Source organism: Paraburkholderia sp. FW306-2-2C-D06C (assembly GCF_058781505.1).
Genome location: NZ_JBYSWU010000031.1, coordinates 1 through 56261 on the forward strand (window position 1 = coordinate 1; position 56261 = coordinate 56261).

Annotated in this window: 59 protein-coding genes and 4 pseudogenes (1 of these 63 running past the window's edge); 24 read left to right on the plus strand and 39 right to left on the minus strand. The window is 61.5% G+C overall.

Annotated elements, in window-relative coordinates:
• Window positions 1-103 precede the first annotated feature (103 nt).
• The 5 genes from AC3WLT_RS22360 to AC3WLT_RS22380 all read right to left on the minus strand — a co-directional run bounded on the left by AC3WLT_RS22360 (window position 104) and on the right by AC3WLT_RS22380 (window position 5196).
• Window positions 104-1180 carry a HupE/UreJ family protein gene (locus AC3WLT_RS22360; protein ID WP_492593868.1) on the minus strand — a complete coding sequence of 359 codons (1077 nt, stop codon included), beginning with the start codon at window positions 1178-1180 and terminating at the stop codon, window positions 104-106.
• 53 nt (window positions 1181-1233) lie between these two features.
• Entirely contained in the window at window positions 1234-2364 is a 1131-nt protein-coding gene (locus AC3WLT_RS22365; protein WP_492593869.1) for a hypothetical protein, read from the minus strand.
• A 267-nt stretch (window positions 2365-2631) separates the two neighbouring features.
• Complete coding sequence (locus tag AC3WLT_RS22370) at window positions 2632-4122, minus strand: DUF4331 domain-containing protein (RefSeq protein WP_492593870.1); 1491 nt, start codon at window positions 4120-4122, stop codon at window positions 2632-2634.
• Between the two features lie 438 nt (window positions 4123-4560).
• A complete protein-coding gene (locus AC3WLT_RS22375; RefSeq protein ID WP_492593871.1) occupies window positions 4561-4980 on the minus strand; it encodes a cupredoxin domain-containing protein in 420 nt (139 codons plus the stop codon).
• Window positions 4981-5058: 78 nt separating this feature from the next.
• Window positions 5059-5196, minus strand: a complete 138-nt coding sequence (locus AC3WLT_RS22380) for a hypothetical protein (RefSeq protein ID WP_492593872.1) — start codon at window positions 5194-5196, stop codon at window positions 5059-5061.
• A 1393-nt stretch (window positions 5197-6589) separates the two neighbouring features.
• Here AC3WLT_RS22380 and AC3WLT_RS22385 point away from each other — a divergent pair.
• A complete protein-coding gene (locus AC3WLT_RS22385; protein WP_492593873.1) occupies window positions 6590-7417 on the plus strand; it encodes an MlaD family protein in 828 nt (275 codons plus the stop codon).
• Window positions 7414-8022: an ABC-type transport auxiliary lipoprotein family protein gene (locus AC3WLT_RS22390; protein WP_492593874.1), complete on the plus strand. Its 609-nt coding sequence runs from the start codon at window positions 7414-7416 to the stop codon at window positions 8020-8022. Before AC3WLT_RS22385 ends, AC3WLT_RS22390 begins: the two co-directional genes overlap by 4 nt.
• Here AC3WLT_RS22390 and AC3WLT_RS22395 read toward each other — a convergent pair.
• The 4 genes from AC3WLT_RS22395 to merR form a co-directional block, all read right to left on the minus strand.
• Window positions 8019-8588 carry a cytochrome b gene (locus AC3WLT_RS22395; RefSeq protein ID WP_492593875.1) on the minus strand — a complete coding sequence of 190 codons (570 nt, stop codon included), beginning with the start codon at window positions 8586-8588 and terminating at the stop codon, window positions 8019-8021. The two genes, AC3WLT_RS22390 and AC3WLT_RS22395, sit on opposite strands and share 4 nt — an antisense overlap.
• A gap of 169 nt (window positions 8589-8757) precedes the next feature.
• Entirely contained in the window at window positions 8758-9417 is a 660-nt protein-coding gene (locus AC3WLT_RS22400; protein ID WP_492593876.1) for an NrsF family protein, read from the minus strand.
• Between the two features lies 1 nt (window position 9418).
• Window positions 9419-9979: a sigma-70 family RNA polymerase sigma factor gene (locus AC3WLT_RS22405; RefSeq protein ID WP_492593877.1), complete on the minus strand. Its 561-nt coding sequence runs from the start codon at window positions 9977-9979 to the stop codon at window positions 9419-9421.
• Between the two features lie 32 nt (window positions 9980-10011).
• Complete coding sequence (merR, locus tag AC3WLT_RS22410) at window positions 10012-10410, minus strand: mercury resistance transcriptional regulator MerR (protein ID WP_492593878.1); 399 nt, start codon at window positions 10408-10410, stop codon at window positions 10012-10014.
• Window positions 10411-10483: 73 nt separating this feature from the next.
• Here merR and AC3WLT_RS22415 point away from each other — a divergent pair, with 73 nt between their 5' ends.
• From AC3WLT_RS22415 to AC3WLT_RS22425, 3 genes and pseudogenes are all read left to right on the plus strand, one after another.
• Window positions 10484-10831, plus strand: coding sequence for a mercuric transporter MerT family protein (locus AC3WLT_RS22415; RefSeq protein WP_492593879.1), 348 nt, complete (start codon window positions 10484-10486; stop codon window positions 10829-10831).
• 11 nt (window positions 10832-10842) lie between these two features.
• Window positions 10843-11118, plus strand: a complete 276-nt coding sequence (merP, locus tag AC3WLT_RS22420; RefSeq protein ID WP_492593880.1) for a mercury resistance system periplasmic binding protein MerP — start codon at window positions 10843-10845, stop codon at window positions 11116-11118.
• 5 nt (window positions 11119-11123) lie between these two features.
• A pseudogene (locus AC3WLT_RS22425) lies at window positions 11124-11342 on the plus strand (GDCCVxC domain-containing (seleno)protein); the annotation flags it as partial.
• Between the two features lie 74 nt (window positions 11343-11416).
• Here AC3WLT_RS22425 and AC3WLT_RS22430 read toward each other — a convergent pair.
• Window positions 11417-12265: a helix-turn-helix domain-containing protein gene (locus AC3WLT_RS22430; protein ID WP_492593881.1), complete on the minus strand. Its 849-nt coding sequence runs from the start codon at window positions 12263-12265 to the stop codon at window positions 11417-11419.
• Between AC3WLT_RS22430 and AC3WLT_RS22435 the strand changes: the two genes are divergently transcribed.
• Window positions 12226-12819, plus strand: a complete 594-nt coding sequence (locus AC3WLT_RS22435) for a peroxiredoxin-like family protein (protein ID WP_492593882.1) — start codon at window positions 12226-12228, stop codon at window positions 12817-12819. The two genes, AC3WLT_RS22430 and AC3WLT_RS22435, sit on opposite strands and share 40 nt — an antisense overlap.
• A 110-nt stretch (window positions 12820-12929) precedes the next feature.
• Here the strand turns inward: AC3WLT_RS22435 and AC3WLT_RS22440 are convergent, their stop codons facing one another.
• The 4 genes and pseudogenes from AC3WLT_RS22440 to AC3WLT_RS22455 all read right to left on the minus strand — a co-directional run bounded on the left by AC3WLT_RS22440 (window position 12930) and on the right by AC3WLT_RS22455 (window position 16215).
• The gene (locus AC3WLT_RS22440; RefSeq protein WP_492593883.1) at window positions 12930-13973 is read right to left on the minus strand and encodes a hypothetical protein; all 1044 of its coding nucleotides are present in this window, start codon (window positions 13971-13973) and stop codon (window positions 12930-12932) included.
• Window positions 13974-14042: 69 nt separating this feature from the next.
• A pseudogene (locus AC3WLT_RS22445) lies at window positions 14043-14519 on the minus strand (DUF1259 domain-containing protein); the annotation flags it as partial.
• A 21-nt stretch (window positions 14520-14540) separates the two neighbouring features.
• Complete coding sequence (locus tag AC3WLT_RS22450; protein ID WP_492593884.1) at window positions 14541-15800, minus strand: MFS transporter; 1260 nt, start codon at window positions 15798-15800, stop codon at window positions 14541-14543.
• The gene (locus AC3WLT_RS22455) at window positions 15787-16215 is read right to left on the minus strand and encodes a chromate resistance protein ChrB domain-containing protein (RefSeq protein ID WP_492593885.1); all 429 of its coding nucleotides are present in this window, start codon (window positions 16213-16215) and stop codon (window positions 15787-15789) included. The genes AC3WLT_RS22450 and AC3WLT_RS22455 overlap by 14 nt, the downstream gene beginning before the upstream one ends.
• Before the next feature lie 28 nt (window positions 16216-16243).
• On the opposite strand from AC3WLT_RS22455, the gene AC3WLT_RS22460 reads away from it, so the two are divergent.
• The gene (locus AC3WLT_RS22460; RefSeq protein ID WP_492593945.1) at window positions 16244-16450 is read left to right on the plus strand and encodes a hypothetical protein; all 207 of its coding nucleotides are present in this window, start codon (window positions 16244-16246) and stop codon (window positions 16448-16450) included.
• Here AC3WLT_RS22460 and AC3WLT_RS22465 read toward each other — a convergent pair.
• From AC3WLT_RS22465 to AC3WLT_RS22545, 17 genes and pseudogenes are all read right to left on the minus strand, one after another.
• Window positions 16411-16539 (minus strand): annotated as a pseudogene (locus AC3WLT_RS22465) (superoxide dismutase); the annotation flags it as partial. The gene AC3WLT_RS22460 and the pseudogene AC3WLT_RS22465 overlap by 40 nt on opposite strands.
• 23 nt (window positions 16540-16562) lie before the next feature.
• Window positions 16563-17738, minus strand: coding sequence for a chromate transporter (locus AC3WLT_RS22470; RefSeq protein WP_492593886.1), 1176 nt, complete (start codon window positions 17736-17738; stop codon window positions 16563-16565).
• A complete protein-coding gene (locus AC3WLT_RS22475; protein WP_492593887.1) occupies window positions 17735-18712 on the minus strand; it encodes a chromate resistance protein ChrB domain-containing protein in 978 nt (325 codons plus the stop codon). Before AC3WLT_RS22475 ends, AC3WLT_RS22470 begins: the two co-directional genes overlap by 4 nt.
• Window positions 18713-19287: 575 nt before the next feature.
• Entirely contained in the window at window positions 19288-20388 is a 1101-nt protein-coding gene (locus AC3WLT_RS22480) for a TIGR03118 family protein (RefSeq protein WP_492593888.1), read from the minus strand.
• Between the two features lie 92 nt (window positions 20389-20480).
• Window positions 20481-20690, minus strand: a complete 210-nt coding sequence (locus AC3WLT_RS22485; protein ID WP_492593889.1) for a hypothetical protein — start codon at window positions 20688-20690, stop codon at window positions 20481-20483.
• 177 nt (window positions 20691-20867) lie between these two features.
• Window positions 20868-21284, minus strand: a complete 417-nt coding sequence (locus AC3WLT_RS22490; RefSeq protein ID WP_492593890.1) for a cupredoxin domain-containing protein — start codon at window positions 21282-21284, stop codon at window positions 20868-20870.
• A gap of 442 nt (window positions 21285-21726) precedes the next feature.
• A complete protein-coding gene (locus tag AC3WLT_RS22495) occupies window positions 21727-21927 on the minus strand; it encodes a hypothetical protein (protein ID WP_492593891.1) in 201 nt (66 codons plus the stop codon).
• Between the two features lie 161 nt (window positions 21928-22088).
• A pseudogene (locus AC3WLT_RS22500) lies at window positions 22089-22679 on the minus strand (GNAT family N-acetyltransferase); the annotation flags it as partial.
• Between the two features lie 278 nt (window positions 22680-22957).
• A complete protein-coding gene (locus AC3WLT_RS22505; protein WP_492593892.1) occupies window positions 22958-23743 on the minus strand; it encodes a fumarylacetoacetate hydrolase family protein in 786 nt (261 codons plus the stop codon).
• A 95-nt stretch (window positions 23744-23838) separates the two neighbouring features.
• The gene (locus tag AC3WLT_RS22510) at window positions 23839-24948 is read right to left on the minus strand and encodes an alcohol dehydrogenase catalytic domain-containing protein (RefSeq protein WP_492593893.1); all 1110 of its coding nucleotides are present in this window, start codon (window positions 24946-24948) and stop codon (window positions 23839-23841) included.
• Window positions 24949-25077: 129 nt separating this feature from the next.
• Complete coding sequence (locus AC3WLT_RS22515; protein ID WP_492593894.1) at window positions 25078-25611, minus strand: carboxymuconolactone decarboxylase family protein; 534 nt, start codon at window positions 25609-25611, stop codon at window positions 25078-25080.
• A gap of 17 nt (window positions 25612-25628) precedes the next feature.
• Window positions 25629-26639 carry a VOC family protein gene (locus AC3WLT_RS22520; protein ID WP_492593895.1) on the minus strand — a complete coding sequence of 337 codons (1011 nt, stop codon included), beginning with the start codon at window positions 26637-26639 and terminating at the stop codon, window positions 25629-25631.
• 49 nt (window positions 26640-26688) lie between these two features.
• A complete protein-coding gene (gene eno, locus AC3WLT_RS22525) occupies window positions 26689-27984 on the minus strand; it encodes a phosphopyruvate hydratase (RefSeq protein WP_492593896.1) in 1296 nt (431 codons plus the stop codon).
• Between the two features lie 76 nt (window positions 27985-28060).
• Window positions 28061-28657 carry a cupin domain-containing protein gene (locus AC3WLT_RS22530; RefSeq protein ID WP_492593897.1) on the minus strand — a complete coding sequence of 199 codons (597 nt, stop codon included), beginning with the start codon at window positions 28655-28657 and terminating at the stop codon, window positions 28061-28063.
• 206 nt (window positions 28658-28863) lie between these two features.
• Complete coding sequence (locus AC3WLT_RS22535) at window positions 28864-29211, minus strand: hypothetical protein (RefSeq protein ID WP_492593898.1); 348 nt, start codon at window positions 29209-29211, stop codon at window positions 28864-28866.
• Between the two features lie 176 nt (window positions 29212-29387).
• Window positions 29388-30410 (minus strand): phosphotransferase family protein, encoded by a 1023-nt coding sequence (locus tag AC3WLT_RS22540; protein WP_492593899.1) that lies wholly within the window; start codon window positions 30408-30410, stop codon window positions 29388-29390.
• Between the two features lie 34 nt (window positions 30411-30444).
• On the minus strand, window positions 30445-31407 hold the full coding sequence (locus AC3WLT_RS22545) for a C-terminal binding protein (protein WP_492593900.1): 963 nt from the start codon (window positions 31405-31407) through the stop codon (window positions 30445-30447).
• A gap of 503 nt (window positions 31408-31910) precedes the next feature.
• Between AC3WLT_RS22545 and AC3WLT_RS22550 the strand changes: the two genes are divergently transcribed.
• Window positions 31911-33080, plus strand: coding sequence for a porin (locus tag AC3WLT_RS22550; RefSeq protein WP_492593901.1), 1170 nt, complete (start codon window positions 31911-31913; stop codon window positions 33078-33080).
• 91 nt (window positions 33081-33171) lie between these two features.
• Here the strand turns inward: AC3WLT_RS22550 and AC3WLT_RS22555 are convergent, their stop codons facing one another.
• Window positions 33172-34083 carry a LysR family transcriptional regulator gene (locus AC3WLT_RS22555; RefSeq protein WP_492593902.1) on the minus strand — a complete coding sequence of 304 codons (912 nt, stop codon included), beginning with the start codon at window positions 34081-34083 and terminating at the stop codon, window positions 33172-33174.
• 127 nt (window positions 34084-34210) lie between these two features.
• On the opposite strand from AC3WLT_RS22555, the gene AC3WLT_RS22560 reads away from it, so the two are divergent.
• Genes AC3WLT_RS22560 through AC3WLT_RS22585 form a run of 6 tightly spaced genes read left to right on the plus strand, consistent with a single transcriptional unit; the run spans window position 34211 to window position 41048 of the window.
• Window positions 34211-35398 (plus strand): acyl-CoA dehydrogenase, encoded by a 1188-nt coding sequence (locus tag AC3WLT_RS22560; RefSeq protein WP_492593903.1) that lies wholly within the window; start codon window positions 34211-34213, stop codon window positions 35396-35398.
• Between the two features lie 6 nt (window positions 35399-35404).
• A complete protein-coding gene (locus AC3WLT_RS22565; protein ID WP_492593904.1) occupies window positions 35405-36643 on the plus strand; it encodes a CaiB/BaiF CoA transferase family protein in 1239 nt (412 codons plus the stop codon).
• A gap of 60 nt (window positions 36644-36703) precedes the next feature.
• Window positions 36704-38368 (plus strand): electron transfer flavoprotein-ubiquinone oxidoreductase, encoded by a 1665-nt coding sequence (locus AC3WLT_RS22570; protein WP_492593905.1) that lies wholly within the window; start codon window positions 36704-36706, stop codon window positions 38366-38368.
• A 6-nt stretch (window positions 38369-38374) separates the two neighbouring features.
• Window positions 38375-39226 carry a 3-hydroxybutyryl-CoA dehydrogenase gene (locus AC3WLT_RS22575; RefSeq protein WP_492593942.1) on the plus strand — a complete coding sequence of 284 codons (852 nt, stop codon included), beginning with the start codon at window positions 38375-38377 and terminating at the stop codon, window positions 39224-39226.
• Window positions 39227-39244: 18 nt separating this feature from the next.
• Window positions 39245-39994: an electron transfer flavoprotein subunit beta/FixA family protein gene (locus AC3WLT_RS22580; RefSeq protein ID WP_492593906.1), complete on the plus strand. Its 750-nt coding sequence runs from the start codon at window positions 39245-39247 to the stop codon at window positions 39992-39994.
• A 43-nt stretch (window positions 39995-40037) separates the two neighbouring features.
• Complete coding sequence (locus AC3WLT_RS22585; RefSeq protein ID WP_492593907.1) at window positions 40038-41048, plus strand: electron transfer flavoprotein subunit alpha/FixB family protein; 1011 nt, start codon at window positions 40038-40040, stop codon at window positions 41046-41048.
• Between the two features lie 22 nt (window positions 41049-41070).
• On the opposite strand, the gene AC3WLT_RS22590 is transcribed toward AC3WLT_RS22585, so the two are convergent.
• Window positions 41071-42123 (minus strand): LacI family DNA-binding transcriptional regulator, encoded by a 1053-nt coding sequence (locus tag AC3WLT_RS22590; protein ID WP_492593908.1) that lies wholly within the window; start codon window positions 42121-42123, stop codon window positions 41071-41073.
• A gap of 703 nt (window positions 42124-42826) precedes the next feature.
• On the opposite strand from AC3WLT_RS22590, the gene AC3WLT_RS22595 reads away from it, so the two are divergent.
• From AC3WLT_RS22595 to AC3WLT_RS22610, 4 genes are all read left to right on the plus strand, one after another.
• Window positions 42827-44110, plus strand: coding sequence for an MFS transporter (locus tag AC3WLT_RS22595; protein WP_492593909.1), 1284 nt, complete (start codon window positions 42827-42829; stop codon window positions 44108-44110).
• Between the two features lie 293 nt (window positions 44111-44403).
• Window positions 44404-45138: a fumarylacetoacetate hydrolase family protein gene (locus AC3WLT_RS22600; RefSeq protein WP_492593910.1), complete on the plus strand. Its 735-nt coding sequence runs from the start codon at window positions 44404-44406 to the stop codon at window positions 45136-45138.
• Between the two features lie 109 nt (window positions 45139-45247).
• On the plus strand, window positions 45248-45598 hold the full coding sequence (locus AC3WLT_RS22605; RefSeq protein WP_492593911.1) for a hypothetical protein: 351 nt from the start codon (window positions 45248-45250) through the stop codon (window positions 45596-45598).
• Complete coding sequence (locus AC3WLT_RS22610; protein ID WP_492593912.1) at window positions 45595-46221, plus strand: cytochrome b; 627 nt, start codon at window positions 45595-45597, stop codon at window positions 46219-46221. The genes AC3WLT_RS22605 and AC3WLT_RS22610 overlap by 4 nt, the downstream gene beginning before the upstream one ends.
• Window positions 46222-46492: 271 nt before the next feature.
• Here AC3WLT_RS22610 and AC3WLT_RS22615 read toward each other — a convergent pair whose 3' ends face one another.
• The 6 genes from AC3WLT_RS22615 to AC3WLT_RS22640 form a co-directional block, all read right to left on the minus strand.
• Window positions 46493-46957, minus strand: a complete 465-nt coding sequence (locus tag AC3WLT_RS22615) for a DoxX family protein (RefSeq protein WP_492593913.1) — start codon at window positions 46955-46957, stop codon at window positions 46493-46495.
• A 4-nt stretch (window positions 46958-46961) separates the two neighbouring features.
• On the minus strand, window positions 46962-47759 hold the full coding sequence (locus tag AC3WLT_RS22620) for an HvfC/BufC N-terminal domain-containing protein (RefSeq protein ID WP_492593914.1): 798 nt from the start codon (window positions 47757-47759) through the stop codon (window positions 46962-46964).
• The gene (bufB, locus tag AC3WLT_RS22625) at window positions 47743-48645 is read right to left on the minus strand and encodes an MNIO family bufferin maturase (RefSeq protein WP_492593915.1); all 903 of its coding nucleotides are present in this window, start codon (window positions 48643-48645) and stop codon (window positions 47743-47745) included. Before bufB ends, AC3WLT_RS22620 begins: the two co-directional genes overlap by 17 nt.
• Window positions 48646-48651: 6 nt before the next feature.
• Window positions 48652-48972, minus strand: coding sequence for a BufA1 family periplasmic bufferin-type metallophore (gene bufA1 / locus AC3WLT_RS22630; protein WP_492593916.1), 321 nt, complete (start codon window positions 48970-48972; stop codon window positions 48652-48654).
• 118 nt (window positions 48973-49090) lie between these two features.
• Window positions 49091-49747: an NrsF family protein gene (locus AC3WLT_RS22635; protein ID WP_492593917.1), complete on the minus strand. Its 657-nt coding sequence runs from the start codon at window positions 49745-49747 to the stop codon at window positions 49091-49093.
• Between the two features lies 1 nt (window position 49748).
• The gene (locus AC3WLT_RS22640) at window positions 49749-50084 is read right to left on the minus strand and encodes an RNA polymerase sigma factor (RefSeq protein ID WP_492593918.1); all 336 of its coding nucleotides are present in this window, start codon (window positions 50082-50084) and stop codon (window positions 49749-49751) included.
• Between the two features lie 141 nt (window positions 50085-50225).
• Between AC3WLT_RS22640 and tolA the strand changes: the two genes are divergently transcribed.
• From tolA to AC3WLT_RS22670, 6 genes are all read left to right on the plus strand, one after another.
• The gene (tolA, locus tag AC3WLT_RS22645; RefSeq protein ID WP_492593919.1) at window positions 50226-51122 is read left to right on the plus strand and encodes a cell envelope integrity protein TolA; all 897 of its coding nucleotides are present in this window, start codon (window positions 50226-50228) and stop codon (window positions 51120-51122) included.
• 110 nt (window positions 51123-51232) lie between these two features.
• On the plus strand, window positions 51233-51922 hold the full coding sequence (locus AC3WLT_RS22650) for a response regulator transcription factor (protein ID WP_492593943.1): 690 nt from the start codon (window positions 51233-51235) through the stop codon (window positions 51920-51922).
• Window positions 51912-53213, plus strand: coding sequence for a sensor histidine kinase (locus AC3WLT_RS22655; protein ID WP_492593920.1), 1302 nt, complete (start codon window positions 51912-51914; stop codon window positions 53211-53213). The genes AC3WLT_RS22650 and AC3WLT_RS22655 overlap by 11 nt, the downstream gene beginning before the upstream one ends.
• A 90-nt stretch (window positions 53214-53303) precedes the next feature.
• The gene (locus AC3WLT_RS22660) at window positions 53304-54707 is read left to right on the plus strand and encodes a TolC family protein (protein WP_492593921.1); all 1404 of its coding nucleotides are present in this window, start codon (window positions 53304-53306) and stop codon (window positions 54705-54707) included.
• A complete protein-coding gene (locus AC3WLT_RS22665; RefSeq protein ID WP_492593922.1) occupies window positions 54704-55768 on the plus strand; it encodes a metal transporter in 1065 nt (354 codons plus the stop codon). The genes AC3WLT_RS22660 and AC3WLT_RS22665 overlap by 4 nt, the downstream gene beginning before the upstream one ends.
• 50 nt (window positions 55769-55818) lie before the next feature.
• Window positions 55819-56261, plus strand: the 5' portion of a protein-coding gene (locus AC3WLT_RS22670; RefSeq protein WP_492593923.1) for an efflux RND transporter permease subunit. The gene runs 2656 nt beyond the window's last position; 443 of the gene's 3099 nt are visible here — the first part of the coding sequence; its start codon is at window positions 55819-55821; the stop codon falls past the right edge of the window.

Here is a 56261-nt window from a genome sequence, read left to right on the forward strand (position 1 = left end):
CGGCTTTTTAATCAGCATTTCGTCATTTCGGATAGAGCGGAAGATTGATTCAACGAACTTCTAACTCAGGACACTAGGTCATCTCCATGGCCGTCAATAGCATCTAAAGTGCAAGCACTGTTAGCCCGGTCGTTCGTTCATAAATCCACAAGCTTGCGAAAACCGTGATGGCTGCCGATCCGCCGTACAAGGTAGCCAGGCGAAACCAACGACTTGACCGATAGATGTAAAGAATGGGCAATAGCAGCAGGACCAGCGAGATCTGCCCCAATTCGACACCGGTATTGAACCCGGCAAGGGCAGCCGCAAGCAGGGATGTCGGGAGGGCCATATCGGTGAGCACGCTTGCGAAACCGAAGCCGTGGATCAAGCCAAAAGAAAACGCGACCAGCCAACGGCGCCTGCGCACCAGCGGAACAATATTGTTGAGCGCGGAAAGCAGGATCGTCACGGCAATAGCGACTTCCACCCACCGCGACGGCAACGCCACAACGTGCAGCGTGGCAAGCGACAACGTGATTGCGTGTGCCGCCGTGAACGCAGTGACGAGCTTCAATACATCGATCGACACGGCACCCGGGGAGGCGGCGGGGAACCACTTTTTCCCGTGCAACACGCAAGCTGCCGGCAACATCAGTGACAGGAGAAACAAGGCGTGGTCGAAGCCGCGCCAGATGTGCCACATGCCCTCGCCAACAAAATCGATGAAGGCGCGCCCGACTCCCTTCCCGCGTATGTCCAGAATCTCGGTCGGATGACGGAGTCCAAGAATCGCGGTCGTTGTCGCGCCGTTGCTCACGACGTGCACGAGGCCCTTGTGCAGCGTGTCGACGTCGGCAAACAAACGGTAGTCGATGCCGAGCCGGGCCGGTCGAGTTGGACAGGCCACCTCGAATTCGAGCACCGCGTACGCGCCGTCGCTGTGGTGGTCGATCAGCATATCGCCGGGATGAATCGCGCACGCCCGCCCGTCACCGGTAAGCTTGATCCGCGTGAAGGCATACGACTTGATGTCCGCTTCGCGGACACGGACCTCGCCCCACGTCAGCGCGCCGTCCCCGTCGGCATCGAGGATAAGCGGATTGTCCAGGTCCCGAAGTGCGATATCCCATCGGCCCGCAATCGTTTTGTCGCCGACTGTAAGCGTCAGGTAACTGTCGCTCGGCTTGTGCGCCTGCACCGCGGCAGCCCAGCACAACATGAAGAGAGCAACCCACCCGGACGCTCGCCGTTTCATGCAGACGGCTCGCCGCGCGGCGCCTGCATCGCGAACCCGGTCCCCAAGACAAGGCTTGCTAGCCGCGCTTCAAGGCGTGTCAAGGCCGGCTGGCGCAAACGGGCGGTCTTTAGCCATATCATCGCGGGAGCGGCACGGGCAGGCTGCCGGGCGGCGATCGCCGCCTCCATCAGGATCCGGCAGTCCGCGACCTCTTTTTGCACCTGCCAGTCAGCCTCGGCAAGGCTGAGCGCTTGCTCCGGGTCGTTAAGGAGTTTCAGGTTGAAAATGGCTTCCTCGCGCAGATGCACGCGATCACCGCGCTCGGCGGATGCCGCAAACCGGCTTCGCAAGTCTTCGATATGAGGCGCCAAATCAGCATTCAGCCCCGCCTGTTTCTCTGCCAGCGCCAGGCGAAGGAGCAGGTTGTCGTTGCGGATGTCGGCCGCGAGCAGGGCGAGGACCTCCCTAGGCCGGTTCCGGTCGAGCAGGAAGTCAGCCCAGGATGCTTTAAGGTATGCGTCGCGCGGATTGGCGGCCAGCGCATTGCGGAAGAACTGTTCGGCGGCTTCCTGCTTGTCCATCCAGACCGCCGTTTCGGCTTGACTGACCATCAGCCAGGTGTAGAGCGAATCTGTGGGCGGTATCTGCGCGTCAAGATGTTGTAAAAGGAGATAAGCCTGCTCGAGCCTGCCGCTGACCGCGGCCACATTGGCGAGGCATATCCCCGCGATGACGGTATTCATCAGGATGAGCCGACCGCAACTCTGCCGTGCTTCCAGGTAGCGGCCTTGCACTTGCAGGATATTCGCACGGATCAGCCACGCGTCCACGTTGTCCGGCTGGGCGTGAATTGCGTGATCGAGATCGTCGAGCGCGCTCGCAAAGAAATGGTTGCTTTGCCGGACGCTCGCACGCAACACCAATGCGCGCGGCGGCGGGTTTGGCTGCCGAAGCCACGGTTCGATTGCGGCTTCAGCCTGGCCCAGGTCGCGCGGGTCTTGATCGCGCCGAAAACGCTCCAGGTGGCGCTTCGCGAGCTCAGCCGCCAGCTCGAAGTTGTGACCGCCCGCAGCCAGGGCTGCGTGCATGCTCGCGATGGCCGAGTTAAGTGCGTCGTGCGCACGGGGCGCGAGCGTTTCCAGCACCTGTGAGTCCTGTTGCGGCCGCACGGGAGCCGCGTTCACCAACGCGCCTGCCAGTCCAACGAAGAGGCACGATACGCACAGGATGCGGCGCACATTCGTTTCCCTTTTAACGACACGCGTCCCGTTCGAATGAGAGGCCCGTAGCACCTTGAGGGCGGTCGATCTTCTTGGCGCCATAGCGGCCTCAGTCTGCCATGCGGCGACAGGGTGAACCCCGCGCCGCACGATGGTCTGCTGTGACTCATTCAGGTTGCACTTGCCCGGTTATCAATTCATCGCACCAGGGATCGGCGTGGTCAAATAAGGAAAGGAATTGTCAAATACGCTGTCGTCGATGGCTGCGCCGTCTGTCAGCGGAGCCGCTCCGGCTGGAGCGTCGGACGGCGAGCAGCCGAAGATTCCCGGCTTATTGAACGTACACAGCACGCCTATCACCACCCTGAGTGATGCCGTGACGACGTCGTCCCCTGGCCGCCGTCCGTTTGGAAAGCCCGCGTTGTCGCCTGCCAGGACCCCCAGATTCTTCTGACTGCCTTTGGGCGTGGGCGGAATAGACGTGTTCAGACGCAACATTTCGGATGGTGTGACCGTTCTCAGCTGATTGAGTCCCTGAAATCCTGTGAGGAATGTGAAAACCAGATCGAGGCGCGGGAAGTTTGTGGGCGCTTTGGCCCCCGGGAACAGGCTCTCGATCAACGCAGGAAGCGTGGGATTCGTCACATAGTCCGCAAACTGCCCATCGTTCGCGGGCTTTGAATTATTGAATTTATCCTTGTCCTTCAAGCCGATCACGAGTTCGTTAACCAGTGGCATACCGAGCCGGGAAACTTGCGTCCAGCCCCTCTCTGATGTTCCTGCTGCGTCGTTATCGCTCAGCCTCTCCTTGCGAATTCTTGACGTCGTCCAGCCACCGATGACCGGGCCGCCGCGCTCGCCAGTCAGACACTGGGTCGGAACCTCGAGCGCGATCGAGGTGATGTTCTTGTCGGACAGATCGTTCGGGTTACCGTTTCGGGGACCCAGAGGATTAAGGTTAAGCAAGTCGAACGTCTTGCCGAGCGCCACCGCAAACGACTCCTTTCTCTGGCCCACAAAAACGCGCCCAGGAGCACCGCACCCGGGAATGTTGATCGTGTACACATATTGCCGCGCGTAGCTGGCATAACCACTTACGCTGCCAAACGTCTTGGTCCCTATGAAGTCCGTTGGTTTGGTGAAGGTCGTAATGCCGCCCGGGCCCGTGACCACTTCCTCAGAATCTTCGTGATGGGCACCACGCGATACCTTGAGCGTGTACGTTTCGTTAACGTTCAGCTTCGATGAATCGCCCGCTGACACCGGGCCCGCCTGAACGAGCGGAATCGCCACCTGCTTGCCGCCGACGTTCAGTGCGACATTGCCAACTGTATTCTTGAAACGAAATTGAAACGTCAGGTGCGCTCTGCCGTCGCCGACGTTATCGATGTGAATTTCGTACAGCGCATTGGGGTCGAGGGTGAAGTAATTCGGGCCGCCGTAGGCGTCTTCCAAAGGCGAGTAGTTCGCGATCAGCGTCACATAGCCGCGTCGATTCGGCTCATAGCTGTTGAACATGTAGAAGTCGGTGCCATCCACCTTCGGCATCGTTGCAATCAGCGGCGCCTCGCGATGGCTCGACGCGTAAGCAACGCTCGCGGCGGCGCACAATAGAATTCCTGCGGCGAGTACCTGCTTCGACGCGAAGTAAGCAGGCCGAAGATTAAGTCTTGAAGTAAGCATGGCAACTCCTCAAAGATACGACGCCGAAACGGCGGTTCGTCACAGGAAGGAGGACACTGTCTCACTATAGGCAAGATTCGTTGCGGCGATATGGATTTCGCGCGGGCAAGTAGCGGGATGGTGTCGCGTGGAACATGCATGTCGGCGGCTCATCGCGCCGCTCTCGTGGCATCGCGCCCAGTCTTTGCGACGTCAGCTTGCTGGCCACACTATCGTCAGAACGAAGTGCTGACCGACGCACCTCATCCCTCCATATATAGTCTGGCAAAGTCTGGCAACTCCGGTGAACGGTGATGCTCCAGCGGAAATGTTCTTCGATGCGTGTCCAGGGGACCTGGCTCACATGGTAGTTCGCGTGCCGCGAAGTGCGGCCATCGTTCGCACTGCCTGCCACCCGGCACTCATCGCTGCCTGCCACCCACACATAACCCGAGCCCGTCAGGGCAAGACGAGCAAAGACGTATGCAAGCCCATCGAGTAATGGCCAGGCTTGTTGCAGAATAGAACGTAGCGACCCGGTGTCAACTTGAGCGTCATATGTTTGCTCGCGCCAGGCGCTATGTCCTCTACCTCTCCCATTTTCTTGAACTGGCTCTCTGGCACTTGCCCGTATTTAACTGGCAGCTTATCGGCAGCCAGGTCCGTTTTGAGGACCACCAGTTCATGTGTCAGACCGGTGTCCGGTGCGTTGCTTACCTCGAACGTGACTGAGCCTGCCTTTACGCGACTCGTATCAAGCTGGATCGTGTTGTTCTTGAGCAACGTGGCTTTTATCGTCTCATTTGCGTAACCAGGGCTGCACACGAGACCGAGTGCGACCATGCCAAGGAATACCGCAGTACGTGAACTGGAGATCATGACGTTTTCCTCTACAGATCGCCGCTAGCATCATGCGTGTCGCCGATCGCTCTATGCATGATGCCAGGGGCGGGCGTTTCATTGCCAGGGTCCAGACGCGGCGCCGGGAAGCGACGTGCCGTCGATCAGCATCAACATGATGTCAATACCCGACATTGGGGCGTTGCTCAGACCGCCGTCTGAGTAATAGTCGACACGCAGGAAGATGAATTTCATGCTCGAATACGCGTCGAGCGCTGATCATGCAACCCACCTGCCGACTACGATATAAAAACGTCCAGTCCAGCATATTTATTCCAGTTTTTACGGCTAGTTTTATGTCGGCCGCTATCCAGTGATAGATCATGCCGGACCATGACGTATCCCGCTGCATCGGATCTGCACGCACACGTTTCGTGCAACGCCAACGACCAGCGTACGCACTTACACGGGCGGCGACAGCGGGCCAAGCCACGGACCGTTGCAGCGGCATGGTCGCGCCTGCGATGGGTATACAACTGCGCAGGCGCGCGCGAACCCGTGTCTCCGCACGACACACCGACACAGATCATTGGCACGATGACGCTTTAATGTGCAAGCGGACATGGTCACCTGGACTCAGGTGGCTCGAGCGCCAGTTAAACGCGACGGTCAAGGACGTTGCGGACCGCGCGGATGCGGGAGGCGAACGCGACCGCGCCGGTTACGGCATGAACCAGAGGAAAAGTTACGGCCTCGTGGCGAAATCAAGGTCGGTTCCATCACGCCAACCGTTCACCCGCCCCGAATGGAATAGAGCGGTGCCACGGGACGTTTACCTGTCGTGATCGCGCGATGCGCCGCACATTTCCCTATCTATGGATTGGTCGCTGGCCAAGGAGGAGCAAGACACCGGGGACGTCGATCTTGCTGCCCGCGGCACGGGTCTTGTTGCTACGGCGTTCGACGGGAACGCCGAGGGCGGAAGGCCGGAAAATGGATCGACGAAGACGGCGAGAACCCTCACGTTTTCGACCCGGACGCCGTGTCTGGAGAAGTTCGTGCGACGGCGTCCGCCACACACCGCGCTGAAGCGCTGGCGGACGGATTTGGCAAAGGCGGCCACACCGAGGAGTTTCATCGAAAGCCGCGACGGAAAACGCCCGCGTGCAAACGAGCGGCACCTCTGTTCCGTCTAGCCTTGGACAAGAAGCCGTCGACACGAATGATGACCGCTTTGAGGGCATATGACACATGGCAAGGCCCGTAGTTGGGCAATGAGCGCTAGTCGCGTCCATCGGAGATCAAGATGAAAACAACCAGACTATTAGCAGCATTCCTCATGGTTTTGTCGGTCACCTTAACGGGATGCCCATCAGACGCGAGCACGCATGGCGGCAGTGCGGCATCGAGCAGTGGCGCCAGCAGTAGCAGCAGTGGTGGTGGATATTAACCACTACGGACGCGTCGCAAACTAGATGCTGTCAGGCTTCGGAAGCATACTTACGCCAGATGTCTGGACGGCCCTGGTCCGGCCGGATCCGAACCGGTGAGTTGGGCGGCACTAGCCAGTCGGTCATCGCGGATCGGGTCGGCACCGGCCCCAGGCCTACGTCTGGTGGAGTCAGGGTGGCCATGGAGGCGATGCACGATGAAAAACGATATCAACACGAAAGCGAGACTCGCGTTCGCGGCGTTCCTGCTTGTCTCGACTGTCGCTGGGGCAGGCTGGTATTTCTTTTCCGTAAGCCAATACGCGACCTATCAGATCTATACCCAGGAGTCGGTCTCCGGTCTCATTGCCGATGCTCCGGTCGAATTCCACGGCGTCGATGTGGGAAAGGTGAAAAGCGTCAGGCTGGTCAACCCGCATTCAGTGGGCATCGTGTTGAGTATCGACAGGACCGCGCCGGTTACTTCGGCAAGTGTAGCGACGATCACATCCCGAGGCCTTGCGGCACGGGGATTTACTGGCTACGTTTATATTGCTCTCGAAGACGTCGGCAGCGATTCCCGCCCACTGACCACACGACCAGGCGAGCCTTATCCGATCATACCGACGACACCTTCGAGAGCCGTGACACTCGATACGGCGATGAATCAGGTAAACAAAAATTTTCAGGTCGTAACGGAACTGCTGGAATCAATACTCGACAAGACGACCGTAGCTTCGCTGAAGCAATCAGCCGACAACTTGCAGCAGGTAACCAAAGTACTGGCGGACAATACCGGGAAGCTGAACGCTATCGTTGCTAACACGGAGCGTGCTAGTCATCGTTTTGAGCCACTGCTGGAATCGAGCCATGACACCGTGACAGCGCTCCAGACGCAGATCTTGCCGGAAACGCACAAGGCGCTTTCCAACCTTGACAATCTGTCCAGTTCCGTCAATGACGTAGTGACCAGGATCAATCGAGACCCGTCAATCGTGATTCGCGGTGCGGTACCGCCGCCACCGGGGCCGGGCGAACGGAAATGAAAATCGATATGGGCAGGGCGGCTTTCATCGCGCTATGCGTCGTCTCGTTGTCGGGCTGCACTCTCTTCTCGCCGGTCAGGATTGATACGAAAAAATATGTGCTGAACAGTATCCCGCTCGATCTGCCCAGCGAACAGACGCACTCCGCGACCCTGTTGGTCCTGGTCCCCGAGGCCGAGCCGATCTACGCCACAACGCAGATGGCGTATACGACCCAGGCGTATCAGGTCGCGTATTTCAGTCAGAATGAATGGGCGGAAACACCTGCGCAGATGATTCAGCCTTTGATCGTAGAGACGCTTCGACACACGCACTATTTCAGCGAGGTTCTGTCGCCCCCTCATTTCGGCCGCCACACTTTCGCGCTTCGCACCGAAATCTTGACGCTCGAGCAGGATTTCACTTCGGAGCCCGCGACGCTACAGATTGCGATGCGCGTCTCTCTGAGCCGCGAGGCAGTGAACCAGGTGATTGCGACGAGAGAATTGTCGGTGCGGGAACCCATGCGGGAGGGGAACGCTGCCGCAGGAGTTGCGGCGGCCAATGAGGCTATGGCAAAACTATTGCGGGAACTCGCGAGGTTCGTAATCGAGAAAGCACATTAAGGCAGCATTCTGCGTAAGGTGTCGTCCTTGAATACGAAATGATGCAACAGCGCCGCGCCCACGTGGACGCATATGAGAACGATGAGCACGTAGCCCAACCATTTGTGGATGTCGATGAGTCGCTGAAACAGATAGTCGTCGCGAGCAAGGAAATCAGGCAGCGTGAAGAGCCCGAAAAACGATACCGGGATGCCAGCGGCGGAAGACATCAGCCAACCCGTCACCGGCAACGCGAACATCAGTGCGTAAAAGGAAAGATGGACGAATCGGGCCGCGATTTTTTGCCAGGCAGGCAGGTGTACAACCAGTTGCGGCAGTATCTGGGTTAAACGCCAGGCCAACCGCACTACGAGTAGAACGAGTACCGACAAGCCGATCTCCTTGTGGTAGAGAATCAGCACGATCTTTTTCGTATCGAACCCGACATCGGGAAGCGTGACCATGTAAAGACCCAATGCCGCAAGTCCAATGATAAGAACCGCCATGGACCAGTGGAGCAGGATCGCGACCGCTCCGAAGCGGTCTTCGGTGTTCTCAATCGGCATCATCGCTCGGGTTCCGTTCATTGAGCATCGTGTCAGCGCAAGCCGGCGAAATCGCCGCCGAACTCATCGAGGTAGCTGCGGCGGGGCGGCTGCTGCACGATGAACCCGCTCGCCGCGGCGTCGAAAAACTCAACACCCACCCGACGGCGGGATCGGGCCGGGCGTCGCGCATAAGCCGGAATGGGCCTGATCAACGAAAGGCGCGCACCGTCCGCGGCGGCACCAGATAGCGCCGGCACAGCGTGAGCGTCGTCATGAACAGCAGCACGCTGCCGAATTGCCAGACGATCACCATCAACGCGGCGTCTTCCGTATGAAAGAGCCGCAGCGCCACGTTGGCGAACGCCGCAGCAGCCAGGCTGCCCCACAACACCGCAAAGGGCGCGCGCAGACGCGCGCCACGCCGGATAGCAAGCACCATCGCCAGGGCCGGGACAGCGCCGGTCATCGCAATGGCCGGCACGCACATGAGGTCGGAATGAAACCCCATCCCGCTCACTCCCAGGTGCACCCACTCGTCCCAGCACTGACGACCCAGGGTCGCCATCCAGAGGGCAAGCGGGGCCACGGGTGCCCACAGCTTCCAGCGCGGTTCGCCCGGAACGCACGTGACGAGAGCGGCCCACCCGGCCATTAACGCCGTGGCCAGCGATGCCAGTTCCTGCGTCAGGAAAACCGGATCGGCCAGCTTCGCCTGGAGATCAGGGCGGAGTCGCATCGCGATCACCATGAGGGCCGTGACCGGGACCGACACCGCGAGCCAGCGGAGCAGGCGCCAGGCGGGGGACAGCAGGCGTCGGACCGGCTTCAGGTCGGCGGCGAGCGAGTCGATGAGTTTATCGGTATTCATGTCACTTCGTCACCAGCAGTAGATCGCGAAGCGTTTTCAACGCCCGATGTGTCGCCACCTTGAGGGCCGCAATGCTCATCCCGGTCGCCGCCGACGCTTCCTTGAGCGACATTTCCCTCTGCTTGAGCAGTTCGATCGCCTGTCGCTGGCCGGATGGCAGTGCGGCGATGGCCTTTCTTAGCGTGTCCTTATCCACCGGGGTTTCATACTCATCATTCGCCGGCTCGACCGGAAAGGTTACGTCGAGCATGTCAACCACGAGTTCTCTCCGGTTCGTCCGCGAGCGCCGCCTCACGCTGTCCACGAGGCGGCGCCGCAGGATCGCCATCAGCCACGGCATGATCGGGCGAGCCGGATCATAGGTATGACGGATCACGTGAATGGTCAGCAGCGTGTCCTGCACCGCGTCCTCGATGTCGGCAGCGCTGCCCGCTGGCCACCCTTGCCTGGCGAGGCGACGCAGGATCGGCGTGATCTCGTGCAGCAGGCGCGTGTAGCCTGCCTGATCGCCACGCTGGGCCGCAGCCATCAACGACGCCAGATGTGAATCGTCTTGATGCATCGCACAGGTTGTCCTCAGGGACGCCTCGGAAGTCAGTCGCGCTCGAGCACCTGAATGATCGGGCATGCGCCCGCGGCGCTGCCGTGGTCGCATTGGTGAACCAACCCTCTCAGCGCCTCGCGCATGGCGGCAAGATCTGCCAGCTTGCGCTCGATCAGTGCCAGTTTTCGCACCGCGAGATCGCGAGTTTCAGCACACGCATGGGCGTCACCCAGTCGCAGCAGCCCAGTCACTTCATCGAGCGTAAAACCCAGCGCCTGCGCGCGCTTGACGAAGCGTACCCGCTTTGCGATCGCGCCAGGATAACGGCGATGCCCGCCTGGTGGCTTGGGGGGCTCATCGAGCAGGCCCCGGCGCTGGTAGTAGCGGATTGTCTCGACGTTCACGCCCGCCTGTTGCGCCAGTTTGCCGATTGTCAATTCCGGATTCATACGAACCCCTTGATTCCGTACCATAGTACGGAGTTTAGAGTATGTGTGAGACAACAGGTTCGGAGTATTCGGAATGCCGCAGTTCAGCGCGAAAAGCTCGCTTGTCGCCGGCGTACTGGCCGGTGTCGGTGCGTCGATATGCTGCGTTGGCCCGCTGGTACTGCTGGCGCTCGGCATCGGCGGCGCATGGGTCGGCAATCTGGCCGCGTTCACGCCGTATCGTCCGATCTTTATCGGCCTGGTGTTCCTGTTTCTGGGTCTTGCCTTTCGCACGCTCTATCTCGTCCCGCGACGTTGCGCGCCGGGTACTGCTTGTGCAGCGCCGCCTGTCGTCAGGCGGCAACGGCTCGTGTTCTGGATTGTTAGCGTGCTGCTGATCGCGCTGCTGGCTGTGCCATGGCTCGCGCCGCTTTTCTATTGAGGGGAGCCGCCATGCGTAAATTGCTGATAGCCGCATTGCTTTGGGTACCGCTCGCGGTATTCGCAGCCGGCACACAGACCGTCGTGCTCGACGTGCAAAACATGACGTGTGCGCTATGTCCGATCACGGTCAAGGCGGCGCTGGGTCGTGTACCCGGTGTGAAGGGCGTGAAGATCGACTTCGACAGGAAAACCGCAACCGTGAGCATCGCGCCGGATAAGACCAATGCCGCAGCGCTCATCAGGGCGACGACCGACGCCGGCTATCCGTCCACGGTGCAAAGGTGAGTGGCATGACGAGCGGAGCCGTTTTGGAGTCTGTCCTGACGTGCCCGCGCTGCGGCTTTGCCAGGCGAGAGACGATGCCAGTGGATGCGTGCCAGTTCTTTTACGAGTGTGAGAACTGCAAGGCGTTGCTGCGTCCGAATCCCGGTGATTGCTGTGTGTTCTGTTCATTTGGCTCGGCGAAATGCCCGGCCGTGCAGGCGCGGCACGAGGGCTCGGCAAGCAGCGGCTGTGGAAACGATAACTGTATTGATCGCGGTGGCTGCGCTGGGTGGTCTGATGATGGCAGGCGGCAATGTCTCTAGTGCCGGCGTGCTGCCACCGGCGCGTGGCCGAACTGGCGCGAATACGCACGCGAGAATGCAGCGGCGCTACCGAAACCGACCCGCAGCGCAGTGGGTTTGACGCGGCCGCCTTCCTCCAACGCCCGCCGGGCGAGCATCAGACGCCAGCCAGTGAGATATGCGCCGGGCGTCGTGCCCACGGTGTCGCGGAACAGCGCCATGAACCGGCTGCGCGACATCCCGGCGAGCGAGGCCAGGTCGTCGATGCGCCAGGCTCGCGCGGGCGCATCATGCATCGCGACCAACGCCCGATGAAGCGCCGGATGGGAAAGTCCGGCGAGCAGTCCCGGCGCCGTTGTCCCGGCGTCGATCGCATTCCGCAAGATCATCAGCACAATCACCTCACACAAACGGCTGAGCGCTGCGTCGCGACCGCAGCGCGTGTCCAACGTCTCTTCCACAAAGGCGTCGGCGATGGCGCGCAATGTCGATGACTCGTCGAGGGTCAACGTCAATCGATCCGGCAGGGCGGTGACGAGCGGATTCGCCGGGCCGCCGAAGCTGATCGAGACCGCGACCAGGACGTCGTCTTCCGACTCGCGCGTTGCCTGCCCGCGCGCGTAAAAGACAAGCTGCAGCGGCTGCCGGTGAGGGCCGGCAAGGACGACCAGCTTCGCATCGCCGTGCGGCGCAGCCGGCGCGACCGGATGGACCGAAAAGTCGAAAGCCTTGAAGAAGGCTGATAGACGGTCGCATTTTGCTGGAGTGACTGGACTTTCGATCATGCTATTTGGACGTTTCATGTTACAAAGTATGAGAAAGTTCAATGTGCGCGTCAACCATTTCCGTCCTTCTTCAGCAATCACATGAAAGGAAGCAAATCATGCCTGTTCCCCGTCAGACAGCCCCCGAACTGACCGTCGAGACGCTTGACCATGGGCGGTTCAGTCTCGCACTTGACATGCCAGCCCGCATGACGCTCATCTGCTTTTATCGCGGCCTGCATTGTCCGATCTGCGCAACGTATCTCAAGGAACTCGAACGTCTGACACCGGCCTTCGCCGAGCGTGGCGTCACGACCATCGCCATCAGCTCGGATAATCAGGAACGCGCGCGCCAGATGGGGGAAAAGATTGCGGCCGGAAACCTGCGCGTCGGCTATGGGCTGCCGTTGGCCGAGGCGCGCAAATGGGGCCTCTATATCTCCGCCTCGCGCGGCAAGACCTCGATCGGCATCGAAGAACCCCCGTTGTTCTCGGAGCCCGGAGTGTTCCTCGTCAGACCGGACCGGTCGATCTACTATCTCTCAGTGCAATCGATGCCTTTCGTGCGGCCGAACTTCAGCGAGCTGCTCCAGGCGCTTGATTTCATCATCAAGAACGACTATCCGGCCCGAGGCGAATACGTGGGTGTGGTGTAAGCGGTTGGCATAAAAAGCTCGGCTTCGCCGCTGCGACACTTGCGACGGAGATGCGCTTCAGGCGATATCGAAGCCGACCGTCCTGTGCGCCTGACCGCACCGCGATGGCTTCAGCCTTCAGGTTGCATGATGCGCAATATCGTTCGCCCCCGAACATCCTTGAGCGGGAAATAGGCGCGGTGCGTCGCGCTATCCACCGCGACGACATGCGCATTGGGACCGACGCGGCCGTCGCCGATCTTCGACACCTTGCCTGCGTCGGCTTCGAACATGGAGACGATTCCCGCCTCTCCGGCGACGTAAAGCAGGTGCTGTTGCGGGTCAAAGGCGAGCACATCCGGATCCTTGCCGACATCGAACGACGAGGTGATATGCATCGTCCGCATGTCGAGCACCAGCAGCTTGTCATTGCCTTCGCACGCGATGAAAGCGAGCCGTTGCTGCGGCTCGATCAACAGGCCGTGGTTACCCCGTGCACCCGGCAGGTCAGTCCGCGTGATGACCCGGTCGGTGGCAGGGTCGATCTCGATCAGTTGCCGTCTCGATTGCACGTTCACAAAAATGTGCCGGGAAACCGGATCGTATTGCGTATTGCCGATTTCGCCACCGAGCGGAATCGTCGCGATCCGGGTGTTCGAGCGAACGTCGATCACCGTCTCAGTCTCACCCGTTTCATCGGAGACATAGAGCTTGTGCGCATCCGGCGCGTAAGCCATGCCGTCCGGGTAAACGCCGCCAGGCATGCGTGCGGTGATGTTCAGCGTGGTTTCATCGATCGCGACGATTTCATTCGAGCCGGTGGCTGACGCATACACGCGTGCCAGCTCGGGAATCGCCAGTACGCCGTGCACGGAGGCCACGTTCGGAATCCGGGCGATCACACGCGTAGCCCGCGTGTCGAATACGACAATCTCGCTGTCGCCCAGATGGGCGATAAACAGGAGGTGACGATCGGGGTCGACGCTTGCGTAGTCGAGCCGCGTCGGCCGTCCGCCCAGCGGCACGTCGGCGACTCGTTTCAACGGCAGGCCGGCTATATCGGAGCCGTCGTCCGCACCTGCCGCTGCGAACACAAAGGACCCCAGCGCGACCGCGATAGCGCACGCGACAAGGACCAGCCAGCGAGCAGAAGGCCGGGTGTGAAGCGCATTCATGACATGTGTGCTCCGTTACGCCCACCGTGGGCGATCGCAGACTGCTGCCAGACTCGCATTGCGGTAGCGCTATCGACGGACGCCCGCTTGCGCATCGAGGGCGCTCTTGACGCCCTTCGCGAGGTCGACGGCCCGGCCTTTGCCCCAGTAATGCAGGAACAGGATGCGCGGCTGTTCTTGTGTCATATGCTGATGGATCGCGACGATATTGATTCCCGCGGCCCGCATGGCCTTCAGGACGGCCTGCAATTCGTCCTCCCGCATCGCAAAGTCGCCGTCGGCCACTGCCTCGTCGTCGGAACCAGCAAACGCCGCCCACGTGTTGACGCCCATTTCGTTGCCGACCGACACATGGTGCATGTTCGCGGTCTGGCCGATCACGACCTTGAACATGCCGTTGTTGAGCTGCCCTTTTGTACCAAACACACTTTCTAATGGCACCGGGCTGATGCTGCTCTGCCCGGCAACGTGTCCCGGAAACACGCCCTCGGGATCGGTATGAGCGGATCGGATTTCGGCGATCTTGTCGTAGATTTTTTTGACGCCCCCGTCGCCGGGATGCGAATTTCAATCAGTGGGTTTCACCCGTCGGAATGCCCCCAGCAGCGCGAGGTCATAGCCAATCTTGAGCAGCCCACAGGCGACAAGCGGCACGCCAATCCAGCCGACAGCCAGCAGCGCGCCGGCGAGCGTGGGCGCGAGCGCCGCCGCCAGGCTTCGCGGTACCGCCGTGAAACTTGCCGCGGCCGGACGCTCGGGCGGCGTCACGACCGCCATCACGTAGGCGGTCCGGGTGGGCACATCCATTTGCGACAGCGCACTGCGTGCGAGCAACAATGCCAGCGTCAGCGCCAACGAAGGGGCGAGCGCAGCAGCGATCAGGCAAAGGCTGGCCGGGATATGGGTGAACACCATCGTGTTCAGCAAGCCGATCTTGCGAGCCAGCGGCACTGCGGCGAGTTGTGAGCCTGCGCTCAACAGGCCCGCCCAGAAGAAAAACTGACCCGCTGCACCGAGCGAAAGGCCGAAGCGCTGCATCAGCCACAGTGCCAGCAACGAGTTCACGAGCAGGCCGCCAGCAAATGCGTCCACGCTGAAGAGCAGCGCGAGGCGAGTGACGATCCCGCGCGACGGGCCCAGCGGCACGCCGCGTGATCCGGCGGACGACGAGCGCTCGGGCAACCTGCGATAGAGCAACAAGAGCGCGGCACCGACGAGCGTGTAGACGATGAACATCGCACGCAGTGCCGCGAGCCGTGACAGCCCCCCATGCGCGATGAGCCAGTCCGGGAAAGCTGCCACTAGCGCACCCACCGCTGCAGACAGCGCGCCGACCAGACTGTAGCGCGCGAATAGAGCAGTGCGGGTACCGGTGCCGGCCGATTCGGCGAGGCGCGCCTGTTCGAGCGGGAGGAACAGGCTGACGTCCCCTGAACTCGGATTGAGCGTCCCGACGAACGCAACGATCAGCAGCGGCCAAAGAGAAGACAGGCCGGCGAAACCGAACCCGGTTGCGGCCATCAGGCTTGCCGCCAATGCGAGCATGCGGCGCGGGGGATAACGATGGGCGACGATACCGACCAGGATGGTCGCGAGGGCCGAGCCGATCAGCGTGGCGCTGCTGACCAAACCCACGTCCAGCTGGCTGAAACCGAGCGCGAGCAGGTACGCCGGCAACAGCACGGCGATGAATCCGTCGCAGAAACCGCGCAACCCGCGGCCGATGAGCAACGGCAACGCGCTCGCGTCCGCACCGGCGGGCAGCACCAGGCGCGACACCGCGCCGCGACGTGGGATTGAAGCCGCTGCGTCCCTAGGTGCGCGCATCGCCCTGACACCACGCATACAGTGCGTCGTAGACGACCATGCCGCACCGCAGCTGTTCGTGATCGTCGGCAAAATGGCGCGACAGCCCGACAGAAATTGCGTAGAGGCCGCTCGATTCAGGAGCGAGGTCGAGGCGGCTGGTGTCCGCCCCGCGCACAATCCGCGCGAGTTTCAGCAACGCGGGATCGCTCAGCTGGTACTTATGCAGGAATGCATCGAAACTGCACAGCTCGCCGTGGTGCCCCAGTTCGACGTCCGGCACGTCAAACGGGATTGCACCGGTCTCGTGCGCCACCCGACGCACGTCATCGCGAGACACGTAAAGGAACTCGGCGTCCCTGTCGATGAAATTGACGATCAGCCAGGGACAGGCGATCCGATCGACCTTGGGACGTTCGCGGGTGATCCATTTCATGATATTTCTCCGTGTGGCCGCGTGATGTGTGAGTCGGCATCAACGGCGTTCAATCGTCGTCTTCTTCACCCGTGTCGGCGGCAATCATCTTGCCGCCTTCGTCGATGAGCAGCTCCTGCTTCTGGTTGCCAGAACCGAGCGTGACGGCGTAGCGCGTTGCGCCTTTAGCGGTCTGCTTTTCGATCTCGCCGACACTGCGGTGATCGCGTTCAGGCGTTTGACGGCGCCGCCGTAGTTGTTCTCGTAGTGACTGACGATCAGCTTCTCTGACAAGCCTGTGAGCCTGGCGGGATCGCAGGCCAATGGCTTCATCTGGCAGGTCATGAGCATCTCCTCCTTGAACAAGATCAATGGTGGATCAGTGAATAGGCCACCAACCCGATGAGTGCTGCACCTGCGACAATCACCGGCTCCTGCAGCTTCCTGAAGCGCCACAGCAGCAGGACCGTCGCGAGCGCGAGCACAACGGTCAGCCAGTCAACGATGGAGCGCCGCGCGATGACGATCACCGAGCCGGTGATGGCGCCCACGGCGGCCGCCGTGATGCCGTCGACGAACGCCTTGACGGCGGGCAGCTTGCCGTACTTCTTGAAGTACGGCGCGGGCAGCACCGTGAACAGGTAGCAGGGCAGGAAGGTCCCGAGTGCGGCAACGCAGGCGCCGCCGAATCCCGCGACCAGATAACCGATGAACCCGACCGTGATGACGACCGGCCCCGGCGTGATCATCGCGACGGCGACTGCATCGACGAACTGCTTGTCGTTGAGCCAGTGATGTTCAGTCACGACGCCACCGTAGAGGAACGGCACGATCGCGAGTCCCGAACCGAACACGAACGCGCCCGCCTTGGTGAAAAAAAGGGCGATCTGGCCGAGCAATGACAGATCAAGCCCGCTCAGGACGCCGCTCATGCCCGGCGCCTGCGTCACTGCGAGCGCATTCAGTCCGCCCTTGTGCAGCCATTTCGGCGGCGCCCGCCAGAACCAGTTGAGCAGGCCGCCCGCGATAAACAGCCACGCGATTTCGGATTCGGTGACAACGGTCACGACCGCGAGCGTCAGGTAGATCGCCCACAGGAGCCTGTTCGTGCCGATGGTCTTCGTGGTCAGCTTGTACGCGCTCATCGCGATGATTCCGACCACCGCGGCGCCCACGCCATAGAACACCGCCTGCATCCAGGAGAGGCCGCCGAACCGGGCGTAGGCCCAGCCCAGCGCGACGACCATCAGGAACGAAGGCAGGACGAAGGCGAGACCGGCCAGCGTCGCACCGACGACGCGGTAGTGGACGTAGCCGAGGTAAATGCCGAGCTGTGCGGCGAGCGGCCCCGGCATCATTTGAGCCAGCGCCAGCCCCTCCTTGTAGTCCGCTTCGCCGATCCAGCCCCGGCGCTCGACCAGGTCGCGGTGCATGTAGCCGACCAGCGCCACCGGGCCGCCAAACCCGAAGGTGCCGAGGCGCAGCATGTAAAGAATCAACTGGCCAAGCGTATAGCCCGGCGCGGCCGTAGTGGTGGTGGTCACGGGCGGCCCCCGGCGTTGGTTTTTGTGCTCGCCACAAAGTGCGCGTGCAGCGAATCAAGCACGCGACCCATTTCATCGAGCAATTGATCGTCGTCCGACGCGCGTTGACGTGCGCCGGCCATCACCGCTTCGAAGCCGATCGCCTCGGGCACCGGTGCGCCGCCGACATCGAGTACGTGGACCAGTTCGCCAAGCCGAAGGAGGCCCGCATCCTCATCGAGGCCGAAGCTGGCGAGCAATACCTCGAACGTCACGCGATCGCCCACATGCGTAAAGGCGGCACCGTCGAAATCGAATCCGAGCACGTCGGGCGGGCAGGCATCCGGCGAAGCCAGCCAGAGGAAGCGTGCCTGCGGATCGATGAAGCGGCGGATCAGCCAGGCGCTCGCGACGCGATCAACCCATAGCCGTTGCCGGGTCGCCCACGTCCGGGCCTGATAGTCGTCGCGCCGTAGGGGCCGAATGACCCGCTCGTCCGCGTGCGGCTCGCCAGGCGACAGTACGGTATCCGCGAGGGCCAGAAAATCTTCCCAGGCAACCTCCGCGTTGGTCAACGCCGCGCCAGGAAAGTAGTCGATCATACGGATCGCGTCATAGTCCTTGCCCAGGCGGCGCAACAACCGGGTGACTTCAGCCGGCGGGAGGCCTCCCAACGTTTTCCGCGCGGCGCCGAGGGACGCGAGAAATGTTGCGTAGTCGTCGTTCCGATCGAACAGTGCGCGAAAGTCCGCTTCCTGCGATGCGTCCATGCTTTGCGCCCGCAACAGATGCGCAGTGCCGCCGGCTTCGTCGATGCTGCCGGCAAGTTCGCGCAGCATGTCCTCACGCTCCGCGGTATGCGGCAACAGGTAGATGCCGTCACGCAGCACGGCGCATCCCTTCGCTTTCAACGCCCGCCACGCCCGCATGCGCGCGGTGGCGTTCTCGGTGGGAAACGTCAGGACGAGCAATGACCAGGTAGTTAAAGTATTCATGTAACTTAAGCTACATCTATGTAGCGTAAGTTACAAGTGATTTTTTGCTCGCCAAGCCCAGAGTGGCTGATCGTCGTTCATGCAGCCGTAGCTGCGGTGGATTTGTACTCGTGGTGATCACAACGTGGGGCACGTCACGCACGGAGATCGTGTTCGTGCGAAGGGCTCCTGAGCTCCGCTGATCAACAGTCGCCTGCACCATCGCTGCATACTCACGTACGAAAACGATCGCTATAGACCTTCCCCTAACTGCCATCTGCGCGCGATGTGCGCCCACTGGCGAACCGCGGACGCTGATTTCGGCTTCCCCCTTTCTTCGAGGCGGCAGGCGAGGAGTTCAATGAACGCGGGCAAATCCTGCGTGCCCTGCAGCGTCACAAACTCCTCGATGGTTTTGTCAACCGCTGTCCTGTGCGAGGCGGCCGACTGCGTACTGCAGATGTAGGAGCTACCCCGCGCCAGCTCGACGGAATATGCGACCCGGCAACGGGTCATATCGGCCGCTGAAAGAGGTTTTCTTCTGACAGTCGCCACATTCGCTCCGGTTTTTCAAAGGCGCTGGCCCAGTTCTCCTGTTACTGCAGGTCGATCCGGCCGAACACGCCGTCAGCCTCGTCATTCGGGCCGGCGGCAAAGAACAGCGTATTCACCGGCTGCGCGTTGATCCCGTTGCCGAACGCGAGTCCCCAGATTCCATCCTGCACGATCGGCGAGCCGTTCTTCTGTCTCAGTTGCCCGTGGAGATTGCCACTGTTCCGCTCGTACGCGTTGATCGTGCCGTCGCCGAAATTGCCGATCAGCACGTCGTTGCTGAATGGGCCGAAGTTCGGTGGCGCCTGAGCGATGCCCCACGGTGCGTTCAGCGGCCCGCCCGTCGCAAAGCGCTGCAGCATCTGGCCGCTCAGATTGAATACGTTGACCAGGCCCAGGCCCGCGCCTTTCACGTCGTCGTGCGCGTTCGCGTCCTGTTTCGCGTAGGTGACGAAGATCTTCGAGCCGAACGCCTGGATCCCGAAGGGCGCGAACCCGGCCGGCAACGCCGGATCCGTGAATGCGCCCGCCGGTGTGACGCGCTTGAACGTCCTGTCGAACATGTCGACTTTGTTGTTGTGGAAGTCCGCCGCGTACAGGAAACTGGCCGTGCCGTTGTTTGCCAGCGCCAGCCCCTTGTAAACCGCACCGCCGTTGCCGTCATCGAACTCCGTCAAGGCGGCGGTCAGGCTGACTGCGGGCGACCAGGCGGTGATTGTGCCGCCCTCGCCCGCAAAAATGAAGGCGGCGGCACCCGTCTTGCCGCCTGCGGTGATCATGAAGTCCTGCGTGCCGCTGAATACGATGCCGGTCGGATTCGCCGGCCCGTTGCTGCCGGCCGGAATGCTGACAACCAGCGACTGCGCGACGCCGTTGCCGTCGTACAGCGTGGCGACTTGCGCGCCGTTGTCCGCGACCCAGACAAAAGCGGTCGGATTGAATACGATGCCCCACGGGTTCTTCAGGTGGGGATCGGTGTGCGGCGCGGCCACCGCGCCATCGGAAACCAGCACGGTCGCCTTGTAATGGCTGCCTACGATGCCGTCCGAATGGCCGCCACAGGCGGCCAGGCTGCCTAGCGCGACGACCGCGACGGCCGCCGCACAGCGCGCGACGGCACGCGCGCCCGGAAAATACATCTTCATGGCTGAGACCTCCCCAGCGTGCGACGCACGCTGCGCATTCGCTGTTGATAGTCTTAAACGAATGTGCTGTCCCGGTTATTCCACCCATCACGTCACGGTTTGTTCGGCAGCGGCGCGTTGAGTGCGCGCGCCCCGGCACGCGCGGCGACCAGCTTGCACGACGCCACCGGCAAGTCGGCAACCACCGCCATGAAGACCGTACACCCCCGTGTCTCTGGCGACGTGGTCGCGGCCGTCAGTCGATTGTCGCCTCGCGCGTCGCCCAGACCTCGCGGATGAAGCTGACCGTGCCTTCGACGCATTGCGCAGGTCAGTCCGCCCCTCGATATCTATCGCGATCAGGTCAACGAGTTAGTGGCGCACTTCATCGGCCTCGGCACGCTTTCAATCTGGCCCGAGGACACGATCGGCGCGCACGGATAGACGCCATTGCGGCTAAGCAAAACGTGGTCGATTAAAGAACGGTTGACCCCGGCCAGTCAGGATGTGACGACCAACGATGCATGCATGCCCATCGAGTAATGGCCGGACTTGTTGCAGATCAGTACGTAGCGACCGGGTGCCAACTTGAGCGTCAAACGCCTGTTCTTGCCGGGGGCCATATCCTCCGCCTCTCCCATTTTTTTGAACCGGCTCTCTGACACTTGTCCCTTTTTAACTGGCAGTCTGCCGGCGGCCAGGTCCGTTTTTAGCACGACCAGTTCATGTGTCAGGTTGGTGCCCGATGCGTTGCTTACCTCGAAAGTGATTGTGCCCGCCTTGACGCGACTAGCATCAAGCTGGATCGCGTTGTCGAGGAGAGTGATTTTTATCGTCGAATTGGCGTAACCAGGGCTCCAAACGAGGCCGAGCGCGACCATACCAAGGAAGATTGCGGTGCGTGGAGCAGAGATCATCACGTTGTCCTCCGCAAATCACCCGAGCGTCCGCGCATGGCTGATCGCCCTATGCACGGCGCCGGCGCCACGCGCTTCATTGCTCAGGTCTTGACGCAGCAATAAAAAGCGACATGCTGTCTTCGCGGACATCAACATGCGTCATTAGCTGACATCCGTGCGTTGCTCACGTCGCCGTACGAGTCGTAGTCGTCGCAAGAGGCAATGAAGTCAAGGCCCGAGTGCGGTTCGAGGACTAACCACTCCGCCCGTCTGCTCACTACGGTACTAAAACGTCATCGCAGCGGGATTATTCCAATGTCCGCGAGATATTTTTATGTCCGTCGCTATGCGATGAAAATGCAGCCCGGTCGGTGACGGACCAAGTGAATCGGAACTGTACGTGCGCGTTTCGGGGATCCATCAAGAGCGGACTTTGTCGGACGCTAAGACCGGATAGCCCTTACCGGGCATCGATGTCGCGTAGTTCTTCGCCTCGCTGAAGCGACGCAATCAGCGGACATGACACGTTGTCCGTGCGCGAATGACACGCGCGCACAAGCTGGGTCAGCACGGCGTCCATGCACCCGAGATCGGTGAGCTTGTCCTGTATGTCCCTGAGCTTGTGTTCAGCGAAACTGCTCGCCTCATCGCAGCGCGTCATCTTCCAGTTTCGGCAGGTCCGCGATTTCGTCGAGGCTGAAGCGGGCAGCTCATCTGGTCGACATTGCACGTACCCGCCGCCGTCTAATTGCGCTTTCTGACCGCCGGTCACAGCTTAAGGTCTGAACAGCAAATGATCGGGGGTTATCTGCTGGAGTGGTGCGCGAACCCGATCAGCTCGCCCTCGCGATCGAGCGCGATTCCAGCGGACTCGCGCAAAAGCGCGGGCATAACCGGCTTGCAATCGAGCCCGCTTGCGCGGGATGCGAGGTCGATGATGCGCGCAACGTCGTTGCCTCCGAGAGGTCGCAGGCGTTCGCCAGGCGGCAACGAGATAAGCGGGGGATGAAACGCCGCGCCCTGATGCTGCCTGACCGCGCCCACTTCTGCGAAGCCGAGCGATCGACAAAACTGCTCGCCCGGTGGGATGGCGTGCAGCAGCGCAGTGCGTCCACCCAGTTCATCGAGGACCTTTTCAATCAACTTGCGTCCGATGCCTTGCCGTTGCCGCTCGGGGGAGACGATCACCATGCCAATCGACCCGGCTCCGCGGCCATACTTCCAGCACAACGCAGTGCCGACGATACCCGTGGCGTCTTCCGCGACGAAGCCGTGTCCCGCTCGCGCAACGAAGCGCCAGTCATCCACTCGATGTCTCCACTTGACTGCCCGCGATAGCAGGTGAGCTGCAACCACGTCGTCGGGGGTGAACCGGCGGATTGAAATCGCTTGATTCTCTGCGAGGCGGGACACACACGGCTCCTTTGGCTACATGCACATGACACCACTCTGACAGCATGTAAAGGAGCTGACTAGGACGATCTTTCTGCCTTTTTTCCAGCAAAACGGTCGATGGGTTCTTTATGGTCGAGGCAAGGGTTCTGATGCAAATAGGCTCGGCGATTCTCTTCCGCCTGTTTCCTTAGGCTACGGTGCACGAGACGTTCAATCACTCGCTGGCGCATGAAGTGCACTCACAATAGCCCGCGGCACACTCGACCCGCTTCGAGCTCAATCGGGCAAAAAGAAAATCAGCGCGCCACGTCGTCTGAAGCAACCACATGATTACGAAGCACGCCGATCCCTTCGATTTCGACCTCGATCGTGTCTCCTGGCTTGATCGGGCCGACGCCCGCCGGAGTTCCCGTCATGATGTGGTCGCCCGGAAGCAGCGTCATGTACTTGCTGAGGTAGGCGATCAGCGCGGGAACGCCATATACGAGATCGGCAGTATTCCCGTTCTGGCGCACTTCACCGTTCACGCGAGTCATCAAATGAAGGTTCGACGGATCGATTTCCGTCTCGACTACGGGACCGATTGGCGCGAACGTATCGTAGCCTTTACCCATGAGGAGGCAACCGTACTCGCTCTCGCGACGCTGCAACACCCTGTCGCTTACATCGTTGCCGCATGTGTAGCCGAACACGTAATCGAGTGCATCGCTTTCGGAAACATGGCGTGCCTCCTTGCCGATGATCACCGTCAATTCCCCTTCGAAATGTATGTTCTCTCCATCGGGCGGATAGACGATGGCTTCGTCGGGGCCGATCACCGTGGTGCTCGGTTTCATGAACAGCACTGGAAGCGTCGGAGTATTTTTCCCAACTTCCTGCGAGTGTGCGCGGTAGTTGTATCCGAGACCGAAAACACGAGGACGGTGAAACGGGCTCAACACGCGAACTGCTTCTATATGGTCGACATAGCCGGCAGGACGCAGCTCTTCAAGCGGCGATCCCTTTAGTCTCTCGAGGTTTCCGTCGCTGCCGAGGATGCCGTATTGCGCATTGCCGTCAACCGAATATCGCACGATCTTCATGGATTTTTACCGGGGTAAGAAAGCTGACCGAAGCTTGCGCAAGCCGGAAGTGCGTCTGCGACGCAGTTGCACTTCCGGTCACACAGCAAAGCCAATCAGGGAAGCACGACATAGTTGCTGAAGCCTCCGTCGCGATCCTTCAAGCCGGAGATGGCTTCGTTGACGCGCTCGAGCGGAAACCGGCGATGTTCGAGATATGTCAGGTTGATGGCTCCGGTGCTCACCATGTCGGCCATTTCCTGGCCCTGCGCAGTCGTGAACCAGTTCGATCCGATGATCTGCACCTGTTCATCCATCAGCCACTTCACGTCGATCGGCAGGTCTTCCGCGACGCCACCGACATTCACCACCCTGCCGCCACGTCGAACGCCCTTCATCGAATCCAGCATGGTGGCGGCAGGCGCCTTCGCCCCGAGCGCGCTGATCACAAAGTCCGCGCCTTCACCGCCCGTCAGCGACTTTGCCCATTCGCCCGTCGAGCCTTCGCCAAGTTTCATTACTTCGATGCGGTCCGGCGCCAGCGCTTTGACACGTTTGAGCAGCGCTTCGTCGCGCCCCGTGCCAAGAATGCGCGACAGGCCCATTGCTAGACCGAGCACCGTTGCAGCCACGCCGAGCGTGCCCGTGATGCCATCTATGAGCGCAACCTGGCCTGGACCCGCGGCGGCGTTCTTCAGCGCGCCGTACGACGTGCCCATGTACCCGAACCGGCCCGCCTGCTCAAAGCTCATGTTATCGGGGAGGTTGACGATCGCGTACTCGGGAGCCGTCATGTACTCGCTGAAGCCGCCATACGGGTAAAGATCGAAAATGCGTTGACCGTCGCGGCTCGTACTGAAGTAACCGTTCAGCGTGTAGTACCGGCATTCGCTGCGCCGGCCAGCACGGCACGCCTTGCACGATCCACATGAACGCAACGGGCTCACATAGACGCGATCGCCCGGTTTGACGTTGAGGACCGCTTCACCGACTTCTTCGACCATCCCGGCCGGATCCAGACCGAAAATGGCGGGGAATTTCGGCAGCGGCTGATGCGGAAACCAGGTCGGCCAGTTGTTGATGACATTCGCCATGTTCGGCACGATTCCGCATGCCTTGACTCGAACGAGAACATCGGTGGGTCTCGGTTTCGGCACCGGGATGGTATCGAGCGTCATCGGGGTGTGGAGAGCATGCAGCCGCGCTGCAACCATCGTTCGTTCCATACATTCCTCTTTCTGTGTGAAAACTTCCGCATGACCCGCCATGTATCTGCGGAAGTACTACGCATTGCATTTGCCAAGCGATCAAGCCATTGCAGTCAGATCTGTTTTTCGATCTGGACCGACTGTCGATCAGCGGTAGCTCTCCTCGAGTTCGATCCCCAGTGCGCCCATGATGCGCACGCCGGAGTTGTACCAGGCGATGTTCAATGCCAGTTCGACCCGTTGCTGATCGTTCAGGAACGGGACAATCCTGTTCCAGGTTTTGTCGCTCACGTCGACCTTCAGCGTCGACTCTTTGGCGACTGCCATCACCGCACGTTCCTCTTCGTTGAAGAGGGGCGACGTTTCGAAGTCGGGGATGGCCTTCAGTTGTTCCGGGCTGATGCCCGCCTTCAATCCGTGCGACTGGTGATGTCCGATTTCATATTGGGAGCCGGTGCAGTGTCCAACCGTCAGGATCGCGAGTTCGCGCAGCTTCGGGCTGATCGACGACGCCCGGATCGCGTTCGCGTAGGTCAGGAACCGGTCGAGAATTTCCGGTGCGTGTGCGAGCGCGCGGAAGATGTTCGCCGTGGGTACTTTGCGTTCGCGTTCGAGCCGATCGAAGATGGCATCGTTGACGCCCGCGAGGTCCGAACGCTGAAGATATTTGACGCGTGCCATATTGACTATCCCTTCCTTTATGAGCTCTTTGCAAGCCGGTTCTGAATGTAGGTTTCAAGCGTCGTGGGACGCGGTTTGCTGGTTGTCTCGATCAGTTCGGCTCCTTCGAACCGTGAGGCCTCGAAGTACCAGCGGTGCTCCGCCGGCAGACCCCAGCGCACGCTGGTGCTGAGCGAAGCGGCATCCCAACGGACGGGTTCGATCTCGATGTCGATGGTCTGGTAATGACCGTCGCACAGTTCGACGCGATGACCATCCGGGTCGCGCAGATAAACGAACAGCATGCCGCCTGGACCGTGGCGGCCGGGACCGCGTTCCACTTCGTGCGCATAGCCGTAAATGCCCGCGAGGTCGCACGCCGTGAAGATGTTGTGCGATTCGGGCACGATATACGCGAAGTGATGCATGCACGGTCCGTCGTTCTCGACGATAGCCAGATCGAGGCACGTGCCTTTGCGATACATGAATGCGCCGAGTAGCTGGTCGCCGTGCGCGAGATACTCGGAATTGCGGAAGCCGAGCCTGCTATAGAACACGCAGGATTCGTAGGTGTTCGGAGAGAAGATCTGGAAGTGATCGATCCGCTGCGCGTGTGCGCCCTTGAACATGTTGCGGTCGAGATAGAGGCGTGGACGCGTTTCCATCTGCGCGCACAACTCGATTTTCGTGCCGAACGGATCGGACACATGCAGGGTTCTTCCCTGATGCGCGACTTCGACCCATTCGACGGGAAGGCCTTCTTCCTTGAAGAACCGGTAGGCGAGGTCCAGGTCTTCTTCGAGGAAAACCCGAAAGCCAATCCGCTTGCAGATCGGTGCGCCCTTGTTGGCCTGCATCAGAACCAGACTGTGGTGGCACGCTTCGGACAGGCCGCGCAGATAGCACGTGTCCGCTGTTTCTTCCGTGACGACGAGGCCGACGACGTCGACGTAGAACTCCCGGCTTTTCGCCAGGTCGGCAACGTTCAATACGATGTGGCTGGCGCGCGTGATATTGAAGGGCGGCCGGTGATTGACTGCAGGCAACATGATTACCTCTCGATTGTTGATGACGAGCTTTCGGCGACGGTATGACGATTCAAATCGGACGGTGGATGAAAGGCAACGCGGACCATCCGCTGAATTGCGCTTGCCGTCCCAGCGCTTCCTCGATTCGCAATACCTCGTTCCACTTCGCCATGCGTTCGGAGCGCGAGAACGAACCCACCTTGAACTGACCCGCGTCCCAGCCCACCGACAAATGCGCGATGGTGACGTCTTCGGTTTCGCCGGATCGTGCAGACACGATCGTGCCGAATCCGGCCGCCTTGCCTGCCTGCAGAGCCTCGTAGGCTTCGGTTACGGTGCCCGCCTGATTCGGCTTGATGAGCACGGCATTCAACGTGCCTTCCGACGCGGCTGTTTTGACGCGATCCGCATTGGTGACCAGGAAGTCGTCGCCGATGATCTGGCAACGCGACCCGTATGATTTCGTAAAGAGCCTGAAGCCTTCCACGTCGTCTTCGGCAAGCGGATCTTCAATCGACAGGATCGGATAGGTGTCCAGCCAGCGCCCCAGCATGTCGATCATCTGCGCTGTGTCGAGCGTGCGGCTATCGAGCGCGAGCGTGTACCGTCCGTTGCGGCCGAACTCGGACGCGGCGATGTCGAGCGAGATGCCGACCTGCTTGCCGGGTTGCAGGCCCGTGTCGGCGATGGCTCGCACCAGCGTGTCGAGGGCGTCTTCGTTGCAATCGAAGGCCGGCCAGTAGCCGCCTTCGTCCGCCACACCCTGAAGCTTGCCCGCCTCCTTCATGAGCGAACCGGCGGCGCGGTACACCTCGGCCGTCCACTCCAGCGCTTCGGTGAAGCTGTTCGCGGCAGGGCACATGATCATGAAGTCCTGTACGTCGACACGGCGCGCCGCGTGTGCTCCGCCGCCGAAGATCTGGATCTCCGGCAGCGGCAGGCGCACCGCACGTTCTCCGGCGAGATGGCGCCATAGCGGCTGCCCGCTTGCAGCAGCCCCGGCGTGCAGCACGGCCATGGAAGTCGCGACGATCGCGTTGCCACCCAGGCGGCTGCGGTTCGGCGTTCCATCCAAAGCAACCAGACGGCCGTCGATAGCGGCCTGATCGAGGGCATCGGTTCCTTCGAGCGCCCGCGCAATTTCGCCATTTACCTTCGATAGCGCGTTGCTCACGTCGAGGCCGCCGAAGGCGGCGCCGCCGTCGCGCAAGTCCAGTGCTTCTCCGCTGCCCGTCGAAGCGCCCGCGGGCGCAATGGCGCGACCGCTCTTGCCGCCGTGCAACGTGACCTCGACTTCCACTGTCGGGCGGCCGCGCGAGTCCCAGACGCGTCGGCCGCGTACATGGGCGATCGTTGAATCAGTCATAAGGATTGTCTACCTCGCTAATGTGGGTGATTTGTGCGGCTGCAGCGTGGAGGGTTTGAATGAGCGAGCCTCGCAGTCATTCGCTCCTACGCGCTCCGATCAGGACGAACGCCAGCGTCGCCGGCAGGTCGCTCTTGTTTCGCCACGCATGACGGGTTCCGTTCTGCACGACGACCTCATGCTTGCGCAGCAGCTCCGCGCGCCCTTCATCGAGTTCGAGCCAGATTTCACCGTCGAGAACGATGCCGTAATCGACGGTCGGGGTGGCGTGCACGCCGTCCTCCTCGAAAAGCTCGGCAAGCCCCGGACTGATCGCGAAGTTTTCAGCGACCGCGGCCTGCGGGTCGAAGCCGGGTGCAAAAAACACGCTGTCCGGAGGAAAGGTCACGATGAGAAAGCGCGTGCCGGAAATCGCGGGAACGAAGCTGGTGACAGCCGGGGTCGGGTCCGTGCCGTCAAAAGGAAGGGTTTGCGCCGGTTCCGTTGCCCAGACAAGGCGAGACACCATGCCGGGGATGTGCCGGTACGCGTCGGAGCGGGGAGGGGGCGAATCGAGTGCGACTGTCGAGACGCCGCCTGCATCGTGGCCGGTGACGATGCGGCGCAGTGCTACCGGCACCTCGCCTGTGACCGGGGTATCCGACTGGAGCGGAGCGGCATTGGCGTCCTTCACGGTGTCTCCTGTTTTTGCTAACGTTAGCATAGATTGTGGCAAAGGCCGTAGGACATTGTCAATAGTGTATTTAAGGCGATTTTCCCGCAAATAAATCAATGCGGCGTGGATGGAAAACCTTCCGATTGCACGAAAAAGGCAAACGTTAGCAAGGCGAGCGGGTTGTTTGACCAGCTGCGGTCGCAATACGAATCGACACATACCCGCTAGGCAGAGTTTGAAAGGCGAAACGACCCAACAAGCTCCGCAAGCTTGAGCGCCTGCGCGCGCATCAGACGCGATTCGCTTTCCGCATGCTCGGCGAACCGCGCGTTCTGCGTGGTCATCGTTTCCATTTGCTTCACTGTGTCATTGACCTGACCAATGCCGAAACTCTGCTGTTGGCTCGCCGTCGAAATATCGCTCATGAACGCGATGACGCGCTCGACGGACGCGACGACCTGCTCGAGCGAGGCTGCTTGTGCTTCGGTGCGGGCAAACAGATCCGCATTACCCGTGGCGATCGTCGTCGCGCCGTCGTTGACGAGACCCGTGGTCTCCTGGATCTGCGACACGAGAAGCTTGAGGTTGATCTGACCTTGACGAAATCCCGGTTGACGTAGGTGATCTTGCCCTGAAGATCCCCTTTGGAAATCATCGTCACGGAATCATCGAGCACGTACTCGACGTCGGTGGTGATTCGCTGTGGCCACATCGCGGACTGTCTCCATGTTTTTGTTCTTGCTACATCTCAAGGCTGCCGACACTCGATCTCTTCCCGCCATGCGTCCGCCACCTGATACAAATACTCGACCGGCTGCAGTAGCAGTCGAGCGGCGACCGCGCGCACGTAATCGCGTTGCGCCTCATCGGTCAGATACTCGACCGGCGACTTGCCGTCGACGCGCGCGAGGAGCAACGCAGGCAACAACTCAGCCGTGCGTGCTTCGAGCGCCGCGCGCAGTTCCCAGTCGGCTTCGTCGAAATAGGATTCGGTCAGCGCCTTGAACGAAGCGATAAGCGCGTCCCGCCGATCCGGACGAACGAGGCACTTGAGCAGCAAATGGTTCAGACAGAACGCCAGGTCGAAGGCCGGGTCGCCGAACCACGCGCATTCGGCATCGAGCAATACCGGTCCCCTGGGGCCGACAAGAATGTTCTTCGGGCTCACGTCGCCGTGCACGAGCGCAGTCCGTATGCTCGCTGTACGCTGCGCCAGACAGCGCAGTCTCGATTCGAGTTCTGGATGACGTTTCGAGGTGGCGATGAGGTAAGGATCGAGCCTTAATGCCTGAAAATTTTCGAGCGTGTCGAACCTGTCGCACAACTCGATATCGTCGGCGCTGACCGCGTGCAGATGCCCGATCAGCCTTCCGACAGCGCGGGCCGTGTTGGGATCGACCTCGCCGTCCAGCAGTTGCTGCTTCCACACGGGATGCGCCGACGGCGCAAGAAACGACATGGCGAACACGCCGAGCTTCGCGTCGTGCGCGAGAGGAGTCGGCACGTTGTCGGGGCAGTGCCGTGCAGCAAATTGCATCCAGGCCCATTCATCGGCGTTGCGCGACACGGGGGCTTCCCAGCTCGCCGATACCTTCAGCGTGGACAGCGCGCGCTTGACGCACAGTGAGCCCGTGGCGAGATCGACACGCCATATGTCGGACGAGACGCCGCCGGTGAGGGGGTGCCAGGTGGCTGCTTCATCCTTGCGCGCGAGATCGTGCTCAACGAGAAACGCATCAAGCTGCGGGTCAGGGCTATTGGGTTGCATCATCACGAGTTCTTGGGAGTGGAACGGTTGAAAGCGGTTACGCTGCCGACAGATTGCATGGATTGCGTGGCGCCTCGCCGCGCAGTACCCGCACGACTTCTTCGGCCGCCCGTCGACGAAGCTCAAGCAGCGATGCGTCCGACGAAAACGCCACGTGGGGCGTCAACATGGCGCCACGCTGACGCAGCAGTTCGTCCGGAACGGCCGGCTCGGATTCGAGCACGTCGAGCGCCACGGCGGACAGTTGCCCGCTTTGCAGCGCTTCGATAACGGCATCTGTATCGACGATGCCGCCACGGCTCACGTTGATCAACAGGCTGCCACGCCGCATCCCCGCAATTCGCTCGCGGTTGATGAGGTGGTGCGTCCCGTCGGTGAGCGGCGTATGCACGATCACGATGTCGCTGTTGGCTAAAAGTTCGTCGAGGTCCACGGCTTCTACGCCCGCTACTGGCTCACGCAGGAAAGGGTCATGCGTCAGGAGCCGGCAGCCGAATGCGGCGAGCTTGCGGGCCGTGGCGCGGGCAATCCGGCCGAAGCCGACCAGTCCGCAAGTGAGCGCGCCTAACCGGCGAAGGCGGGCATCGGAAGGCGTCCAGCGCCCGGCGTGCACTTCGCGATCGAAAATCACCAGCCCGCGCGTCCACGCAAGCGCGAACCCGATCGCATGATCGGAGACTTCTTCGACGCAATAGTCCGGCACGTTCGTGACGAGGACGCCGCGGGCGGTGGCCGCGTCCACGGCGATGTTGTCGAGCCCTACGCCAAGCCTCGCAACGATCTTTAGCCGCGAAGAAGCCGCGACGGCTTCGGCCGACACCGATGCCCAGCACGTGAGAATCGCGGAAGGGAGATGCTCCCGGACCATCGCTTCAATGTCAGACGCAGGCAATGGAGCGGCCGGTCCGCTTACCAGCCGCATGCCGGCGGATTCGACGATCTCCCGCTCGACGCTGTCGTCGGGCCACGCGTAGTCGGTGAGGAAAACTGTATCGGTCATGGGATTGAACCTGATGTTGAATGGAATGCCGTTGTTCGGATGCCGGGGCAGGTCGTGTCACTCGTTGGTGGCCGGCGTGTCTCGCGCCCGCCCGCAAACCGTGCCAGATTGTACTAACGTTAGCACGACAGTTGAACAGTGCCAAGCCGGTGATTCGCCTGGGTGGCTTCGCTGAGCATGCCGGAATTCGGTATAAACCCTTGATTCATGCGGTCAAATAGCAGATTGACACGTGTAAAAACGGTAACTAGACTCAGTCCATCGATGCTAACGTTCGCGCTGAAGTGGCACACGATCACAAGCAGATCGAATGGCCCGTGTGGCAGTTCCAGTTGTCCGACAGCGAACGCCTGGTACGACAAGGAGGCAAGGAGGCGGCGTGCGTGCGAGAAAAAGACCTGATCTCCAGTCAGGCGACGCCCTTGTATGGCGCTCGAGGCCGCTCCTTGAAAACGCAGCATCCGCAGAACAACCTAAATATCACGACTGGCAGGAGACAACGAATGAAGAGGCTTCTTGTACCCGCAATTTGCGGCTGCATAGGTGTAGCAGCACATGCACAGAGTTCGGTCACGCTCTATGGACTGATCGACAATGGCGTGTCGTACGTCAGCAATCAGCGCACGGCGAGCGGTGCGGGTCGCAGCAACGTCTTTGCATCTTCGGGGAACATCGTCGGCAACCGTTGGGGGTTGACCGGTAGCGAGGATCTGGGCGGCGGCCTGCAAGCGATCTTCAAACTCGAAAACGGCTTTACGGGAACCAACGGCGGTCTCCAGCAGGGCGGGCGCCTGTTTGGCCGGCAAGCATGGGTCGGCGTGTCCAGTTCGTACGGCGCGCTCACGCTTGGCCGTCAGTATGACTCGGTGGTGGACTATCTTGCTCCACGAAGTCTCGCGCAGAGCTTCGTGGGTGGGCTCGAATTCATGCATCCGATGGACAACGACAACTTCGGAGACTTCTTCCGGCTCGACAATGCCGTCAAATACGCGAGCCCCGACATCAACGGCTTGAAGTTCGGCGGCTTGTACGCCTTCTCGAACAAGGCGGGTGATTTTGCGGACAATCGCGCGTTCAGTGCCGGCGCGACTTACAACCACGGTCCATTCACGGTGAGCGCGGCGTACATGCGCATCGACAATCCGGGAGACGGAGCGGCGGGCGCACTCGACGGTTCATCCACCTCGGGCGATGCCACGTTTCATGCGGGGCGCCAGCAGGTGTGGGGCGTCGGCGCCGCCTATGTGATTGGCCCGGCAACGCTGGGGCTCGTGTGGAGTCACTCGCATTATGACGACACGACGGCCGTGTATCGCGGCAGCACGCTTGCACCAGCTGCCACCAGATCGCCCACCGACCTCAGCTTCGACAACTACGAAGCGAATATCCGCTATCTGATTACGCCGGCATGGGTGGTGGCGGCGTCGTACACATTCACGGATGGGTCGTATTCCAACGCGTCCCTGCATGCGAAGCCACGCTGGAATCAATTCAATCTGATGACTTCGTACTCGCTGTCCAAACGCACCGACATCTACCTGATGGCTGAATATCAGCATGTGACCGGAGCGGCGGGGACGATCTTCAGTGGTGCGTTCATTGGGGGCAGTGGTGGACCTTCGTCGACGAACAGGCAGTTCCTCACGAGTGCGGGGCTGCGCGTCAAGTTTTGATTAACCGTCGCGGACGGATGGTTCTCGCCGCTCGCGCGAGCCATCCGTCCTGCACGCACTGTGACTGGATCGCCGAAGGCAAAAGACGCGTTCAATCCAGCCCCATGGTCTGCCGATATTGCTTTGCCTGGTCGGCAATCCATTCCCGAAACACCACCAATGCCGAATTGTCGGCTTTGCGCTCCGGATAAATCAGGTGATAGGAGCGAGCGCTCAGATACTCGTGCTTCGCCACCTGGATCAGGACGCCGCGCGTCAGTTCGTCCTCGATCAGCAGGCGCGGGATCAGAGCGATGCCGATGCCATGGATCGCCGCTTCGGCGAGCATGGAAAATAACTCGAACTTAGGGCCCGACATATCGCCTTCAATCTGCATGTCGCGCGATGCAAACCAGTCGCGCCATGCATACGGACGCGTGCTCTGCTGCAGAAGCGGATAACGTAGCCAATCTGCCGCTGTCAGCCGCGTGCGTGGCGCAATGAGCTGTGGACTGCACACGGCGATCAGACTTTCCCGCATCAGAAAGAGTCCTTCCGTTCCCGGCCATATCGCGGTGCCCGCGTGAATTGCCGCATCGAATTCGGTGTCATCGAAGAGAAACGGGCGTGTACGTGCCGTGAGATTGACGGTAATGTCCGAACGCTCGGCGATGAAACGCGGCAATCGGGGTAACAACCATTTCGTCGCGAACGTCGGCACCACGGCCAGTTCGAGCGTGCCGCCATGGCCGCCCTTGGCCATGAGTTCGAGCGTGTCCTGTTCCACTTCATCCAGACGCGACGCCACTTTCCGGCTGTAGATCAGCCCGGCCTCGGTCAGGCTCACGCCGCGGCGGTCGCGGCGAAAGAGCTTCACGCCCACGAAGTCTTCAAGAGAACCAATCTGCCGACAAATCGCGCTTTGCGTGACCGCGAGTTCGTCAGCGGCTTTGGTGAAGCTCTGATGGCGTGCGGCCGTTTCGAACGCGGACAGCGCTGCTGTCGAAGGAATTTTTCTGCGCATGCTCGTGACTCGCCGGGTGGTCGCTGACCTGTGCGATTTTCGCACAGGTCAGTGCGAACAAATCGTTTGTGGCGCCGCAACGGTACCGATAGATTTGCGACATGACAGTTTTTCTGGCGAGCCTGAAATGAGCTTACAGCACAAGTCGACGTCGTTTCAATGGGATGATCCGTTGCTTTTGGACCAGCAGTTGACGGAGGAGGAGCGCCTCGTGCGCGAATCGGCCTATACGTATTGCCAGGAACGTCTTGCACCGCGTGTGCTCGAAGCCTTTCGTCGGGAGTCCACCGATCCGGCCATCTTTCGCGAGATGGGCGAGCTCGGCTTGCTCGGCGCGACAATCCCCGAAGCATACGGCGGCGCCGGCCTCAACTACGTTTGCTACGGACTCGTCGCGTGCGAAGTGGAGCGCGTCGATTCGGGCTACCGTTCGATGATGAGCGTGCAATCGTCGCTCGTCATGGTGCCCATCAACGAGTTCGGCAATGAAGCGACGCGGCAGAAATACCTGCCCAAACTCGCGAGAGGCGAATGGATCGGCTGCTTCGGTTTGACCGAGCCGAATCACGGTTCCGATCCGGGCAGCATGATGACTCGTGCGAAAAAGGTCGACGGCGGATATCTGCTGACGGGCAGCAAGATGTGGATCACGAACAGCCCGATCGCCGATGTGTTCGTCGTGTGGGCGAAAGACGATGAAGGCGCGATCCGCGGCTTCGTGCTGGAGAAGGGCTGGAAGGGACTTTCGGCGCCCGCTATTCACGGCAAGGTCGGCTTGCGCGCGTCGATCACGGGCGAGATCGTGATGGATGACGTGTTCTGCGCGGAAGAGAACGCGTTTCCCGAAGTGCGCGGTCTGAAGGGGCCGTTCACCTGCCTGAACAGCGCGCGTTACGGTATTGCCTGGGGCGCGTTGGGCGCGGCGGAAGACTGCTGGCATCGTGCGCGTCAGTATGTTCTCGATCGCAAGCAATTCGGCAGGCCGCTTGCAGCGAACCAGTTGGTCCAAAAGAAGCTCGCGGATATGCAGACGGAAATCACGCTGGGTTTGCAGGGATGTTTGCGCCTCGGCCGCATGAAGGACGAAGGCACGGCCGCTGTCGAGATCACCTCCATCATGAAGCGCAACTCATGTGGCAAGGCGCTCGATATCGCGCGTGTCGCGCGTGACATGCTCGGCGGCAATGGCATTAGCGACGAGTTCGGCATTGCGCGTCATCTCGTGAATCTCGAAGTGGTCAACACCTACGAAGGCACGCACGACATTCACGCGCTGATCCTCGGCCGCGCCATCACCGGCATCGCAGCTTTCTGACCGGTCATGAACGAGACTTTTCAACAAGGGGCGCTCGAGGGGCTGCGAGTACTCGATCTTTCGCGCGTGCTGGCCGGTCCCTGGGCGAGCCAATTGCTGGCCGACCTCGGCGCGGACGTGGTCAAGGTCGAACGGCCCGGCAAGGGCGACGATACGCGCGCCTGGGGGCCGCCTTGGCTGAAAGATGCCGACGATGAATCGACGGGTGAGTCCGCCTACTACCTGTGCGCAAATCGCAACAAGCGGTCCATCACGATCGATCTGAGCCAGCCGGACGGACAGTGTCTTGTGAAGCAACTGGCCGGCAAGGCAGACGTGCTGATCGAGAATTTCAAGGTCGGTGGGCTCAGCCAGTATGGTCTGGATTACGAGAGCCTGAAGGAACTGAATCCTCGATTGATCTACTGCTCGATAACAGGATTTGGCCAGACTGGACCCTATGCCGCGCGTGCCGGTTATGACTTCCTGATCCAGGGGATGGGCGGCCTCATGAGCCTCACCGGGCGCGCGGACGGCGCGGAAGGCGAAGGTCCGTTGAAGGTCGGCGTCGCGCTGACGGACGTCATGACAGGGCTGTATGCGACCGTGGCGATTCTCGCCGCACTCGCTCGACGCGAGCGGTCCGGCGAAGGACAGCACATTGACCTTGCGCTGCTGGATGTGCAGATTGCCTGCCTTGCGAATCAGGCGGCGAATTACCTCGTCGGCGGCGTGATACCTCGGCGTATAGGAAATGCGCATCCGAACATCGTCCCTTACCAGGATTTTCCCACTGCTGACGGGTACATGATCGTCGCGGTCGGCAACGACAGTCAGTTCGCGAGTCTGTGCACGGCACTGGGAAAACTGGAATGGAGCAGTGACCAGCGCTTCTCGACCAATCCGCAGCGGGTGAAGAACAGGGACGAACTCGTCGCGATGATCCGCGGCGCTACCGTGTGCCGTCCGACGAAGGAGTGGATCGCCGTGATGGAAGCAGCAGGCGTGCCATGTGGTCCGATCAACGATCTCGAAGACGTGTTCTCGGACCCACACGTTCAAGCCCGCAACGTGCGCATTGAAATGCCGCATCCGTTGGCGAAGCAGGTGGCGCTGGTCGCGAATCCGATCCACATGTCGGAGTCGCCTGTGCAATACCGTCAATCTCCGCCGACGTTGGGCCAGCACACGAGTGAGGTGCTTCGGGATTGGCTCGAGATGGGCGAAGTGGATATCGACGATTTGCGCCGCACGAAGCTTCTGTAGTTGCCCGCGCATTCCGTTACTCAAGGCAGTGGCGGCGTAGTCAGATTGGAGCATTGATAAATGAATCTCCCCGAAATGAGCGGCCTGCGCGAGTCGATGGAATCCGACATCGTGATCGTCGGCGGCGGCCCGGCCGGGCTGTCCGCGGCGATCCGCCTGAAGCAGCTGGCGGCGGAACAAGGCGCTGAAATTGGCGTGTGCGTACTGGAAAAAGGCTCGGAGATCGGGGCACATATCCTGTCGGGTGCCGTGATGGACCCGCGCGCGTTGAATGAACTGATTCCGGACTGGAAGGAAAGAGGCGCGCCGCTCGATGTCGAGGTGACTGAAGACCGCTTTCTGTTTTTGTCGGAAACGGGTGCGAAGGCTGTGCCGACGTGGGCGCTGCCGGATAACTTCAAGAACCACGGCAACTATGTGGTCAGCCTCGCCAGCGTCACGCGCTGGCTCGGTCAACAGGCGGAAGCCGCGGGCGTCGAGATTTTCCCCGGCTTTCCGGCTGCTGAAGTGTTGTACAACGACGATGGCTCCGTTAAAGGCGTCGCAACCGGCAACCTCGGCATCGGCAAGGACGGCCAGCCGACCGAGAATTTCCAGCTCGGCATGGAATTGCACGCGAAGTACACGCTCTTCTGCGAAGGTGCGCGCGGGCACCTCGGCCGTCAACTGAACGAGAAGTTCAAGCTGCGCGACGGCGTCGATCCGCAGGTCTACGGGATCGGCATCAAGGAACTGTGGGAAATCGATCCGGGCAAGCACAAGCCGGGTCTGGTGATGCATACGGCCGGCTGGCCGCTGGAAAACGACACGTACGGCGGCTCGTTCCTCTATCACCTGGACAACAATCAGGTGGTGGTCGGCTTCGTGGTCGGCCTCGGCTACACGAATCCGTATCTCTCGCCCTTCGAGGAATTCCAGCGCTACAAGACGCATCCGGCGATCCGCAACTTCCTGGAAGGCGGCAAGCGCGTGTCGTACGGCGCGCGCGCGATTACCACCGGCGGCCTGATGTCGCTGCCGAAACTGATGTTCCCGGGTGGCGCGCTCGTGGGCGATGATGCAGGCTTTCTGAACGCATCGCGGATCAAGGGTTCGCACGCGGCGATCAAGACCGGCATGCTCGCCGCTGAGGCCGCGTTCGACGCCGTGCAAGCCGGCCGCCAGTCCGACGAACTCACGGCTTACCCCGAGAGCTTCAAGACGTCCTGGCTGCACACAGAACTCCACAAAGCCCGCAATTTCAAGCAGTGGATGAGCAAGGGCCTGTACCTCGGCACGTTGATGGTCGGCATCGAGCAGAAGCTGTTCGGCGGCAATGTGCCGTGGACGCTGCATCATCAGCATTCCGATCACGAGATGCTCAAGCCGGCTTCGCAATGCAAGCCGATTGAGTATCCGAAGCCGGACAGCAAGCTGACGTTCGACCGTTTGTCGTCGGTGTTCATCTCGAACACGAATCATGAAGAGAACCAGCCCGCGCACCTGACGCTGAAAGACCCGTCAGTGCCCGTCACGGTGAATCTGCAAACATACGCGGGACCTGAAGCGAGATTCTGTCCGGCAGGCGTCTACGAATTCATCAAAGACGCAGAAGACCAACACCGCCTGCAGATCAACGCGCAAAACTGCGTGCACTGCAAGACCTGCGATATCAAGGACCCGATGCAGAACATCGTGTGGGCCACGCCCGAAGGCGGCGGGGGTCCGAACTATCCGAACATGTGACTGAAGATCGATATGCAAACAATTGGAATCGTAGGTGCAGGGCAGATGGGGAGCGGCATCGCGCTGGTTTGTGCAACAGCCGGCCTGAACGTCATCCTCGCCGATCTCGATGAACGTGCGGTGAACCGCAGTATCGAACGCATTTCGGCGAATCTTGCGCGGATGGTATCGAAGGAGAAAACGACTTCACTCGAAGCAGCGGCAGCGCTGGAACGCATCAAGGGAAGCACAGCGTTGACTGAACTCGTCGAATGCGACTTTGTGATCGAAGCCGCGACGGAAAATGTTCAGGTCAAAGAGGAGGTTCTCAGGAAGCTGGATGCCATCGTCGCGCCGGGTGCGATCATCGCGACCAATACTTCATCGGTATCCGTCACGAGACTCGGCGCGACACTCAATGACCCGAGCCGCTTTACGGGAATGCACTTTTTCAACCCTGTTCCGTTGATGGCGCTCGTCGAAGTAATCCGCGGCCTCCAGACGAGCGACGCCACATTCGATGCAACCGTCGCCCTCGCTAAACATATCGGGAAGACCGCGATTTGCGTGAAGAATTCTCCGGGCTTCGTGGTCAATCGCATTCTGATACCGATGATCAATGAGGCCATCTTCGTGCTGCAGGAAGGTCACGCGCGTGCCGAAGAAATCGACGAGGGCATGAAGCTGGGCGCCAATCATCCGATCGGACCGCTGGCGCTCGCGGACCTCATCGGACTCGATACGATGCTCGCGATCATGAACGTCTTGTGCCGGGACTTCAACGATTCTAAGTATCGTCCGGCGCCGTTGCTCAAAGAAATGGTGGACGCGGGCTACCTTGGACGAAAGAGTGGGCAGGGCTTTTATACTTATCCTTAATGCTGAGGACGAAACATCTTGAAGATCATTGTCGCTGTGAAGAGAGTAGTGGACTTCAATGTGAAGGTCCGCGTGAAGTCGGACAACACGGGTGTCGACATTGCGAATGTGAAGATGTCGATGAATCCGTTCGACGAGATCGCCGTCGAAGAGGCCGTGCGTTTGAAGGAAGCGGGCGTGGCCAGCGAAGTCATTGCGGTTTCGTGCGGTGTCGCGCAATGTCAGGAGACGCTGCGAACCGCCTTGGCTATCGGAGCGGATCGCGCGGTTCTAGTTGAAACGGCCGAGGAACTGCAGCCGCTCGCGGTAGCGAAGCTGCTCAAGGCGTTGGTCGACAGGGAACAGCCGCAGTTGATCATCCTCGGCAAACAGGCCATCGACGACGACTCGAACCAGACCGGGCAGATGCTGGCTGCTTTGGCTGGGTTGCCGCAAGCGACGTTTGCTTCGAAGGTCGTTGTTGCTGACGGCAAGGCAACGGTCTCGCGGGAAGTGGATGGCGGTGCAGAAGCGCTGTCGCTGAAGTTACCCGCTGTTGTCACGACCGATCTGCGCCTCAATGAGCCGCGTTATGTGACGCTGCCGAACATCATGAAGGCGAAGAAGAAGCCGCTGGAAACCGTGAAGCCCGAAGATCTGGGCGTCGACGTGACGCCGCGTCTGAAGACCCTGAAAGTCAGCGAGCCGGCCAAGCGCAGCGCTGGTGTGAAGGTGCCGGACGTGAAGACGCTGGTGGAGAAGCTGAAGACCGAGGCCAAGGTGCTTTGATCGCGACCATCACGACCATCGCAGACTTGCGGAGACAAGAGAAATGACGATTCTGGTAATTGCTGAACACGGCACCCCGACGACCGAAGGAAGCCCCCGTTGGGAGGAAATCCCCTCGAGGGACAACACGTCGATCAAGGCCACGACGCTGAACACAGTCGCTGCTGCGAAGAAGATCTGTGACGATATTCACGTGCTGATCGCGGGTCATCACGCGCAAGCTGCGGCTGAAGCGGCAGCGAAGGTCGCGGGCGTATCGAAGGTGCTGCTGGCGGAGGCGCCGCAACTGGCCGAAGGTCTTGCGGAAAACGTCGAGGCGACGGTGCTGACGCTTGTGCAAGACCCGGCAAAGGACTACTCCCACATCCTTGCGCCGGCGACCGCATACGGCAGGAACATCGCACCGCGTATCGCCGCGAAGCTCGACGTCGCGCAGATCAGCGACATCACCGCTGTTCATTCAGCCGACACGTTCGAGCGCCCGATCTACGCGGGCAATGCAATCGCGATCGTGCAATCGCAAGACGCGATCAAAGTCATCACGGTGCGTGCAACGGGCTTCGACCCGGTCGCAGCGGAAGGCGGCAGCGCAGTGGTCGAGAAGGTCGAGGCCGCGCCGGACGCAGGCATCTCGCAGTTGGTCAGCCGTGAAGTGACGAAGCTGGACCGGCCGGAATTGACGTCGGCGAACATCATCGTCTCGGGTGGCCGCGGTTTGGGTAGCGGCGAAAACTATACGCAAGTGCTCGAGCCGCTGGCGGACACGCTCGGCGCAGCAATGGGCGCGTCGCGCGCGGCCGTCGACGCGGGCTATGTGCCGAATGACTACCAGGTCGGGCAGACCGGCAAGATCGTCGCGCCGCAGTTGTACGTCGCGGTCGGCATTTCGGGTGCAATCCAGCACCTTGCGGGCATGAAGGATTCGAAGGTGATCGTCGCGATCAACAAGGATCCGGAAGCGCCGATCTTCAGCGTCGCCGACTATGGCCTCGTCGACGATCTGTTCACGTCGGTGCCCGAACTTGTCGAGCGTATTTCCCAGGATCAACGTTAGACGCAATCGTGATGGCGACCCGTCAAGCCGTGGCTCCGCGCAGCGAACCACGTGCCGATGTCTTCGCCGGCGGTCCCGGTTTGCGCGTGCTGCCTCGCACGATGAGTGTCGCCGGCGAGATCGATGTATACGGCGAAGCGGTGGCCGAATTCTGGCGGGCGTGATGGACGAACCAGAGCCCGCATGCGGTCGCCAGGTCGTGTACGGGAAGTCCCACCGTGGTCAGTCCCGGTCCCCACCATCGGAAGCCGAGTTCGTCGCCGAATCCGACGACCGACAGGTCATCCGGAACCCGCACTCCTTGAGTCAACAGTTCTTCCAGGACGCCCTGGGTCATCTGGACCGAACCCGCCACAATCGCCGTCGGAGGCTTGGGCAACGACAGCAGGCGGCGGGTTGCGTTAGCGCCGAAGTCGACCTCGCCCGGCGCGCCGAGTTGCACAAGGGCGGGTTCCCCTGATTCAACGCCGGTCAGCGCCTTGTGATAACCCTTCAGGCGAGCGGAACCGGTAGGCAGATCGTCGGTGCCGCCGATATAGCCGATTCGGCGATGACCGAGCTGCACGAGGTGACTGGTCGCTTCGAAGATGGCCTGCGTATCGTCGATTCCGAACCACTGATCGCCGATCGCGGCATGCCTGCGCAGAAGCTGCACGTGCGGCGCCAGTTTGAGCAAGCGGACCGTTTCCCGATGAGGCTTCGCGGTCGGCACAATGATGATCCCCGCGACATTCGCGCTGGCCAGCTCACGAACGCTCTGCAACTCGACCATCCGGTCATCGTCGGTTTCGGACAGCGCCAACTGATAGCCTGCTGCCTGCAGGCATTTCGACAGAGCATGGGCGATGGTCGCGTAGAAGCCGTTCCTGATGTCTGGCAGGACGAGACCGACGAGATTGCTCGAGACGCCTCGCATCATGCGTGCAGCGAGGTTGGCCACGTAACCCATTTCATCCGCGACCTGAGTCACTTTCTGTTTGGTGGCGGCGCTGATCCGCGGGTCGTCGGCAAGCGCCCGTCCTACCGTCGACGGAGAGACCTGCAGGCGAGCGGCGATGTCTTTGATGGTGACCATTGAGTTATCCGTAAAGGCTTTTTTATAACGATAGCACAAGGCTTTACGTCGTATTGGCCGAGCGCTGTTTCATTCGTCTAACCTGCGTCCCGAAGCGGTATTGGCTGCGGCTTGCGGCTGTCGACCACCTGTCACACCGAAGCGAAGCCGAAACGATCCAATGATCCACTGCATTTTTGTCCGAACTTTCCAGATTTTGATGCTAACGTGAGCGCGGTTGCATAGCTAGATTTATTTGACGCCTCGGAAAAGCACAATTATCATTGTGCTAACGTTAGCGCAATGAATGAATCGAAGCGCGCGAGCAGCCGCGGTAGCTAGCGTCGAAGTCCTGTCGCAATTGACCGGCTATGCGGGGAGAGGAGGCAGAAGCAATGTTTGAAGAAGGATCCTTGCGGTTCCATGTCGAGAAGTGGTTTGGGCGAACCGCCATTTCGTCATTGGAAGTGAGCCGCGTCAGGCCTGCGAAGCTGGGACGAAATAGATGTGTCCAGGTAGTGTCGTCGCAATCGGACAGCCGCGTGACGATATTTTTCTTCCAGCACGGCGACGGCAGATGGAGCGTCTTCCCGCCGGCACCCCGACGCGCAACGCTGACGATTTCAAACCACTAGCGACGCGCAGCACTGAATGTTGTTCCTGTTTCGCGGCCTGCATCGACAGGACCGGCGACTTAATAAATGCAATATAAGGAGACACCACGATGAATGCCCCTCGACATGACGTTCGCTATGAACGCGGGACACTTGCTCTGCTCGGCATAGGATTTGGACTGGTCGGCTTCGATCGGTGGCTGCTCGCTCCGCTGTTTCCGCACATCATGCGCGACCTGGGGCTCAACTATTCGCAACTGGGCAGCCTCGTGGGAATACTGGGCGTCGCATGGGGGCTCTGGTCGATCGCAATGGGACCGCTTGCAGACCGCATCGGCCGAAAGAAGATTCTTGTGACGACGATGATCGCGTTCTCTGTGTTGTCGAGTCTTTCCGGATTGGCGACGGGCTTTATCAGCCTGCTGCTGTTACGGGCCGCGATGGGCGTCGCCGAGGGCGCATTCACGCCAGCGAGCATCGCCGCGAATAGCGAGGCTTCGCTGCCGGCACGTCGCGGACTGAATCAGGGCATACAGATCAGCATGATCCCTTTGATGGGTCTCGGCTTCGCGCCTATCGTCGCCACGCAATTGCTTCAAGTCGTTCCGAACTGGCATTGGGTGTTTACGCTCTCGGCCGTGCCCGGTTTCATCGTCGCAGTGCTGATCTGGCGCCACGTGCGTGATCGCGATACGTCCGCGGTCCACACGTCGCATGAACCCGTCGATCGGCCGCGCTGGACCGCGCTCTTTGCGAGCCGGAACGTCACCGTCGCGACCATTGCCATTCTGTGTGCGATGAGCGGGATATTCGTGATTGGCGCGATGGTGCCGACGTATCTGGTGTCCGTTGTCCATCTCGACATGCGAAGCATGGGGTTCGTCGCGTCGGCAGTCGGGTTTGGCGGCTTTATTGGGTGCTTTGCGCTTGCGGGCCTCTCGGACTTCATCGGCCGCCGGCCCACGGCGTTGATCGGATTCATCTGTGCGGCCGCTCTCTTGTATCTGTTTTCGTGCGCGGGTCCCAATCCGATGATGCTGTTCGTTCTGCTGTTTGGTGTCGCAATGTTCTCGATGGGTCTGCTGAGCCTGCTCAGTGGTCCCATTGCGACGGAAGCGGCTCCTGTCGGGCTCATCGCGTCGACGATCGGTTTCGTGTCGGGTGTGGGCGAGACGTTTGGCGGCGGAGTCGCGCCCGTTATTGCAGGTTTCATCGCCCAGCACTTCGGCCTTGCACGCACGCTCGATTTCGCGCTTTACAGTCTGGTCACGGGAGCAGTGGTCGCGTTCTTCCTCGTCGAAACTGCGCCGCGCAAGCGCCGTGATAGAGCGGCACTGACGCAGCCGGCAGCGGACAGCATTGGCGGCGTCATCGCGGGTAACGGCGACGCATGAGCTCACGTTCGCAACAGGCACCTGCGCTCGCTACCACCAAAACGACTATTGCCATGCTCCCAGTACTTGTCAACGTTTCATCTGCTCATTGCAAGCCGTTTCCCGCTTTGTCAACTGAAACGCATGCACTTGCATTGGCCTATTGGGCGTCGATGGGTTTGCGCGGGACGGACTGCATCGAGACCTTCTTGCGCGAGTGGGACGCAAACGTGGCTTTGCTAAAACAGATATCGGACGATCCCGCGACTGCTGACGCAATCGTCAAACATGGCGTGCCGCTTTCGAGCTTTCGAATGCACGCTCCAGTTGCACCTCGCCAGGTCTATTGCACGATCGGCAATTACCGTAGCCAACTGCTGCAAGCCGCTCTCGATGCGGACGATGGACCGGATGGTCCCGGCGCCGCCGGCCGCTGCAATGCTTTGCTGAATTCCATTGAAGCGCGACGCCGCGATGGCGCTCCATACATTTGCCTGAAAGGTCCCGCCTGCGTTTCAGGGTCAAATGATTCGCTGCCTGTTTCACGCGATCTAAAGACACTCGACTGGGAAGTGGAGATTGGTGTCGTGATCGGCAAAAGCGCGGCAGATGTCCGCGCTGAAGACGCGCTCGACTGTATCGCGGGCTATTGCATCGTCAATGACATTACCTTGCGCGAGCGGGTATTTCGTCAGGATGCGCCGGCGTTGGGCACGGACTGGCTGCAATCGAAATCACGGCCGGGCTGGCTCCCCGCCGGACCGTGGATGGTTCCGGCATGGAATATCGCCGATGCGTCACAACTGAGGTTATGGCTTCGTTTGAACGGATCCGCCATGCAGGACGGAGTGGCCGGCGACATGATCTTCAGTATCGGCGAGCAGATTGCCTATCTTTCGAACTTCACGCGGCTCGAGCCGGGCGACCTGATTTGCACCGGCACGCCGGCCGGCCTTGGCAGTCACTATGGACGCTACTTGCGCCCCGGTGATGTTGTCGAAGCGGGCATCGATGGTCTCGGCTCGCAGCGCGTGACATGCATCGAATAATCAAACGCTGGATCAACGCGTAATGAGGAAAACAGGTTTGGAGTATTCCGAACCTGGGACTTCGTAGTTTGCTGAAACCAACAACGTAGATTTCAAAGAGGAGATCATCGTGCATCAATGTTCACGACAATGGGTCGCAGCGTTGCTCATATCGGCCATGCCGCTTGTGGCGGCAGCACAGGGAGTGGCGGCGAGCGCGCCCGTACCGTCGCAGCCGGATACAACGGCGGCCTCGGCGAGTAACGCCGACAGCAAGGCACAGAAGCAGGCGCTCAAGGCGCAGCGCAAGGCCGAGAGAAAGCAGGCGCGTCAGGTGAGGAATGCCGAACTCCAGAACCTTCAGCGCAACGGCTATGGGCCGCAGGCAGCGCCTGAGCAATATCCCGAGAACCTGCTGAATGCGGAGCGCAAGTCGGCGCCTCAGAATGCGGCCCCCGCAGTGCCAGCATCTTCCAATTGATCGCCTCGGTCGGACGAAGCATAAAGGAGTTGAAAATGGAGAGGAGACAATACACGTCCATCGCGAAGATCCTCCATTGGACGATGGCCGCAGTGATCATCTGCGCATGGATTGCAGGGTACTACTCCAGCACGCTGAGCCTTCCGCAGAAGATTCAAACCGACAGCATCATGCTGCACAAGTCGATTGCGACGATCACGCTGTTCCTGCTGGCGGCGCGGATTCCGTGGCGGCTCATGCACGGCGCGCCCGAGGCTTCGTGCGGGGTGCCGTCGCTGGAGCGCGCCGCAGCACGTGTTGGGCACTTGCTTCTCTACCTGTGCATGCTTGCGCTGCCGTTGTCGGGATGGCTCTGGAGTTCGGCGGCGGGATTCAAAATTCCGGTGGCCGGCCTGTTCTTCTTGCCGCCATTGATGGACAAGACGCCCGCGCTCGCACCCGTCTTCAAACAGGTGCACATCTACCTCGCATACGCCATCGCTATTCTGGTTTGCGGACACGTATTGATGGCGCTGAAGCACTACTTTGTCGACCGCAGCGATTCTCTCGAGTCGATGCTGCCGTCCTGCCTGGTCCGCCGGCGCGATGACGGTGAACGAAAGGAACAATCTCCAGCGAGCTAGTGTCTTGAGTTAAAAATTGGGCAGGCGTTGCAGGTGCGGGACAAACCGGGCGGAGTAACGAGTACGGTGCGCCGTGCGGTCATGGTCCGCAATGCAACATCTTTTTCGGGCGCTGATCGTTGGTGGGCATTCGTTGAGGACCGCGCAATGCAGCGCTCGCGTGCGCCCGAATCTGCGGGTGCGTCAGCCGTCAGACTGGCGTACCCGCGCTTTCGCCGCCAACGATAACCACGGTTCCGGCATCAGCAGCACTTTCGTCTATTCAGCTGAATCACACTTCCCCAAACGCGCGTCGGCGGATCAGCCAGTCGAGGGAGAATCGACCCGGTCCGCGGGCAAGCAGCACAAGCAGCATAGCCGCCCACTGGATGTGGGTAGGCCACGCCTGCGGGTACACGAAGACTTCGATGATCGTGGTCATGCCCAGCAGGACGGCGGCTGCCGGCCGCGTCAGCAAGCCGAGGACGAGCAGCACGGGCGTTGAGAGTTCGACGGACACGCCCATGTAAGCCGCGAGTTCCGGTGGCAGGAGCGGCAGTCGATACTCATCGCGAAACAACGCGACGGCCGTGTCCCAGCTGGCAAGCTTGACCATCGCCGAACTCCAGAACACTTTCGCGAGCGCGAGCCTTAACGGGATGGCGAGCAACGAGTAAGGAATGCCATCCAGCCAGTGAACGGCATGCCTGCATAACGTCACGATGGGCCCGTTCGCCCGCAATGTGGTCTGTTGCATCATGTCACTCCTTCCGTCCGTGCGCGGCGTCGCCGGAAACGCTCAGGCTGAACCCCGCGCAACACCCGCGCGCGAGCAGATCGGCCAGCGCGATCGTCGCATTGATATCGGGTGTTCCCGCCAGCGCGCGCCCCAGTGGACACCCGGAGAAAAGTGCGTCAGTAAATTTCCATACCCCCTCATCCAGTCGGGAAACCTCGACGCCGGACTCGCCACGTTGCACGATGAGCCAGACCGGACCGGTTGACGGGTCAACGGCCTCCAGCGCCGCATCGTTGTCATCCAGCACGGCGTGCCAGATCACGTCGGCGGGAAACTGCGCGCTGACGAGACTGACGGACGGATGTGGCGTGAAACAGATCCGCTCATGGTCGGCGGGCTCGACCGCATCCAGCGTTGTAACTGTCAACGCGGGTACGTCGGGAGCGTGAACGGCGCGGGTTACCGCCCATTCGAGACGCCCCACGTCGGCAAGATACGGCACCGAGGCGGCCGGGGGAAACTGTCCCAGAAAGCTGGCAAAATCGCCGCCGAACTCGTCAAGGTAGCTGCTGCGCGGCGGCTGCCGCGCAATGAACTCACGGGCCGCAGCATCGAAGAATGCCGTGCCGACGAGGCGGTCGACCGCCGGATAGGACAGACGCAGTGCCCTGACCAACGTGCTCGTAAACGTGTTCCGGTAGACCGACAGGCGCCCCTGCGGCGCGATGTCGCCGGCCACGATAGACGCGACGGCGTCGCTGTCATCGTGATCGACGATCGCGCGTCGTACGGCATCCTGCAGGTCACGTAGGGATGGCATGGTCGCTCCGGTTCCGCCAATGCGAGAGATGCCGGTCAGCTTGCGCGGCTTCGGCGAGCAGTACGTCCAGCGGCGGGATGTTGGTGTCCCACTCGATTAACGTCGGAACCGGACCCAGGCGGGCCAGCGCTTCCTCATAGAGGTCCCAGACGGCCGGAGCGACCCGTGAGCCATGGTCGTCGATCCGCAGTGTGGCGCCGGACTCGAGCGTCGTCACGGAGTGGCCCGCCAGATGTATCTCGCCAATCGCCGCCGACGGCAATGCCCGCAGATAGGCCGACGCATCCCAGCCGTGATTCTGGGCGCTCACGTAAATGTTGTTGACGTCGCACAGGATCCCGCAGCCGGTACGCGCCGCGACGCTCGACAGGAACTCCCATTCGGGAATCGTCGAATGCGCGAATTGCAGGTAGGTCGACGGATTCTCGATGAGGATTTGCCGCCTCAACCGCGCCTGGGTCTGGTCGACGTGACGGCAGACGATGTTGAGCGCCTCCTCAGTCATCGGCAAAGGCAACAGATCTGCGAGATACGTTTGCCCGATGACGCTCCAGGAAAGATGCTCCGAAATCAGGTGTGGCTCGATCCGCGCGACGGCGCGCGCAAGCCGGTCGAGATGGGCGGCGTCCAGTCCGTCCGCGCTGCCAAGCGACAGCCCGACGCCGTGCAGCGACACCGGATAGTCGCAGCGCAATGCGTCCAGATAGCGCAGCGGCGTGCCGCCGCCCATGTAGTTCTCCGTGTGGACCTCGAACCATCCGACCGGCGGACGCATGTCGACGAACACCTGATGGTGTGGGAAACGCAGCCCGATCCCGGCCGAGGGCGGGATCGGGGTACGGCCTGCCGTCCGCTGGGCGGCAGAGGGGTTCACGACCGCGTCCATGGCCGGTCACGCGGGCTTCAGGTTCCCGCCCGCAATCTTGCCGCAGACCCCCGCGGGCAACAGCACGAACGATTTCGTGTCGTGCGCCTGGGTTGCCTGTCCGGCGCAGGAGTGGGCTCCTTCTGCACAATCGTTCTTGGCGACCGCGTTGATGCCGTAACACTTTTCCAGATGGTTCTTCATCATTTTGTCCATGTTTTCTTTCACGATCGGCGGTGCATTCGACATGTCCTTCATGCCCTGTGCGTTGGCCGCAACGCCCTGCATGACGAGCGCAAGTCCCATAGCCGTGGACAGCGCGGTGGTGGCGAGAAGTCGATTGTTCATGGCAAGTCTCCTGGTCTGAACGGCCTCGACGCGAGACCGACACCCAATACTTCGTCGGACACGGCAAAAAGGTTACATGCCGGACAGGCACGAATCCGGTCGTTGCCCGCAGCGCAGATCAGATCAGGCGATGCACACCTCGGGCAGGTATCAGAAAACGCTGGCACGAGGTGAGGATCGTCGTGAAAAGCGCAACGCTGCCAAATTGCCAGATGATTACCATCAAAGCCGCATCCTCGGCATGGAACAAACGCAGTGCCACGTTGGCGAGTGCCGCCGCAGCGAGGCTTCCCCACAGCACGGGCGCAGCGTTCAGGCGGGCGCCGCGCCGGATCGCGATCACGATAGCCAGCGCCGGTATCGCTCCGGTCAGGGCGATACCCGGCAAGCACATCCAGTCGGCACGAAACACCATTCCGCTTGCGCCGAAACGCACCCATTCGTCCCAGCACTGGTGCCCGAGGCTCAGCATCCAGAAGATCAGCGGGATGCCCGGTGCCCACAACTTCCAGCGTGGCGCACCGGGCACGCATCCGACGAGCGCGGCCCACCCGGCCACGAACGCAGTGACGACTGCGGCCACTTGCTCGGCAAGGTAGGTCGGCTCCGCAAGTTTCGCCGCGAGATCCGGGCGCGTCCGTGCCATGGCGACCGCGACTGCCGCGGCCGGGACCGATGCTGCGAGCCATGCCAGCAGGCGCCAAACGGGCGGCAGCAGCCGACGGACCGGTTTGAGATCCGCGACGAGGGCTGCAATGAGTTCATGGGTATCCATATCACCTGGGTGCGCCGAGCATGGCGCGCAGAGCCTTCAGCGCGCCATGCGTCGCCACTTTGAGCGCCGCGGTGCTGATCCCGGTCGCGGCAGATCCTTCCTTGAGGGACATCGCTTTCTGCTTGAGCAGCTCGATTGCCTGACGCTGGCCCGGCGGAAGCTCCGCGATCGCTTTTCGCAGCGCTTCGCTGTCTGCTGAAGACTCGTATTCCATATTCGTTGCTTCGGCCGAAAAGGTTACATCGAGCGTATCAACGGAAATTTCGCGTCGACCCGTGCGCGCCCGTCGCCTCACGCCGTCAGCGGTTCGACGTTGCAACAGGGTCAGCAGTGGCACGGAGTAACCTCATACACGAGACCCCACGGGGACCACAGATTGTGTCCTGTCGCTATAACCGGCCTAAACTGGAATCAGCAACAAACGGGACACCGGTTCACGGCCGCTCACACCGGAAGCGCGGGTCGGTGCCAACGCACCATGAGCACGAAGTCTTGCCAGAAGATCAACCCGCCATGCGGCAGGCAGACGGCGCGCATTGATCTGCACGGCGCTCAGGCGGAAGACCCGGACAGCATTGCCGCGGGCAGCCCGTATGGCCGGTATCGTGCCGGGCCGCTGCGGGAGCCCGGCACATGGCGAGCCTTCGGACTGTCGGTGACGCTGCATGCCGCGCTATTGGCGTTGCTGGTCTCCGGGATGCACTGGCCTCGGGACACTCCCGCCGCTGCGGGTGTGGCGATTGCGGTGGCAACCGGACGGATCGCCGCCTCGCCGGTTGCCGCGCCGGCACCGCGCATCGAGAACCACCCGCCCACGTCGCCTGTCATGACCCTGGCTGCGCGACCCGGAGGCGGCGACGAACACACGGCTGTCGAGCCGCCTCGTAGCGGCACTGCGAAGCCGCGCCGCGCACACGGCGAAGCGTCGCTAACCGCGCATTCCACCCGCGCGCGACAGACACACATGGCGGTGGTGCAGGAAATCGAACCACCCTCGGGCAGGTCGGCGGAACTGGAGCGTGAAGCGCGGCTGGCTGCGTTGCAGAGCCTCGCCGCAACGCCTGCTTCCCGGGCGGGGGCGCCGCAGACAGATGCCGGCGCTGAGGTATCGCCGGGTTACGCCGATATCGTGGCACGTCGCGTACGCGCCAACGTCGTTGCGCCGTTCGCTATCGAGGGCAATCCGTCTGCGGTAATTGCTGTCACGTGCGCACCCGACGGAGCGCTGCTCAGTGCCACGGTGCGACGCTCGAGCGGCGATCCGCAGTGGGACCGCGCAGCGCTCACCGCTGTGGAAAGATCCGATCCGATGCCAAGGGACGTCGATGGCACGACGCCGGCGAAGTTTCTGATTACGTTTCAGGCCAGGGGTTGACGAGGGCTGAGATCGACACACCCAATGAGCTGGTCCGTGACGACGTCAAGCGGCATGCAAGGCGCACGTGGCACAATCCCGCGCATCGGCTTATTTCTGGCAAGACTACGGTGAAAGTGCTGATTATCGAGGATGACGTGGGCATCGCGACCAACCTCTATGACTACCTGGAGGGCGCAGGCTATGAGGTCGACGTCGCGGCGAGCGGCCACGCAGGTCTGCAGTTCGCGCTGGCTCAGCCTTGGGATGCGATCCTGCTCGACCTGTCGCTGCCCGGTATGGACGGCCTGACGCTCTGCCGAAAGTTGCGCGAGGAGGCGCATCGGGACACGCCGGTGCTGATGCTGACCGCGCGAGACACACTCGACAACAAGCTCGAAGGCTTCATGTACGGCGCCGACGATTACCTGGTCAAACCGTTCTCGCTCAAGGAGGTCGGCGCACGTCTCAGTGCGCTGATCAAACGCTACAGGGGGCAGGTCACGCAGGCGATCCTCTGCTGCGCGGACGTGCGCTTCGATCTGCAGACGCTGGCCGTCGAGCGTGCCGGTCGACCGATCAAGATGCCGCCCAAGTGCCTGCAGCTGCTGCGCATCCTGATGCAGTCGCCGAACCGTGTCTTCGGTCGCGCCGAGCTCGAAACCGAAGTCTGGGGTGAGCATTTGCCGGGCAGCGACACGCTGCGCACACACGTCTATACGCTGCGGCGCGCCTTGACGGCACCGGGCGAAAAATACCTCATCGAGACGGTTCATGGCCTCGGCTACCGGTTCGTCGTAAGCGATGCCAATGCGTCGTAGCCTGCGCTTCAAGGTCGCGCTCGTCTTTTCCGCGCTGACGATCATCCTGCTCGTCGCCCAGGCACTGGGCGTCAAAACGCTGGCTGAAGCGCAGGAAGAAAGACTGATCGCCGCACTGATCCACGACGACATGACCAACGTGCTGCAGGGCTACCACGCCAATCCGGCCCTGCTGCCACCCTTCGATGCACGCCTGAATGGCTACCTGTCGGCCGCGGACCACCCGCCGGTCGCACTGCCAGCATCGGCCAGGAATCTGCCCGACGGCATCCACGAGATCATCGTCGATGAGCGGGAGATTCATGTCGCGATCGTGCCGTTCGGCACGACCCGCCTGTACCGGGTCTACAACTTCAGCACTTACGAGCAGCGTTTCAAGGACGTGATCAACGCACTGATGGCCGGTACCGGCGTGTTCGCGCTGCTGACGATCTGGCTCTCGTTTGGCCTGTCGGGCCTGCTGGTGCGTCAGGTCGCAGGTCTCGCGCGGCAGGTCAAAGCACTCAGGCTCGGGGGATCGACGCCGGTCAACCCGGGCAAATACGACGAAGCCGAGCTCGTCGGGCTCGTCGAGGCGTTCAATGACTATCACCGGCGTATGGCTGACATGATCGAGCGCGAGAAAGAATTTACCGGCAACGTCAGCCATGAACTGCGCACTCCGCTCACCACCATCAAGACCAGCTGCGAGCTGCTCGAACAGGATCCCACGATCAGCGGGAAATCACGCGCACGGCTCAAGCAGATCGAGCGGGCCGCCGACAGCATGCGCGAACTGGTCAACGCGCTGCTGATGCTTGCGCGGGAGGATTCGGCAGAGGACCCCGAACCGGTGAGCGTGGCGCGCATGGTCGAAACTGCGCTCGCTCCGTTCGCCGGGCGTCTCGCGAACAAGGGTGTTGAGGCGATCATCGATGTGGATCGCGATCTTCACCTCGTAGCAAACCGGTCCGCACTCGCGATCGTGCTCTCAAACGTGATCGACAACGCCGTACGCCACACCGAGCATGGGCATCTGTGCTTCTCATACGCAGACGGCTGGTTGCGGATCGAGGACACTGGCCCCGGCATTCCGGCGCACGCGCTGCCACAGGTGTTCGACCGGTTCTATCAGGCCAGTCCGGGGGAGACGAGTGGGCGAGGATTCGGCATCGGGCTGGCGATCGTGAAGAAGATCTGCGACCGCTACGGGTGGCCGGTCCGGCTCGACAGCAAACCGGGCGAGGGCAGCTGCGTGTCGGTCGGTTTGCCGGTCGCGGGCAAGAATTCTCCTGACTTCACAGGAACCTGACGTCCTCTTGACGAAAACTTCACAGCCGCTTGCGTAGCATCCACGTCTGTGGCCATCTCGACAGATGGCCAACAGACCCTGGATGCCGCTATGCGCCGATCGTTGCTGCTCGCCTGCCTGATGCTGACGGTGATGCTGACGGGATGCGCGACTTACCACCCGCAGCCCATCGCGCCGATGCAACTCGCGCAACGCTTCGAGGAGCGTACGCTTGCGGACGCCGAACTGCGCGCGTACCTCGCGCGGCAGCTGGGACACGATATCGATCCGTGGCCTCTGCCGCGCTGGAACCGCGAGATGCTCACGCTCGCGGCTGACTACTACAGCCCGGCCCTCGATATCGCCCGTGCGCAATGGGGCACCGCCAAAGCGGGCATCGATGTCGCGGGCGCGATTCCAAACCCGGTCCTGCAACTGCCGTTTCAGTACGCAACGCCCAACCCGGGCCCGGGTGCGCCATGGGTCGTCGGTCCCGCGCTCGACATTCCGATCGAGACCGCGCACAAGCGCGGCTATCGGATCGACCAGGCGTCACACCTGTCGGAAGCCGCGCGCCTCGCCATCGGCAACGAGGCCTGGAAGGTGCGCGCTCAGGTGCGTGACGCGCTGATTTCGCTCTACGCGGCCCGGCAGCACGCCGCGTTCCTGGCGCGCAAGGCCGACGCGCAGCAGCAGATCGTCGCGATGGTGACGAAGCGCCGTTCGGTCGGCGAAAACTCCGGACCGGACGTCGATGCGGCGGTGCTCGCAGCCACCCAGGCACAGGCCGATCTTGCCGCCGCACGCAGTGCTGCGCAGGACGCGAGTTCACAACTGGCGACGGCGATTGGCGTGCCGGTCACCGCGCTTAAGGACATCCAGTTCGATGGCGAGGCGTTCGTTACCGCGCCACCTGCGCCGCCCGCCGCTGACGCGCAACGCGAAGCGGTTTTCCATCGCGCCGATCTGTTGGCATCGCTTGCCGAGTACGCGGCCGCCGAATCGGCGTTGCAGCTCGAGGTCGCGAAGCAATATCCGGACATTCATTTCGGCCCCGGCTACACCTACGACACCGGCACGCACAAGATCGCCTTCGGCCTCGCCGGCATCACACTGCCGGTCTTCGACCAGAACCAGGGGGGCATCGCGCAGGCGGAGGCGAAACGCAAGGAGGCGGCCGCGCGCACTGCAGCCTTGCAGGACACGATTTTCAACGACCTTGACCATGCACTCGCCCATTACCAGGCGAGCCTCGATGCCGTGCAGCGCTCTGTCGCACGCCTGGCAACCGCGCGAAAGCAACTGGACAGCCAGGCCGCCAGCTTCACGGCCGGCTCCAGCGACCGCCTGACGTTCACACAAGCGAGGGCGGACTACGAAGCGAGCGAGGTCGCTCATCTGGACGCCGTGATCGCCGCGCAGCAAGCAGCCGGCACGCTCGAAGACGCGATGCAGCGGCCGCTCGCGTTGGAGGCCGTCAACCCCACTGTGACCCAACAAGAGATACCCCGATGAAACGCACATTGGTCATTCTTTCCGTTGTCTCCGTGCTGCTGGCGGCCGGCGCCAGCTGGTTCATCTACCAGACACTCGTTGCCAGTCAACCGAGGCCGGACGCGCCTGCGCAGGCCGTCGCCCAGCCGTCCGTGCAGACGGTGAACGGCGAAACAGTGGTCGTGGTCGGCGCGGACGCGCAGCGCGCCAGCCATATCGATGTCGCGCCGCTCACGGTCGTTGCCATCCAGCCTGAGAACACCGCATACGCGACGGTCGTCGACCTGCAGCCTCTGTTCGATCTGCGCAACCGGGTCGCGGCCGCGCGGGCGGACTACGACACGTTGCGCGCACAGGCCGGCAATTCGCACGCGCAATACGAGCGCAACCGCGTGCTGTTCGAAGACGATCGCAACGTCTCGCAGAAGAGTCTGCAGGATGCGCGAGCGGCCATGCAGGGCGATCAGGCGAAGCTGCAGTCGGCGGAAGCGGCGCAAAGCGGGCTGGACGCGACGATGCGGCAGCAGTTCGGCGATGCGCTCGCCAGCGCCGCGCTGGCGCCGGCCTCGGACCTGTTCCAGCGCCTGCTCACCGGCCGCGCGGTTGTATTGCGCGTGACGCTGCCCGCCGGCTACAGCGGCGCTGCGCCCGAGCGCATCAAGGTCGACGCGCCGGACGGCCAGCCGGTCGCGGCACAGAAACTCTCTGCCTCGCCGCAAGGCGATCCGGCGGTCCAGGGCAACCCATATTTATACGCGGCCGGGCGCGCGTTGCCCGTGGGAACGCACACCGCCGCGCATGTGCCGGCGTCGAACCGGAGCGCGTCCGCGCTCGTGATTCCCGAAGCTGCCGTGATCTGGTACGGCGGACAGCTATGGGTCTACGTGCGCACCGCACCCGATCGCTTCACGCGACGTTACGTGCCGGATGCTTCTGTCAGCGATCAGGGTTTCGTCGTGACCGATGGTTTTCACGCGGGCGATGAAGTGGTGATGCATGGCGCGCAGCTGCTGCTCTCCCAGGAACTCCGGCCACAGGGCATCGCGACGGCGTGCAAGGATCCGCCCGAATGTGACGACTGATCCGCAGATCGGTTTCCCGCTTCGCCCACACCGCACACTTCTGGCCGCCGATGCTCAACGCCATCATCCGATTCTCGCTGCGCTTTCGCGGTGTCATTTACGCGCTGGCCGTGCTGCTGGCCGGCTATGGCCTCTATACCCTCACGCGCGCGAAGCTCGATGTGTTTCCGGAGTTCGCTCCGCCGATGAGCATTGTGCAAACCGAGGCGCCCGGCCTCACGAGCGAGCAGGTCGAGACGCTGGTGACCCAGCCTGTCGAAAACGCGCTCGCCGGCATGGTCGGCCTGCAGTCGATGCGGTCGAAGTCGCTGCAGGGCCTGTCCGCGATCACGGTGGTGTTCGATAGCCGCGCGAACCTGCTGCAGGTCCGGCAACTGGTGTCCGAGCGCGTCAACGCGCTGGCCGCGACGCTGCCTGCGGGCGTGCAGCCGCCGAGGCTGCTGCCGCTCACGACCGCGACGAGCGTGGTGCGCACCATTGGCTTGACGTCGAA

Bases quoted from the DNA above. Each gene is read 5' to 3' on its own strand.
- AC3WLT_RS22370 (WP_492593870.1), bottom strand. From the start codon at position 4,122: ATGCTTACTTCAAGACTTAATCTTCGGCCTGCTTACTTCGCGTCGAAG.
- AC3WLT_RS22375 (WP_492593871.1), bottom strand. From the start codon at position 4,980: ATGATCTCCAGTTCACGTACTGCGGTATTCCTTGGCATGGTCGCACTC.
- AC3WLT_RS22380 (WP_492593872.1), bottom strand. From the start codon at position 5,196: ATGAAATTCATCTTCCTGCGTGTCGACTATTACTCAGACGGCGGTCTG.
- AC3WLT_RS22385 (WP_492593873.1), top strand. From the start codon at position 6,590: ATGAAAAACGATATCAACACGAAAGCGAGACTCGCGTTCGCGGCGTTC.
- AC3WLT_RS22390 (WP_492593874.1), top strand. From the start codon at position 7,414: ATGAAAATCGATATGGGCAGGGCGGCTTTCATCGCGCTATGCGTCGTC.
- AC3WLT_RS22395 (WP_492593875.1), bottom strand. From the start codon at position 8,588: ATGAACGGAACCCGAGCGATGATGCCGATTGAGAACACCGAAGACCGC.
- AC3WLT_RS22400 (WP_492593876.1), bottom strand. From the start codon at position 9,417: ATGAATACCGATAAACTCATCGACTCGCTCGCCGCCGACCTGAAGCCG.
- AC3WLT_RS22405 (WP_492593877.1), bottom strand. From the start codon at position 9,979: ATGCATCAAGACGATTCACATCTGGCGTCGTTGATGGCTGCGGCCCAG.
- merR (WP_492593878.1), bottom strand. From the start codon at position 10,410: ATGAATCCGGAATTGACAATCGGCAAACTGGCGCAACAGGCGGGCGTG.
- AC3WLT_RS22415 (WP_492593879.1), top strand. From the start codon at position 10,484: ATGCCGCAGTTCAGCGCGAAAAGCTCGCTTGTCGCCGGCGTACTGGCC.
- merP (WP_492593880.1), top strand. From the start codon at position 10,843: ATGCGTAAATTGCTGATAGCCGCATTGCTTTGGGTACCGCTCGCGGTA.
- AC3WLT_RS22435 (WP_492593882.1), top strand. From the start codon at position 12,226: ATGTGCGCGTCAACCATTTCCGTCCTTCTTCAGCAATCACATGAAAGG.
- AC3WLT_RS22440 (WP_492593883.1), bottom strand. From the start codon at position 13,973: ATGAATGCGCTTCACACCCGGCCTTCTGCTCGCTGGCTGGTCCTTGTC.
- AC3WLT_RS22450 (WP_492593884.1), bottom strand. From the start codon at position 15,800: ATGCGCGCACCTAGGGACGCAGCGGCTTCAATCCCACGTCGCGGCGCG.
- AC3WLT_RS22455 (WP_492593885.1), bottom strand. From the start codon at position 16,215: ATGAAATGGATCACCCGCGAACGTCCCAAGGTCGATCGGATCGCCTGT.
- AC3WLT_RS22475 (WP_492593887.1), bottom strand. From the start codon at position 18,712: ATGAATACTTTAACTACCTGGTCATTGCTCGTCCTGACGTTTCCCACC.
- AC3WLT_RS22480 (WP_492593888.1), bottom strand. From the start codon at position 20,388: ATGAAGATGTATTTTCCGGGCGCGCGTGCCGTCGCGCGCTGTGCGGCG.
- AC3WLT_RS22485 (WP_492593889.1), bottom strand. From the start codon at position 20,690: ATGCGTCGAAGGCACGGTCAGCTTCATCCGCGAGGTCTGGGCGACGCG.
- AC3WLT_RS22490 (WP_492593890.1), bottom strand. From the start codon at position 21,284: ATGATCTCTGCTCCACGCACCGCAATCTTCCTTGGTATGGTCGCGCTC.
- AC3WLT_RS22495 (WP_492593891.1), bottom strand. From the start codon at position 21,927: ATGACGCGCTGCGATGAGGCGAGCAGTTTCGCTGAACACAAGCTCAGG.
- AC3WLT_RS22505 (WP_492593892.1), bottom strand. From the start codon at position 23,743: ATGAAGATCGTGCGATATTCGGTTGACGGCAATGCGCAATACGGCATC.
- AC3WLT_RS22510 (WP_492593893.1), bottom strand. From the start codon at position 24,948: ATGGAACGAACGATGGTTGCAGCGCGGCTGCATGCTCTCCACACCCCG.
- AC3WLT_RS22515 (WP_492593894.1), bottom strand. From the start codon at position 25,611: ATGGCACGCGTCAAATATCTTCAGCGTTCGGACCTCGCGGGCGTCAAC.
- AC3WLT_RS22520 (WP_492593895.1), bottom strand. From the start codon at position 26,639: ATGTTGCCTGCAGTCAATCACCGGCCGCCCTTCAATATCACGCGCGCC.
- eno (WP_492593896.1), bottom strand. From the start codon at position 27,984: ATGACTGATTCAACGATCGCCCATGTACGCGGCCGACGCGTCTGGGAC.
- AC3WLT_RS22540 (WP_492593899.1), bottom strand. From the start codon at position 30,410: ATGATGCAACCCAATAGCCCTGACCCGCAGCTTGATGCGTTTCTCGTT.
- AC3WLT_RS22545 (WP_492593900.1), bottom strand. From the start codon at position 31,407: ATGACCGATACAGTTTTCCTCACCGACTACGCGTGGCCCGACGACAGC.
- AC3WLT_RS22550 (WP_492593901.1), top strand. From the start codon at position 31,911: ATGAAGAGGCTTCTTGTACCCGCAATTTGCGGCTGCATAGGTGTAGCA.
- AC3WLT_RS22555 (WP_492593902.1), bottom strand. From the start codon at position 34,083: ATGCGCAGAAAAATTCCTTCGACAGCAGCGCTGTCCGCGTTCGAAACG.
- AC3WLT_RS22560 (WP_492593903.1), top strand. From the start codon at position 34,211: ATGAGCTTACAGCACAAGTCGACGTCGTTTCAATGGGATGATCCGTTG.
- AC3WLT_RS22565 (WP_492593904.1), top strand. From the start codon at position 35,405: ATGAACGAGACTTTTCAACAAGGGGCGCTCGAGGGGCTGCGAGTACTC.
- AC3WLT_RS22570 (WP_492593905.1), top strand. From the start codon at position 36,704: ATGAATCTCCCCGAAATGAGCGGCCTGCGCGAGTCGATGGAATCCGAC.
- AC3WLT_RS22585 (WP_492593907.1), top strand. From the start codon at position 40,038: ATGACGATTCTGGTAATTGCTGAACACGGCACCCCGACGACCGAAGGA.
- AC3WLT_RS22590 (WP_492593908.1), bottom strand. From the start codon at position 42,123: ATGGTCACCATCAAAGACATCGCCGCTCGCCTGCAGGTCTCTCCGTCG.
- AC3WLT_RS22595 (WP_492593909.1), top strand. From the start codon at position 42,827: ATGAATGCCCCTCGACATGACGTTCGCTATGAACGCGGGACACTTGCT.
- AC3WLT_RS22600 (WP_492593910.1), top strand. From the start codon at position 44,404: ATGCACGCTCCAGTTGCACCTCGCCAGGTCTATTGCACGATCGGCAAT.
- AC3WLT_RS22615 (WP_492593913.1), bottom strand. From the start codon at position 46,957: ATGCAACAGACCACATTGCGGGCGAACGGGCCCATCGTGACGTTATGC.
- AC3WLT_RS22620 (WP_492593914.1), bottom strand. From the start codon at position 47,759: ATGCCATCCCTACGTGACCTGCAGGATGCCGTACGACGCGCGATCGTC.
- bufB (WP_492593915.1), bottom strand. From the start codon at position 48,645: ATGGACGCGGTCGTGAACCCCTCTGCCGCCCAGCGGACGGCAGGCCGT.
- bufA1 (WP_492593916.1), bottom strand. From the start codon at position 48,972: ATGAACAATCGACTTCTCGCCACCACCGCGCTGTCCACGGCTATGGGA.
- AC3WLT_RS22635 (WP_492593917.1), bottom strand. From the start codon at position 49,747: ATGGATACCCATGAACTCATTGCAGCCCTCGTCGCGGATCTCAAACCG.
- tolA (WP_492593919.1), top strand. From the start codon at position 50,226: ATGAGCACGAAGTCTTGCCAGAAGATCAACCCGCCATGCGGCAGGCAG.
- AC3WLT_RS22655 (WP_492593920.1), top strand. From the start codon at position 51,912: ATGCGTCGTAGCCTGCGCTTCAAGGTCGCGCTCGTCTTTTCCGCGCTG.
- AC3WLT_RS22660 (WP_492593921.1), top strand. From the start codon at position 53,304: ATGCGCCGATCGTTGCTGCTCGCCTGCCTGATGCTGACGGTGATGCTG.
- AC3WLT_RS22665 (WP_492593922.1), top strand. From the start codon at position 54,704: ATGAAACGCACATTGGTCATTCTTTCCGTTGTCTCCGTGCTGCTGGCG.